The 56,700-nt window shown below is 67.2% G+C and carries 49 protein-coding genes and 1 CRISPR repeat array (1 of these 50 only partly in view); of the genes, 25 read left to right on the top strand and 24 right to left on the bottom strand.

Annotated features, from left to right (window positions below; all coding sequences use genetic code 11):
* Positions 1–625, top strand: the 3' portion of a protein-coding gene (locus tag HUJ28_03550) for a heavy metal translocating P-type ATPase (protein ID MBD3618523.1). It extends 1,844 nt beyond the left edge of the window; only the last 625 of its 2,469 coding nucleotides appear in the window; the start codon falls outside the window, past its left edge; it ends in the stop codon at positions 623–625.
* Positions 626–668: 43 nt separating this feature from the next.
* Complete coding sequence (gene ccoS / locus HUJ28_03545; GenBank protein ID MBD3618522.1) at positions 669–869, top strand: cbb3-type cytochrome oxidase assembly protein CcoS; 201 nt, start codon at positions 669–671, stop codon at positions 867–869.
* Between the two features lie 245 nt (positions 870–1,114).
* Here the strand turns inward: ccoS and rpoH are convergent, their stop codons facing one another.
* The 5 genes from rpoH to ftsY form a co-directional block, all read right to left on the bottom strand.
* A complete protein-coding gene (gene rpoH, locus HUJ28_03540; protein MBD3618521.1) occupies positions 1,115–1,984 on the bottom strand; it encodes an RNA polymerase sigma factor RpoH in 870 nt (289 codons plus the stop codon).
* Positions 1,985–2,076: 92 nt separating this feature from the next.
* Positions 2,077–2,853 carry a response regulator gene (locus tag HUJ28_03535; GenBank protein MBD3618520.1) on the bottom strand — a complete coding sequence of 259 codons (777 nt, stop codon included), beginning with the start codon at positions 2,851–2,853 and terminating at the stop codon, positions 2,077–2,079.
* 164 nt (positions 2,854–3,017) lie between these two features.
* Positions 3,018–3,977, bottom strand: a complete 960-nt coding sequence (gene ftsX / locus HUJ28_03530) for a cell division protein FtsX (GenBank protein ID MBD3618519.1) — start codon at positions 3,975–3,977, stop codon at positions 3,018–3,020.
* On the bottom strand, positions 3,974–4,654 hold the full coding sequence (ftsE, locus tag HUJ28_03525) for a cell division ATP-binding protein FtsE (GenBank protein ID MBD3618518.1): 681 nt from the start codon (positions 4,652–4,654) through the stop codon (positions 3,974–3,976). Before ftsE ends, ftsX begins: the two co-directional genes overlap by 4 nt.
* A 7-nt stretch (positions 4,655–4,661) precedes the next feature.
* Positions 4,662–5,642, bottom strand: coding sequence for a signal recognition particle-docking protein FtsY (gene ftsY, locus HUJ28_03520; protein ID MBD3618517.1), 981 nt, complete (start codon positions 5,640–5,642; stop codon positions 4,662–4,664).
* 141 nt (positions 5,643–5,783) lie between these two features.
* On the opposite strand from ftsY, the gene HUJ28_03515 reads away from it, so the two are divergent.
* The 11 genes from HUJ28_03515 to HUJ28_03465 all read left to right on the top strand — a co-directional run bounded on the left by HUJ28_03515 (position 5,784) and on the right by HUJ28_03465 (position 21,596).
* Positions 5,784–7,178: an insulinase family protein gene (locus tag HUJ28_03515; GenBank protein MBD3618516.1), complete on the top strand. Its 1,395-nt coding sequence runs from the start codon at positions 5,784–5,786 to the stop codon at positions 7,176–7,178.
* Positions 7,179–7,198: 20 nt separating this feature from the next.
* Complete coding sequence (locus HUJ28_03510; GenBank protein ID MBD3618515.1) at positions 7,199–8,500, top strand: insulinase family protein; 1,302 nt, start codon at positions 7,199–7,201, stop codon at positions 8,498–8,500.
* Positions 8,501–8,543: 43 nt separating this feature from the next.
* Positions 8,544–9,113 carry a 16S rRNA (guanine(966)-N(2))-methyltransferase RsmD gene (gene rsmD, locus HUJ28_03505; GenBank protein ID MBD3618514.1) on the top strand — a complete coding sequence of 190 codons (570 nt, stop codon included), beginning with the start codon at positions 8,544–8,546 and terminating at the stop codon, positions 9,111–9,113.
* Positions 9,114–9,188: 75 nt separating this feature from the next.
* Positions 9,189–9,812, top strand: coding sequence for a DUF2799 domain-containing protein (locus HUJ28_03500; GenBank protein ID MBD3618513.1), 624 nt, complete (start codon positions 9,189–9,191; stop codon positions 9,810–9,812).
* Positions 9,813–9,907: 95 nt separating this feature from the next.
* A complete protein-coding gene (gene coaD, locus HUJ28_03495) occupies positions 9,908–10,387 on the top strand; it encodes a pantetheine-phosphate adenylyltransferase (GenBank protein ID MBD3618512.1) in 480 nt (159 codons plus the stop codon).
* A gap of 39 nt (positions 10,388–10,426) precedes the next feature.
* Positions 10,427–10,675: a YfhL family 4Fe-4S dicluster ferredoxin gene (locus HUJ28_03490; GenBank protein ID MBD3618511.1), complete on the top strand. Its 249-nt coding sequence runs from the start codon at positions 10,427–10,429 to the stop codon at positions 10,673–10,675.
* A gap of 11 nt (positions 10,676–10,686) precedes the next feature.
* Complete coding sequence (gene ggt / locus HUJ28_03485) at positions 10,687–12,414, top strand: gamma-glutamyltransferase (GenBank protein MBD3618510.1); 1,728 nt, start codon at positions 10,687–10,689, stop codon at positions 12,412–12,414.
* A gap of 339 nt (positions 12,415–12,753) precedes the next feature.
* Positions 12,754–15,831, top strand: coding sequence for a type II CRISPR RNA-guided endonuclease Cas9 (cas9, locus tag HUJ28_03480; GenBank protein ID MBD3618509.1), 3,078 nt, complete (start codon positions 12,754–12,756; stop codon positions 15,829–15,831).
* Positions 15,828–16,724, top strand: coding sequence for a type II CRISPR-associated endonuclease Cas1 (gene cas1 / locus HUJ28_03475; GenBank protein MBD3618508.1), 897 nt, complete (start codon positions 15,828–15,830; stop codon positions 16,722–16,724). Before cas9 ends, cas1 begins: the two co-directional genes overlap by 4 nt.
* Positions 16,721–17,053, top strand: a complete 333-nt coding sequence (cas2, locus tag HUJ28_03470) for a CRISPR-associated endonuclease Cas2 (GenBank protein ID MBD3618507.1) — start codon at positions 16,721–16,723, stop codon at positions 17,051–17,053. The genes cas1 and cas2 overlap by 4 nt, the downstream gene beginning before the upstream one ends.
* Before the next feature lie 32 nt (positions 17,054–17,085).
* Positions 17,086–20,155: a CRISPR direct-repeat array (repeat unit 36 nt; unit sequence AGTGTAACCGACTGAAGCCTGAGGCCTAATCACAAC).
* Between the two features lie 574 nt (positions 20,156–20,729).
* Positions 20,730–21,596 (top strand): MOSC domain-containing protein, encoded by an 867-nt coding sequence (locus HUJ28_03465; protein ID MBD3618506.1) that lies wholly within the window; start codon positions 20,730–20,732, stop codon positions 21,594–21,596.
* A 101-nt stretch (positions 21,597–21,697) separates the two neighbouring features.
* Here the strand turns inward: HUJ28_03465 and HUJ28_03460 are convergent, their stop codons facing one another.
* The 4 genes from HUJ28_03460 to katG all read right to left on the bottom strand — a co-directional run bounded on the left by HUJ28_03460 (position 21,698) and on the right by katG (position 25,443).
* Positions 21,698–22,033 carry a type II toxin-antitoxin system HicB family antitoxin gene (locus HUJ28_03460; protein MBD3618505.1) on the bottom strand — a complete coding sequence of 112 codons (336 nt, stop codon included), beginning with the start codon at positions 22,031–22,033 and terminating at the stop codon, positions 21,698–21,700.
* Between the two features lie 28 nt (positions 22,034–22,061).
* Entirely contained in the window at positions 22,062–22,322 is a 261-nt protein-coding gene (locus tag HUJ28_03455; protein MBD3618504.1) for a type II toxin-antitoxin system HicA family toxin, read from the bottom strand.
* A gap of 252 nt (positions 22,323–22,574) precedes the next feature.
* A complete protein-coding gene (locus HUJ28_03450) occupies positions 22,575–23,018 on the bottom strand; it encodes a helix-turn-helix domain-containing protein (GenBank protein ID MBD3618503.1) in 444 nt (147 codons plus the stop codon).
* Between the two features lie 235 nt (positions 23,019–23,253).
* The gene (gene katG, locus HUJ28_03445) at positions 23,254–25,443 is read right to left on the bottom strand and encodes a catalase/peroxidase HPI (protein MBD3618502.1); all 2,190 of its coding nucleotides are present in this window, start codon (positions 25,441–25,443) and stop codon (positions 23,254–23,256) included.
* A gap of 222 nt (positions 25,444–25,665) precedes the next feature.
* Between katG and HUJ28_03440 the strand changes: the two genes are divergently transcribed.
* Complete coding sequence (locus tag HUJ28_03440) at positions 25,666–25,953, top strand: BrnT family toxin (GenBank protein MBD3618501.1); 288 nt, start codon at positions 25,666–25,668, stop codon at positions 25,951–25,953.
* The gene (locus HUJ28_03435; GenBank protein MBD3618500.1) at positions 25,928–26,191 is read left to right on the top strand and encodes a CopG family transcriptional regulator; all 264 of its coding nucleotides are present in this window, start codon (positions 25,928–25,930) and stop codon (positions 26,189–26,191) included. Before HUJ28_03440 ends, HUJ28_03435 begins: the two co-directional genes overlap by 26 nt.
* Before the next feature lie 16 nt (positions 26,192–26,207).
* Here HUJ28_03435 and mutM read toward each other — a convergent pair whose 3' ends face one another.
* From mutM to HUJ28_03400, 7 genes are all read right to left on the bottom strand, one after another.
* The gene (mutM, locus tag HUJ28_03430) at positions 26,208–27,023 is read right to left on the bottom strand and encodes a bifunctional DNA-formamidopyrimidine glycosylase/DNA-(apurinic or apyrimidinic site) lyase (protein ID MBD3618499.1); all 816 of its coding nucleotides are present in this window, start codon (positions 27,021–27,023) and stop codon (positions 26,208–26,210) included.
* Between the two features lies 1 nt (position 27,024).
* Entirely contained in the window at positions 27,025–28,038 is a 1,014-nt protein-coding gene (locus HUJ28_03425; GenBank protein MBD3618498.1) for a hypothetical protein, read from the bottom strand.
* A 109-nt stretch (positions 28,039–28,147) separates the two neighbouring features.
* A complete protein-coding gene (locus HUJ28_03420) occupies positions 28,148–28,780 on the bottom strand; it encodes a hypothetical protein (protein ID MBD3618497.1) in 633 nt (210 codons plus the stop codon).
* A gap of 64 nt (positions 28,781–28,844) precedes the next feature.
* Positions 28,845–29,687 carry a DUF4340 domain-containing protein gene (locus tag HUJ28_03415; GenBank protein ID MBD3618496.1) on the bottom strand — a complete coding sequence of 281 codons (843 nt, stop codon included), beginning with the start codon at positions 29,685–29,687 and terminating at the stop codon, positions 28,845–28,847.
* An 11-nt stretch (positions 29,688–29,698) separates the two neighbouring features.
* On the bottom strand, positions 29,699–31,054 hold the full coding sequence (locus HUJ28_03410) for a GldG family protein (GenBank protein MBD3618495.1): 1,356 nt from the start codon (positions 31,052–31,054) through the stop codon (positions 29,699–29,701).
* Between the two features lie 4 nt (positions 31,055–31,058).
* Entirely contained in the window at positions 31,059–31,814 is a 756-nt protein-coding gene (locus HUJ28_03405; GenBank protein ID MBD3618494.1) for an ABC transporter permease subunit, read from the bottom strand.
* Complete coding sequence (locus HUJ28_03400) at positions 31,811–32,758, bottom strand: ATP-binding cassette domain-containing protein (protein MBD3618493.1); 948 nt, start codon at positions 32,756–32,758, stop codon at positions 31,811–31,813. The genes HUJ28_03405 and HUJ28_03400 overlap by 4 nt, the downstream gene beginning before the upstream one ends.
* Positions 32,759–32,875: 117 nt before the next feature.
* On the opposite strand from HUJ28_03400, the gene HUJ28_03395 reads away from it, so the two are divergent.
* Positions 32,876–34,861, top strand: a complete 1,986-nt coding sequence (locus HUJ28_03395) for a hydantoinase/oxoprolinase family protein (GenBank protein MBD3618492.1) — start codon at positions 32,876–32,878, stop codon at positions 34,859–34,861.
* 120 nt (positions 34,862–34,981) lie between these two features.
* Entirely contained in the window at positions 34,982–36,169 is a 1,188-nt protein-coding gene (locus HUJ28_03390; protein ID MBD3618491.1) for a transposase, read from the top strand.
* Between the two features lie 502 nt (positions 36,170–36,671).
* On the opposite strand, the gene rpmG is transcribed toward HUJ28_03390, so the two are convergent.
* Together rpmG and rpmB are read right to left on the bottom strand one after the other, a co-directional pair.
* A complete protein-coding gene (gene rpmG / locus HUJ28_03385; GenBank protein MBD3618490.1) occupies positions 36,672–36,839 on the bottom strand; it encodes a 50S ribosomal protein L33 in 168 nt (55 codons plus the stop codon).
* Between the two features lie 11 nt (positions 36,840–36,850).
* Positions 36,851–37,087: a 50S ribosomal protein L28 gene (gene rpmB, locus HUJ28_03380; GenBank protein ID MBD3618489.1), complete on the bottom strand. Its 237-nt coding sequence runs from the start codon at positions 37,085–37,087 to the stop codon at positions 36,851–36,853.
* Between the two features lie 155 nt (positions 37,088–37,242).
* On the opposite strand from rpmB, the gene folB reads away from it, so the two are divergent.
* The 3 genes from folB to folK are packed head-to-tail and all read left to right on the top strand — an operon-like array spanning position 37,243 to position 38,860.
* On the top strand, positions 37,243–37,608 hold the full coding sequence (gene folB, locus HUJ28_03375; GenBank protein ID MBD3618488.1) for a dihydroneopterin aldolase: 366 nt from the start codon (positions 37,243–37,245) through the stop codon (positions 37,606–37,608).
* Entirely contained in the window at positions 37,601–38,332 is a 732-nt protein-coding gene (locus HUJ28_03370) for a ribonuclease Z (protein MBD3618487.1), read from the top strand. The genes folB and HUJ28_03370 overlap by 8 nt, the downstream gene beginning before the upstream one ends.
* A gap of 6 nt (positions 38,333–38,338) precedes the next feature.
* Positions 38,339–38,860, top strand: a complete 522-nt coding sequence (gene folK / locus HUJ28_03365; protein ID MBD3618486.1) for a 2-amino-4-hydroxy-6-hydroxymethyldihydropteridine diphosphokinase — start codon at positions 38,339–38,341, stop codon at positions 38,858–38,860.
* Here the strand turns inward: folK and HUJ28_03360 are convergent.
* Both HUJ28_03360 and HUJ28_03355 read right to left on the bottom strand, forming a co-directional pair.
* Positions 38,786–39,514, bottom strand: coding sequence for an SDR family oxidoreductase (locus HUJ28_03360; GenBank protein MBD3618485.1), 729 nt, complete (start codon positions 39,512–39,514; stop codon positions 38,786–38,788). The two genes, folK and HUJ28_03360, sit on opposite strands and share 75 nt — an antisense overlap.
* Positions 39,515–39,524: 10 nt before the next feature.
* The gene (locus HUJ28_03355; GenBank protein MBD3618484.1) at positions 39,525–40,280 is read right to left on the bottom strand and encodes a pteridine reductase; all 756 of its coding nucleotides are present in this window, start codon (positions 40,278–40,280) and stop codon (positions 39,525–39,527) included.
* Positions 40,281–40,355: 75 nt separating this feature from the next.
* On the opposite strand from HUJ28_03355, the gene HUJ28_03350 reads away from it, so the two are divergent.
* Together HUJ28_03350 and HUJ28_03345 are read left to right on the top strand one after the other, a co-directional pair.
* Positions 40,356–41,543 (top strand): SAM-dependent methyltransferase, encoded by a 1,188-nt coding sequence (locus HUJ28_03350; GenBank protein MBD3618483.1) that lies wholly within the window; start codon positions 40,356–40,358, stop codon positions 41,541–41,543.
* A gap of 26 nt (positions 41,544–41,569) precedes the next feature.
* Positions 41,570–42,370, top strand: a complete 801-nt coding sequence (locus HUJ28_03345; protein ID MBD3618482.1) for an undecaprenyl-diphosphate phosphatase — start codon at positions 41,570–41,572, stop codon at positions 42,368–42,370.
* A 404-nt stretch (positions 42,371–42,774) separates the two neighbouring features.
* Here the strand turns inward: HUJ28_03345 and HUJ28_03340 are convergent, their stop codons facing one another.
* Positions 42,775–43,356 carry a thioredoxin family protein gene (locus HUJ28_03340; protein MBD3618481.1) on the bottom strand — a complete coding sequence of 194 codons (582 nt, stop codon included), beginning with the start codon at positions 43,354–43,356 and terminating at the stop codon, positions 42,775–42,777.
* Positions 43,357–43,490: 134 nt separating this feature from the next.
* Between HUJ28_03340 and HUJ28_03335 the strand changes: the two genes are divergently transcribed.
* A complete protein-coding gene (locus HUJ28_03335) occupies positions 43,491–43,874 on the top strand; it encodes a cupin domain-containing protein (GenBank protein MBD3618480.1) in 384 nt (127 codons plus the stop codon).
* A gap of 234 nt (positions 43,875–44,108) precedes the next feature.
* Positions 44,109–45,005, top strand: a complete 897-nt coding sequence (locus HUJ28_03330) for a DMT family transporter (protein MBD3618479.1) — start codon at positions 44,109–44,111, stop codon at positions 45,003–45,005.
* Positions 45,006–45,059: 54 nt separating this feature from the next.
* Here HUJ28_03330 and HUJ28_03325 read toward each other — a convergent pair whose 3' ends face one another.
* The 3 genes from HUJ28_03325 to hrpA all read right to left on the bottom strand — a co-directional run bounded on the left by HUJ28_03325 (position 45,060) and on the right by hrpA (position 50,728).
* Positions 45,060–45,674 (bottom strand): glutathione S-transferase N-terminal domain-containing protein, encoded by a 615-nt coding sequence (locus HUJ28_03325; protein ID MBD3618478.1) that lies wholly within the window; start codon positions 45,672–45,674, stop codon positions 45,060–45,062.
* A gap of 266 nt (positions 45,675–45,940) precedes the next feature.
* Positions 45,941–46,771 carry a PhnD/SsuA/transferrin family substrate-binding protein gene (locus tag HUJ28_03320; GenBank protein MBD3618477.1) on the bottom strand — a complete coding sequence of 277 codons (831 nt, stop codon included), beginning with the start codon at positions 46,769–46,771 and terminating at the stop codon, positions 45,941–45,943.
* A gap of 141 nt (positions 46,772–46,912) precedes the next feature.
* Positions 46,913–50,728 carry an ATP-dependent RNA helicase HrpA gene (hrpA, locus tag HUJ28_03315; GenBank protein ID MBD3618476.1) on the bottom strand — a complete coding sequence of 1,272 codons (3,816 nt, stop codon included), beginning with the start codon at positions 50,726–50,728 and terminating at the stop codon, positions 46,913–46,915.
* Positions 50,729–50,936: 208 nt separating this feature from the next.
* Between hrpA and HUJ28_03310 the strand changes: the two genes are divergently transcribed.
* Positions 50,937–56,669 (top strand): large extracellular alpha-helical protein, encoded by a 5,733-nt coding sequence (locus HUJ28_03310; GenBank protein MBD3618475.1) that lies wholly within the window; start codon positions 50,937–50,939, stop codon positions 56,667–56,669.
* The last annotated feature ends 31 nt before the right edge of the window (positions 56,670–56,700 follow it).

Genomic DNA, 56,700 nt, shown 5'->3' with positions numbered 1-56,700 from the left:
GGCCCATCCCGAGGCGACCCTGGTGCTGCTGGGCGGCGCGCAGGGCCTGCTGGCCGCCTTCCTGCTGGCCGACCGTCTGCGCGAGGATGCCGTGGAGACCGTGGCCCGCCTGCAGGACCTGGGCCTGCGGGTGCACCTCTACTCGGGTGACGCCCCGGCGACGGTGACCGCCATCGCCCAGCGGCTCGGTATCGCGGACCACGTCGGCCAGCTCACCCCGGCGGACAAGCTCGAGCGGGTACGCGCCCTGCAGGGCGAGGGGGCCGTCGTCGCCATGGTCGGCGACGGGGTGAACGATGCACCGGTGCTCTCCCAGGCACAGGTCTCGGTGGCCATGGCCGAGGGCACACAGCTCGCCCATGCCAGCGCCGACATGGTGCTGTATTCGCGCCGGCTGGCCCCGCTCGCCGGGGCCGTGCAGAAGGCGCGGGCGACGGTGCGCATCATTCGCCAGAACTATGCCTGGGCCCTCGGGTATAATGGCGTGGCACTGCCGGTGGCGGCCATCGGGCTGCTCACGCCCTGGCTGGCCGCGCTGGGCATGTCGCTGAGTTCGCTGCTGGTGGTGGTCAACGCCCTGCGTCTCGCCCCCGCCGGTGCGCGCAGGCTGCGCCGCGACCGCTGACGCGGGCCGGCAACAACCCGGGCACAACAAGCCAGGAGGCGTCGTGGAGATACTCTACCTGCTGATCCCGCTGGGCGTGGTGGTGATCGTCGTTGCCGTGGTGGCCTTCGCCTGGTCGGTGAAGAGCGGCCAGTTCGAGGACCTCGAGGGGCCCGCACACCGCATCCTCATGGATGACGACGACCCCATGATTCCCCGCCGCCAGCGCCCCGGGGAACCCCGCGACTTGAAGCGGAAGGACTGATGGCGTAGGATGCGCCCCAGTCATAACTGCACGAAACAGAGGTGAATGCCGTGTTCAGTTTCTACAATGGTCTGCCCCTGACCCTGGTCATCGCCCTGATCGCCTGGTCCTGGATCAGCTTCTTCTCCGTGATCATCGCCGGCTAAGCCGCGTCGCCATCACGCAGCAAAACGCCCCGCATTGCGGGGCGTTTTGCGTTTGGGGCCCGTGGGGCCCCGGCTGGGGGAGAGAACCCGGTGAGGATGTCAGGCCGCGAAGGCGCTGCGCAGTTTGCGGATGGCGTTGTTCTCGATCTGGCGGATGCGCTCGGCGGAGACGTCATAGCGGTCGGCCAGCTCGTGCAGGGTGGCCTTGTCCTCGGTGAGCCAGCGGCTGGCGAGGATGTCGCGGCTGCGCTGGTCCAGCTCGTCCAGGGCGCGGGTCAGGCGCTGGCGGCTGTACTGGTCCCAGTCGTCGGCCTCGACCTGGCGCGCCGGGTCCGTGTCCTCGTCCGCCGCCAGGAAGGCGGCCGGGGCGAAGCTGGATTCTTCGTCCTCGTCGCTGCGCGCCTCGAAGGCGGTGTCGTGGTGGCTCAGGCGCGCCTCCATCTCCATCACCTCCTCGGGCTTCACGCCGAGGTCGCGGGCCACGGTCTCCACCTCTTCGCGGTTCATCCAGCCCAGGCGCTTCTTCGCCCCGCGCAGGTTGAAGAACAGCTTGCGCTGGGCCTTGGTGGTGGCCACCTTCACGATACGCCAGTTGCGCAGGATGAACTCGTGCATCTCGGCGCGGATCCAGTGCACGGCAAAGGACACCAGGCGCACCTTCATGTCGGGGTCGAAGCGCTTGACGGCCTTCATCAAGCCGATGTTGCCTTCCTGGATCAGGTCGCCCAGCGGCAGGCCATAGCCGCTGTAGCCACGGGCCACCTTCACCACGAAGCGCAGGTTGTGGATGACGAGCTGGCGGGCGGCATCGAGGTCGTTGAAATCGCGCAGGCGCACGGCCAGCGAGCGCTCTTCCTCGGCGCTCAGTACCGGCAGGCGGCTGACGGCCTGGATGTAGCTGTCGAGGTTGCCGACCGGGGCCGGCAGCTGACCGGACTTGATCATCAAGGCGTGGCTGTTCAACGTCATGTGTCTCCCTGGGAACTCGGTATCGGCAGATGCGTATTTTAGCACTCCGCGAGTTAGAGTGCTAAACCGGGCCGGGGTTCCGTGCAGCAGGCTCAGGCCCGGGTGGCGAGCAGGGCCAGCAGCTTGTCCTGCAGCAGGCCCTCGGCGAGCGGCTTGGTGATGTAGTCGCAGGCGCCGCCTTCCAGCAGGCGCTGGTAGTCGGCCTCGCTGCTGCCCGCGAGCGTGATCACGAGCACCGGCAGGAGGTCGGGGCCGAGGTGCAGGCCGTGGCGGATCCGGCGCACCAGGTCGGTGCCCGACAGGCGCCCGGGGAGAAACTGGTCGGTGATGAGCAGGTCGTAGGCCTCGCCCGCATCCAGCCGTTCCAGGGCCTCCTCGGCGGTCATCACGTGATCGGCGGTGATGCCCTGCGCATCGAGCAGGCGCTTGACGGTCTTGGCCGCCGCCACGCTGTCCTCCACGTAGAGCACGCGGGGGTTCTCCGGGAGCGGCGGGGCGGGTGCCTGCCCGCCATCGGCGGCGGGCAGGTGGTCGGCGATGAAGTCGACCAGGGCCTTGATGCCCCGTGACTTGTCGAAGAAGGCGGTGATGTCGGACTGCTGCTCGTCCTGGCGACCGGCGGCGTCGCCGGAGATGACGATGACCGGGGTGGTCTCGTGACCGTTGACGCCGCGCAGGGCCTCGGTGAAGACCATGCCGTCCATGTCCGGCAGGACCAGGGCGGTGCTGATGAGGTCGAAGTGTTCCAGCGTGAGCGTGGCCAGCGCCTCCCGCGCACTGTGGAAGCACTGGATGTCGACGCCCTCGAGCTGTTTACGCAGGAGCTGGCCGACCATCTTGCGCGTGGCATCCGAGCCGTCCACGAGCATGATTTTTCGTGGCGCTGCCATAGGCGGTGGTATTCCCGTTGGTGTGTCTTGCGTGACTGTTCTTGTCGTTATGGCGCCATTGTACGGGCAGCGGGCCGCCGGACCCAAGGGGTGGGCCGGGATTCTGTGAACCCGGCCCCTGGCGGGCCGTGGAAGACGGCCGACTAGCGCGGCTCGATGTCGCTCAGGTGGCGGCTGACGGCCAGCCAGGAACCGCCCAGGCCGAGCGCCATGGCGATCAGCAGTACGCTGCCGGCATTGGCCGCACCGAGGTCCATCAGCTGGAACTGCCCGCCGTAGAGGCCGGCCAGCCGGTGTACCGGTTCGGCCAGAAAGCCCAGCGCGGCCTGCACCATGATCAGGCCGAGCAGCCCCCCGATCAGGCCGTACCAGATGCCGCCGTAGAGGAAGGGGCGGCGGATGAAGGCGTCGGTGGCGCCGATGAGCTTGGCCACCTCGATCTCGTCGCGGCGGTTCTGGATGTCCAGGCGGATGGTGTTGCCCACCACCAGCAGCACCGCCAGCCCCAGCATGATGCCGATCACCAGCACGCCGCGCTGGGCGGTCTGCATGATGGCATAGAGCCGCTGCACCCACTGCATGTCGAGCTGGGCGCGCTCCACGCCCTGCTCCTGCTCCAGCGCGTGCACCAGCTGCTGGATGCGCAGCGGGTCCTTCACGGCCAGGCCCGGCTGCACCACCACCACGGCCGGCAGCGGGTTGTCGTTGAGGGCGTCGAGCGCGGCGCCGAAGCCCGACAGCTCGCGGAATTCCGCCAGGGCCTCGGCCTTGCCGATGGCGCGGGCGTTGCCCACGTCGTCGCGGCGCTGGATCGTGTTCGCCAGCGCGATGGCCTGCTCGTCGCTCACCGACTGTTCGAGGAACAGCGAGATCTGCGCGCTCTCGTCCCAGCCGCCGCTGATGGCCTCGAGGTTGGCGAGCATGAGGTAGAGCCCGGTCGGCAGGGCCAGGGCGATACCGATCACGGCCGTGGTCATGAGGCTGGAGAGCGGCGTGCGGTAGAGCTTGCCCAGGCTGAAGATCAGCGAACGGGCATGACTGATGAGCCAGGCGGTGGTGCGGGCGTGGACGTCGGGCCGCTTCTGGCTGGTGCGTGCGTTCATGCCACGGCCCCCCGCGCCGGCTCGTCGGCCAGCAGCCGGCCGCCCTTGAGCGAGATCATGCGCTTGCCCATGGGCGCGATCAGGTCGAGATCGTGGCTCGCCACCAGCACGGTGGTGCCCACCTGGTTGAACTCCTCGAACAGCCCCATGATCTCGCGCGAGAGCTCGGGGTCGAGGTTGCCGGTGGGTTCGTCCGCCAGCAGGATGGCCGGGCGGTTGACCACGGCGCGGGCGATGCCCACGCGCTGCTGCTCCCCGGTGGACAGCGTCACCGGGAAGGCCTTTTCCTTGTGCAGCAGGCTCACCTTGTCGAGCGCGGCGCGCACGCGCCGGCCGATCTCCTGCTGGCGGTAGCCGGCGATGATCAGCGGCAGGGCCACGTTGTCGAACACGCTGCGGTCGTGCAGCAGGTGGTGGTCCTGGAAGATGATGCCGATGTCGCGCCGAAACTGCGGGATGCGACGGCGGGGCAGGGTGTGCAGGTTCTTGCCGTTCACCACGATGTGCCCGCGGGTGGGGCGCTCGATCATGGCGATGAGCTTGAGCAGGGTGCTCTTGCCGGCGCCCGAGTGACCGGTGAGGAACGCCATCTCGCCGTCCCCGACCTCCAGGGTCATCTGTCCGAGGGCCTCCTGGCCGGTGGGGTAGCGCTTGGTGACGTTCTGGAAGAGGATCATGTCGGTATCAGTCGCGGGCCAGCAGGGCGTCGACGAAGGCGGCGGCCTCGAAGACCTGCAGGTCCTCGATGGACTCGCCCACGCCGATGAAGCGGATCGGGATGCCGAGCTGCTGCGCCAGGGCGAAGAGGATGCCGCCCTTGGCGGTGCCGTCGAGCTTGGTGACGGTTAGGCCGCTGAGCTTCACCGCCTCGTTGAACTGGCGGGCCTGGTTGAGCGCGTTCTGGCCGGTGCCGCCATCCACCACCAGCAGGGTCTCGTGCGGGGCCTCCGGGTCGAGCTTGGTCATCACGCGGGTGACCTTCTTCAGCTCCTCCATGAGGTTCGACTGGGTGTGCAGGCGGCCGGCGGTGTCGGCGATGAGCACGTCGATGCCGCGGGCCTTCGCCGCCTGCAGGGCGTCGAAGATCACCGAGGCCGAGTCGGCCCCCGTGCCCTGGGCGATGACCGGGATGTTGTTGCGCTCGCCCCAGACCTCGAGCTGCTCGACGGCGGCGGCGCGGAAGGTGTCGCCGGCCGCCAGCATCACCGACCTGCCCTCGCCCTGCAGGCGCTTGGCGAGCTTGCCGATGGTGGTGGTCTTGCCGGCGCCGTTCACGCCCACCACCAGGATCACGAAGGGCGTGCGCGTCGCGTCGATCGCGAGCGGCTGGCTCACCGGTTCGAGGATGGCGGTCATGTCGTCCTTCAGCGCGGAGAACAGGGCGTCGGCATCGGCCAGCTGCTTGCGCGCCACGCGGGCGGTGAGGTCCTTGATGATGCGCTGCGTGGCCTCCATGCCGACGTCGGCCATCAGCAGCCGGTCTTCCAGTTCTTCCAGGAGCTCGTCGTCGATCTCCTTACGGCCGAGCACCAGCGAGGCCATGCCCTCGGTCAGACCGCGCCCCGTCTTGGACAAACCCTGCTTCAGGCGTGAGAATAGGCCCGGCTTTTTCGGGGCCTCCCCGGCGGTTTCCGGGGTCTTGTCGCGTTTTCCGAAACCAAACATGCGTCAGTCAGTCTACCAGTGACGTGGCGCGCCAGCGGTGGCGCGGCCAGGCCGTACAATGATGAGGTGGTGCCGGCGCGGGTTGCGCGCGGTCCGGGGCCACCCAATGCTATCACCCCAGCCTGTAAGGTGAAATCGAACATGCCAACAAAAGCCCTGCGCCGTGCGCTGCTGCTCTTTTGCCTGCTGGTCCCGCTCCTGGCCGTTGCCGGGGCCGACCGGCCGGCGGGCGGCGAGACCCACGAATTCATGCTGAAAAACGGCATGAAGGTGGTGGTGAAGGAGGATCACCGCGCCCCCGTGGTGGTGCAGCAGGTCTGGTACAAGGTCGGCTCGTCCTACGAGTACGGCGGCATCACCGGCGTCTCCCACGTGCTCGAGCACATGATGTTCAAGGGCACCAGCCGCTACCCCAACGGCACCTTCTCCGAGGTCATCGCCGAGCTGGGCGGGCGCGAGAACGCCTTCACCAGCCGCGACTACACGGCCTACTACCAGGTGCTGGCCGCCGACCGGCTGGAGACCGCCATGCGCCTGGAGGCCGACCGCATGCGCAACCTGCTCCTGCAGGAGGACGACTTCCAGCGCGAGCGCGCCGTGGTGCAGGAGGAGCGTCGGCTGCGCACCGAGGACAACCCCAGCGCGCTCACCTACGAGCAGTTCCTCGCCACCGCCTGGCTCAACAGCCCCTACGGCAATCCCGTGATCGGCTGGATGCAGGACCTGGAGAGCCTCACCCTGGACGACCTCGAGCACTGGTACGACCGCTGGTACGCCCCCAACAACGCCACCCTGGTGGTGGTGGGCGACGTCGACCCCGACGAGGTGCATCGCCTGGCGCGGCGCTACTACGGCGGCATCCGCAGCCGCGACGTCGCGCCGCCCAAGCCGCGTCACGAGGTGGCGCAGATCGGCGAGCGTCGCATCACGGTGAAGGCCCCGGCCGAGCTGCCCTACGTGATCCTGGGCTACAAGGTGCCGACGGTGCCCACCGCCGAAAGCGACTGGGAGCCCTATGCTCTGGAGGTGCTGGCCGGCATCCTGGATGGCGGCGCGAGCGCGCGCCTGAGTCGCGAGCTGGTGCGCGGGCGCGAGATCGCGGCCAGTGCGGGGGCCGGCTACAACGGCCCGACCAGCCGCCTGGACGGCCTGTTCCTGCTCGACGGCACGCCGGCTCCCGGGCAGACGGCCGCCGCCATCGAGGCGGCCCTGCGCGAGCAGGTCCGGGCCCTGCGCGAGGCGCCGGTCACCGCCGAGGAGCTGGAGCGGGTGAAGGCCCAGGTCGTGGCCCAGGAGGTCTACCAGCGCGACTCCATTCAGCACCAGGCCATGGTCATCGGCACGCTGGAGACGGTGGGCCTGGACTGGCGCATGGCCGAGGGCTATGCCGAACGCATCCGCGCCGTCACCGCCGAGCAGGTGCAGGCCGTGGCCCGCAAGTATCTCCTCGACGAGTGCCTCACCGTGGCCCATCTCGATCCCCAGCCCATCGACCCGGCCAACCCGCCGCGCCAGGGCGGCGGCGACCTGCACTGATACCCGAGGATTCCCCGTCTATGCCGCGATTCATCGTATTGCTGCTGGCCCTGGTCGCCCTGCCCCTGCAGGCGGCGCCCGAGATCCAGCACTGGACCACCGACAACGGGCTGCGCGTGTACTACGTGCAGGCCCCCGAACTGCCCATGACGGACCTGCGCCTGGTGTTCGATGCCGGCAGCGCACGCGACGGCGCGCAGCCGGGGCTCGCCCAGCTGACCAACGGCCTGCTCGACAGCGGCGCGGGCGAGTGGGACGCCGACGCCATCGCCGAGCGCTTCGAGGCCGTGGGCGCCCAGTACGGCGCCGGCGCGGCCCGCGACATGGCCTGGGTGTCGCTGCGCAGCCTGAGCGAGCCCGACTGGTTCGAGCCGGCCTTTACGACTTTCCTCGCCGTGGTGGGCCAGCCCCGCTTCGCCGCGGCCGACTTCGAGCGCACCCGCCGCCAGGCCTTCGTCGCCCTGCAGGCCCAGGCCCAGGACCCGGGCGAGATCGCGAGCAAGGCCCTGTACGCGGCCCTGTACGGCGACCATCCCTACGCCCATCCGCCGCTCGGCACCCGCGAGTCGCTGGAGGCCCTGCGCCGCACGGACCTGGCCGCCTTCCACGCGCGCCACTACGTGGCCCGCAACGGCGTGCTCGCCATCGTCGGCGACCTCGACCGCGCGGCGGCCGAGGCCCTGGCCGCACGGGTGAGCGCGGCCCTGCCGGCCGGCGAGCCGGCCCCGGCCCTGCCGCCGGTGCCGGCGCTGGAGGAGCCCCGCACCCTGCGCATCCCCTTCCCCTCGGAGCAGGCCCACGTCTACCTGGGCGCGCCCGGCATGCGCCGCGGCGACCCCGACTACTTCGCCCTCTACCTCGGCAACCACGTACTCGGCGGCTCCGGCTTCACCTCGCGGCTGATGAAGGAGGTGCGCGTGGCGCGCGGCCTGTCCTACAGCGTGTACAGCTACTTCCTGCCCATGGCCATGGAAGGGCCCTTCCTCACCGGCCTGCAGACCCGCGTGGACCAGGCCGGGGAGGCCGTGACCGTGGCCCGCGACACGCTGGCGACCTTCGTCGCCGAGGGGCCGAGCGCGGAGGAATACCGTGCCGCGCTGGCCAACATCACCGGCGGCTTCCCGCTGCGCGTGGCGAGCAACCGCGACATCGTGCAGTACCTCGCCATGATCGGCTTCTACGGCCTGCCGCTGGACTACCTCGACCGCTTCACCGACCGCGTCGAGGCCGTGGGCATTGCGGACATCCGCGACGCCTTCGCCCGCCGGCTCGACCCCGAGCGCATGATCACGGTCATCGTCGGTGGCCCGGAAGCCGAGTAGGCCCGCCGCCCGGCGTGCCCCGCGCGCCGGCGCCCCCGGCCGCCTGCGCATCATCGGCGGCGAGTGGCGCGGCCGGCGCCTGCCGGTGCCCCACGCCCCGGGCCTGCGGCCCACGCCCGACCGGGTGCGCGAGACCCTGTTCAACTGGCTGCAGGGCGTGACCGAGGGCGCACGATGCCTGGACCTCTTCGCCGGCAGCGGCGCGCTCGGCTTCGAGGCCGCCTCGCGCGGGGCGCGCGAGGTCGTGCTCGTCGAGCAGGACGCACGCATCGCGGCCCAGCTGCGCGAGCAGGCCGCCGCCCTCGATCCCGCCCGCCTGCGCGTCGAGGCCCGCAGCGTGCGGGCCTTTCTTTCCGGCGCACCGCAACCGGTCGACCTCGTCTTCCTCGACCCCCCCTACGGCAAGGGCCTGGTGGCCGAGACCCTGGCCCTGCTCGAACAGGGCTGGCTGGCCCCGGGCGCCCACGTCTACATCGAGGCCGAGGCCGGGCTCGGCGCCCCGCCGCTGCCCGCGGGCTGGAGCCTCCTCAAGACCCGTGAGGCGGGGCAGGTGGGTTATCACCTGGCCCGCGCCCCCGTTGCAGAGGCGCTCAGCCCCGGTTCAGACGCCTGAGCTAGCCTGTCCCCGACGTGTGTCGAACGGCGCCCCGGGGTGGGCGCCCACAGGGGAGACGGGGACATGATTTCCATGCATCGAATCGGACTGCTGCTGGGCGGGCTGCTGGCCCTCGCGCAGCTTGCCGGCTGCGCCACGCTCAACGAGGCCGAGTGCCGTAGCGCCGACTGGCAGGCCATCGGCTACGAGGACGGCGTCGCCGGCCGCCCGGCGACGCGCCTTGCCGCGCACCGCAAGGCCTGCGCGAAGCACGACGTGCAGCCCGACCTGGCCGCCTACACGGCCGGGCGCGACGCCGGCTTGCAGCGCTACTGCCAGCCGCACAGCGGCTACTGGGCCGGTCTCGAGGGCGCCGCCTACCACGGCGTCTGCCCGGCCCCGCTGCGCGACGCCTTCCTGCCGGCCTACGCCTACGGGCGCGAGATCCATGTGCTGGAGGCGGACGCCCGCGGCGAGCAGGGCGCGCTCGACCGGCTGTACCGGGAGGCGCAGGACCTCGACGAGCGCATCGCCCATCACGAGGCCCTGCTCATCGCCCCGGGCCTGCGCCCGCACGAGCGCGCGGACATCCTCATCGAGATCAAGTCGCTGGTGCGCAACCAGCGGGCCATCGAGGCGGACATGGCCTACCACGCCGAGCGGGTCGAGGCGCTGCACTACCAGGCGGCGGAGCTACGGGCCCGCAGCCCCTACTGAGACCCTGCCCGGGGCCGCGCCGGGCGCCCCGGTGCATCGCCCGGGCCGACAACCCGTGCTTGCAGCCCGCCCCCCGGGCCGGAATACTAGGCGCCATGAATATCACCGCCGTCTATCCCGGGACCTTCGACCCCATCACCCGCGGCCACACCGACCTGGTGCGGCGCGCCGCGGGCCTGTTCGACCGCGTGATCGTGGGCGTGGCCGCCAGCGCCAAGAAGACCCCCTTCTTCCCGCTGGCCGAGCGCATCGGCCTGGCGGAACAGTCGCTGGGCGGGCTGTCCAACGTGGAGGTCATCGGCTTCGACGGCCTGCTGGTGAACTTCGTGCGGTCCCAGGGGGCGAAGGTGGTGCTGCGCGGCCTGCGCGCGGTCTCCGACTTCGAGTACGAGTTCCAGCTCGCCGGCATGAACCGCCACCTCGCGCCCGACCTCGAGACCCTGTTCCTCACCCCGGCCGAGGAGTACGCCTATGTGTCCTCAAGCCTGGTGCGGGAAATTGCATCCCTGGGCGGCGATGTATCACACTTCGTCGACGCCCACGTCGAGGCTGCACTCCGGGCGCGGATCATTTAGAATTTCAGGCATTGCTAATTTACGAACCAAGGTGACGCTATGGCCCTGCTGATCACTGACGAATGCATCAACTGCGACGTGTGCGAGCCGGAGTGCCCGAACGGCGCGATCACCCCGGGTGACGAGATCTACGAGATCGACCCCAACCTCTGCACCGAGTGCGTCGGCCACTACGACGAGCCCCAGTGCATCGAGGTCTGCCCCGTCGACTGCATCCTGGTCGACCCGGAACACGAAGAGACCCGCGACCAGCTGCAGGCCAAGTACGAAAAGCTCACCAGCGCCTGATGCCGGTAGATATGTACGCGCAGCAACAGAACACGAAAAGGCCCCGTCACGGGGCCTTTTCGCTTTCACGCCGCCTGCTTCGCGGGCTCGCCCTCTGCCTGGTCCTGTTCAGCCTCGCCGCACAGGCGGCGGACGGCCCGGGCCGCGCGGCCATTGCCAGCGCACACCCGGCGGCCACCGCGGCCGGGCACGAGATCCTGGAGGCCGGCGGCAACGCCTTCGATGCCGCCGTGGCCGTGAGCGCCGCGCTCGCCGTGGTCGAGCCCTACAGCTCCGGCATCGGCGGAGGCGGGTTCTGGCTCATCCACCGCGCCGAGGACGATTTCACCACCATGATCGACGGTCGCGAGCGCGCCCCGCTCGCCGCCCACCGCGACATGTACCTGGACGCCAGGGGCGAGGTGATCCCGCAGGCCTCGGTGGACGGCCCGCTGGCCGCCGGCATCCCGGGCGAGCGCGGCGGGCTCGCCCACCTGGCCGGGACCTACGGCAAGCTCCCGTTGAGCCAAAGTCTCGCCCCGGCGATCCGCCTGGCCGAGGAGGGCTTCGCGGTCGACGCCCACTACCGGCGCATGGCCGGCTTCCGCCTCGAGGCCCTGCGCGCCTCGGCGGACGCCACCCGGCTCTTCCTGCGCGGTGCCAACGTGCCCGAGGAAGGCACCGTCATCCGCCAGCTCGAGCTCGCCGCCACCCTGCGCGTCTTGGCCGAGAAGGGCCGCGACGGCTTCTACAAGGGCGAGGTCGCGGAAAGACTCGTCAACGGCGTGCGCGCCGGCGGCGGCATCTGGTCGCTCGAGGACCTGGCCGAATACGAGATCGTCGAGCGCACACCCATCCACGGCGAGTACCGCGGCATCACCGTCACCGCCGCCGCCCCGCCGTCCTCCGGCGGTGTGGTGCTGGTCGAGGCGCTGAACATCCTCGAAGGCTTTGATCTGGCCGCCATGGACGAGGCCACCCGCACCCACGTCATCGTCGAGGCCATGCGCCGCGCCTACCGCGACCGCGCCGAATACCTGGGCGACCCCGACTACGTGGACATGCCCCTGAGCCGCCTCACCCACCCGCAGTACGCCGCCGGCCTGCGCGCCGGCATCCGGCTGGATCGCACCACCCCCAGCGCCCTGCTGCCCGGCGTGGTGGACACCACGCCCAAGGGCAACGACACCACCCACTTCTCTATCATCGACCAGGACGGCAACCGCGTCTCCGCCACGCTCTCCATCAACTACCCGTTTGGTAGTGCGTGGGTGGTGCCCGGCACCGGCGTGCTGCTGAATGATGAGATGGACGACTTCTCCGCCAAGCCCGGCGTGCCCAACGTCTACGGCCTGGTCGGCGCGGAGGCCAACGCCATCGAACCCGGCAAGCGCATGCTCTCCAGCATGACCCCAACTTTCCTCGATGACGGCGAACGCATCGCCGTGGTCGGCACCCCCGGCGGCAGCCGCATCATCTCCATGGTGCTGCTCGCCGCGCTGGAGTTCAGCGAGGGCAGGGATGCCAGGGCCATGGTCGAGCGCCGCCGCTTCCACCACCAGTTCCTGCCAGACGCCATCCAGTTCGAACCGCTGGCCTTCGACGATGCACTGCAGCTGGAGCTGCAGTCGCGCGGGCATGAGTTGCAGCCGCTGGATGCCTCCTACGGCAACATGCACGTGGTGATCTGGGACCGGGAGCAGCAGCGGGTGGAGGCTGCGTCGGATGGGCGAGGGGTTGGGAAGGCCGAAGTGCGCTGAGTGTCAAACTTGATGATGCCCCGGATTCCGGGGCATCATCGTTTCGGGCGTCACGAAAGGGATGGCCTTCTTGTTTTTCGGTGTGAAAATAAAAAACGGCCCCGCTGGGAGGCCGTTGGTCACCGTTACCGGTGGTGCCTGCGAGAAATTCATCTCTTGGTATGAAAAGAACTCTCAGGCTTCAGTCGGTTACGCTCAATGAAAACCTAGCATATGAATAATCGCCGGACAAGATTAACGCGCAAATAGGGTGGCAGAATATTTCCCGTCCGCCGCCTGGACGCGACTAGCGAATAGTCGACCATAAGGAGAGCCACTTTGCAGACTGCAAACTACATTATGGGCCTGGATCTTGGCACCAACTCCATAGGCTGGGCGCTGTTATCGCTGGACGGCGACGGCAAACCTGCTGGATACCTAGACGGCGGGGTTCGCATTTTCCCTCGTGCCGTGGAGGATAAAACCCCGACACCCAAGAACGCAAAGCGGCGCGGCAAGCGACTGGCGCGGCGCTTGATCGAGCGTCGTGCGCGCCGTCGTCAGCGGCTGGAGAACTTCCTCATCAAGAAGGACTTGTTGCCGGAAGCCGTTCGCGATTCCGCCCAAAGGGAGAAGGTGCTCAACACATTGGGGGATCCCTACCAACTACGGGCCAAGGCGCTTGATGACGACTTGGCCAAGCATGAACTAGGCCGGATTTTGTTGCATCTAGCGCAGAGGCGTGGGTTTCAGAGCAACCGAAAGACGCTACTCAAGGAATTGATCGACGATCCGGACGCCGCCGATCTGATCGAAGAGTTGGACCAGGACGAAAAGGGCGACCTCGATGCTGAAGAAAGCGCCTTCAAGCATTCGATTGCCCAGCTGGCCCAGGCCATCCACCGGGCCAACAAGCGGACTCTCGGTGAGTATCTGGCTTCCCTGGATGGTGATACCTGCCGACGCAACCGCAAACACGTCCCCGAGGACCTGCGCACCTCACGGCAGATGTACCGGGAAGAGTTCGCCCTTATCCGGGAACGCCAAGCGGCGCCATTCGCCGAGGTATTGAGCGACGCGGATTGGGACCAGATCGAACACATCATTTTCTACCAACGCCCGCTGCGCTTCCGGGCCGACCGGCTCGGCAAGTGCGAGTTCGAGCCGAAATACAACCGGGCGCACCGCGCCCGGCTCGAGTTCCAGCGTTTTCGCTATCTGCAAGACATCAACAACCTGCAATATTTTGAGGGCCATGTCGGCGGCTATCTGCGGCTGTCCGATGAACAGCGCAGCAAGCTGATCAACGCATTAGAACATGCGCCGGAACTGAGTTGGGCCAAGGCAAGAAAGGCGGTAGGGCTGGACCGCACCCAGAAGTTCAATCTGGAGAACAGCGAGGTCAAGAAGCTGTCTGGTAATCGCACCGCCTGCGCCATCCGCAGGGTGATCGGCGAGGCCTGGGATCACATGCCCCCGGGGCAGCAGTCCCTGCTCGTCGACGATCTGATCACCATAAAGAACAAAAAGACCCTCAAGAACAGGCTCGTCAACCATTGGCAGTTCCCCACCACCGACGCGGTGCGCCTCGCTGTACTGGAACTGGAAGCCGACCACGGCAGTTTGTCCCTCAAGGCGATGCGGCGCATCCTGCCGCATCTAGAGGCGGGGAAAATCTATACCGATGCGCTCCAGGCGGCGGGCTATCGCATGCGGGCACAAAAGGTGGCGCAAGACGATATCGTCGACTATCTCGCCACGCCACCGGAAACCCGCAACCCAGTGGTCAACAAGGCGCTGCATGAATTGCGCAAGCTGGTCAACGCTATCATACGCCGGCACGGCAAACCGGCGGCCATTCGTCTGGAAATGGCTCGTGAGCTGAAGATGAACCGCAGGCAGCTCGCCGCCTACAACAAACAACAAGCCGCCAATACCAAGGCCAACGACGAGGCTCGGGAGCACTTCCAGGCCATCCATGCCGGCCAACGCGCCAAGCGGGACGATCAGATCAAGTACCGCCTGTGGAAAGATCAGGACGGCTGTTGCGCCTACTCGGGCAGGCCTATTAGCAAGACCGAGCTCTTCAGCGATGCGGTGGAGATGGATCACATCCTGCCGTACAGCCAGTCACTGGACGACTCCTACATCAACAAAGTGATCTGTCTGGCCGGTGAGAACCGCAGCAAGGGCAATCGCACCCCCTGGCAGGCCTTCTCCGGCGACGCACAACGCTGGGAGCAGATCGTGCAGCGCAGCAAGTCCTGGGCGGATAAGGGGCGCGCCCTCAAGGCCAAGGCCGACCGCATGCTGCGACAAGGGGATCTGGAGGGCCTGGACGATTTCATCAACAGCCAGCTCACCGATACCCGCTACATCAGCCGGGTGGCGCTGGGCTATCTGAAACCACTGGGCACCGACGTGTCCGTGGTGAAGGGTCAGATCACCGCCTGGCTGCGGCATATCTGGGGCCTGCATCAAATCCTGGGCAGCGCCGACGAGAAGAACCGCACCGATCACCGCCACCATCTGATCGACGCGGCGGTGGTGGCCCTGACGGACCGGCGCCTCTACCACGGCATGGCGAAACTGGCGCAGCGGGCCGATGTGCATGGCCCCGACGATATCCATATCGACCCGCCGTGGGCCAGCTTTGCACAGGATACCGATGCATTGGTGAAAAAGACCATCGTGTCCCACGTGCCAGCCTGGCGCCTACGGGGCGCGCTGCACGAGGACACCGCCTCCGGGGTGCTGGTGGAGAAGGACGGCAAGGTCCATACCGTGTACCGCAAGTTGCTCGACGGCAGCATCAAGAAAAAGGACATCGACGCTATCATCGACCCGACCGTGCAACAGGCAGTACGCGCCCATCTGGACAAACATCAGGGTGACAGCAAGGCAGCGTTCACTCCGGACAATCCGGTGTTACACCCCAATGGCTCTCGCATACGGCGCGTCAGGGTAAAGCGGGCCAGCTTCCGCAACCTGGATGCCCTGGCGGAGGAGCAGTTGCCGGTGCGCGACAAAAACGAACGGCCCTTCCGCTACATGGTTTACGGCAACACCCATCACGTGGAGGTTTTCCGTGACATACAAAGCCCGCGCATCAAAACCCGCTTCGTCACCATGCTGGAGGCGGCGCAGCGGGCGCGGCAGGTCAATGGCGTGAAACAGCCGATTCTGGACACCCACCTGGACGATAAACATGCCTACGTCACCGCCTTGGCTATAAATGATATGGTGAAACTCAAGGATGGCAGGGTTTATCGCATCCAGAAACTGGAGAAGGACTCTGGGCGCGCCACACTACGATTACATTCTGACGCCACGACGGAAAGCGGTGATAGGGTTGTGCGCAAGTCAATTAGCGCACTACTCAATGAAATGGGCCTAGAGAAACTCGCAATCAATCGCATGGGGCATATCATGCCGTGATCAAGCGCACCATCGAAATCAGCAATCCAGCCTGGCTGAAGGTAAAGCACGGCCAGCTTTTGGTGGAACGGGACAACGAGGTGATTGCCTCCGTGCCGTTCGAGGACATCGGCATGCTGATCGCGGACCACCCCGCCGTGACCATGACCCAGGCGGTATTGCAACACTGCGCCCAACACAACACCGCGCTGGTGAGCTGCGACGAGCGCCATACCCCGGCCCTGCTGGCCTTGCCCATCAGCGGCCACACCTTGCACGGCAAGGTGCTGCGCGCCCAGGTCGCTGTCAAGCCCACTTTCAAGAAACGGCTCTGGCAGCAGGTTGTGCGGGGCAAGCTAACCAATCAGGGGTGGCTGCTAGAAGAACTGAAGAGCAGTGCCACACAGCGGCTGAAACAGTTGACCTCCAAGGTCAAACCGGGTGACCCGGACAACGTGGAGGCCCAGGCCTGCAAATACTACTGGCCCGCATTGTTCGGCAAACAATTCCGGCGTGACCGGGATCAAACCGGCATCAACCAACTGCTCAATTACGGCTATGCCATCGCTCGCGCAATGACCGCCCGCGCCGTGGTCGCCAGTGGCCTGCACCCCGCCCTGGGCCTGCACCATCACAACCAGTACAACGCCTATGCCCTGGCGGATGACCTCATGGAACCGATTCGGCCACTGGTGGATGCCCAGGTGGTGGAACTGGCCCGGCGGGACATCATAGAAATCAATCAGGACAGCAAACAGGCCTTGCTGGGCCTGATGGCCCAGCCGGTGCGACTGGGGGATGACAAGATGCCGCTCATGAACGCCACGCAACGCTGCGTGCAGCAGTTCTGCGAGGCGCTGCAGCGAGGCACGCTGAAGGCCGGCTGGTGCTTTCCTTGCGCCCTGGAGCCATGATTGTCTTTGGAGGGCTGCGGACCGTGTGGGTATTGGTAATGTTCGACCTGCCAACGGACAATGCCGAGGCACGCCGACACTACACCAAGTTCCGGCAGGCCCTGCTGGAAGATGGCTTCCTGATGATGCAGTATTCAGTCTATGCGCGTCATTGTGCCAGCGACGAGAATGCCGACGTCCATGTCAAACGCGTCAAACAGGCCCTGCCCCCGGACGGTGAAATTCGGGTCGCAAGGATCACCGACAAACAGTTCGCCCGCATGGAGCTGTTCTATGGCAAGTGCCGCCGGCCGATGGACGCCCCGCCAGATCAGCTCATCCTGCTCTAATTCCTTTCTATTCAGTGACTTGCCTCAGAAGGAGTGTAACCGACTGAAGCCTGAGGCCTAATCACAACAACACGACGATTTGTTCCCCGCGTTCTGTGAGTGTAACCGACTGAAGCCTGAGGCCTAATCACAACCTGCTGGCTAGGCGGGGCGGGGGTTTCGGTAGTGTAACCGACTGAAGCCTGAGGCCTAATCACAACGCTCATGCCACACTCCTTTCGCGATCCGCAAGTGTAACCGACTGAAGCCTGAGGCCTAATCACAACCCCAGACCTACAGCGAAGCCGTGCGCCAGGAGTGTAACCGACTGAAGCCTGAGGCCTAATCACAACCGCGCCTTCGAGAGCGTGGCCAACGACTACAGTGTAACCGACTGAAGCCTGAGGCCTAATCACAACTCGCCGCTGCTGCTGGTCGCATCCTTGCCAAGTGTAACCGACTGAAGCCTGAGGCCTAATCACAACACGCCGCACCCAGCGCCTCCTCGTGCTCGTAGTGTAACCGACTGAAGCCTGAGGCCTAATCACAACGGGCCGACATCAGAGAACATCGCCTTATGCAGTGTAACCGACTGAAGCCTGAGGCCTAATCACAACGGCAGTGGCCGACATCGACATGGACAACTTAGTGTAACCGACTGAAGCCTGAGGCCTAATCACAACTGGCGCGGTCGGTAAAACCGGCGTTCTCGGAGTGTAACCGACTGAAGCCTGAGGCCTAATCACAACTGACACGGTGCCGAGGATGTTGCTCTGCTGAGTGTAACCGACTGAAGCCTGAGGCCTAATCACAACCCTCAGCGCCCGCTCGCCCGTGCAGCGCCTAGTGTAACCGACTGAAGCCTGAGGCCTAATCACAACGCGCTGGGGTCCGTGGCCCTGACCGCCAATAGTGTAACCGACTGAAGCCTGAGGCCTAATCACAACTCCCTGCGCCTGGTAGGCGTCGGTGCCGGTAGTGTAACCGACTGAAGCCTGAGGCCTAATCACAACAGCCATTCGAGGGCGGCGAGGAAGGGGTCAAGTGTAACCGACTGAAGCCTGAGGCCTAATCACAACGCTGGCGTGCATCGTCTCGTTGTTCGCGGGAGTGTAACCGACTGAAGCCTGAGGCCTAATCACAACTAACGTCGCTTGGTGGTGCGGATGACCGACAGTGTAACCGACTGAAGCCTGAGGCCTAATCACAACGCACAAGGCCGAATCAAAGAGCCAGGAAAAAGTGTAACCGACTGAAGCCTGAGGCCTAATCACAACCTTCGCCAGGTCCAACCGCCTGCGCTCGATAGTGTAACCGACTGAAGCCTGAGGCCTAATCACAACTTGCTTGGTGACGGTTGTCTGCGCGGGACGAGTGTAACCGACTGAAGCCTGAGGCCTAATCACAACCGCGGCGGCGCCCGGGCACTGGCCAACACAGTGTAACCGACTGAAGCCTGAGGCCTAATCACAACGTGTTCTTCGAGGCGAGGAAGCGATAGCGGAGTGTAACCGACTGAAGCCTGAGGCCTAATCACAACTGAAGAGGCCCCGCGGCAGCGGGGTCTTGTAGTGTAACCGACTGAAGCCTGAGGCCTAATCACAACACGCCAAACGATGACGCGCTCACCCAGGTGAGTGTAACCGACTGAAGCCTGAGGCCTAATCACAACGCGGCAAGCAGCTCAACATCCAGCGCCAGGAGTGTAACCGACTGAAGCCTGAGGCCTAATCACAACTGAGCTGTGGGGCGAGAGCAAGGGCCTGGAAGTGTAACCGACTGAAGCCTGAGGCCTAATCACAACGTACGAGGAGGGCGCGAGCGATAGCGGAATAGTGTAACCGACTGAAGCCTGAGGCCTAATCACAACTGATCCGCGTGCATGCCGGCGGTCCGGTGTAGTGTAACCGACTGAAGCCTGAGGCCTAATCACAACTTTCGACCTGGATCCGTGCGCGCCAGTGTCAGTGTAACCGACTGAAGCCTGAGGCCTAATCACAACGCTGCTCTAGTCGGGGTGGTTGTAACACCCAGTGTAACCGACTGAAGCCTGAGGCCTAATCACAACTGGCACAGGCCCATGTGCAGGCCGACGAAGAGTGTAACCGACTGAAGCCTGAGGCCTAATCACAACTTCCTCGTCCTTGAGCGCTTCGAGAGTATCAGTGTAACCGACTGAAGCCTGAGGCCTAATCACAACCTGTGGTGGTGGCCAACGTCAACGACCCTCAGTGTAACCGACTGAAGCCTGAGGCCTAATCACAACTGCAGTACGTCAATCCGTCCTTGCTGCACTAGTGTAACCGACTGAAGCCTGAGGCCTAATCACAACTTGTACGCGCCGCGGTAGTCGATGGCGCCGAGTGTAACCGACTGAAGCCTGAGGCCTAATCACAACTGGTTTACCGCCACGTCCACCGGGCGGCCGAGTGTAACCGACTGAAGCCTGAGGCCTAATCACAACAATGGCAGCAGTAATCGCCGCCGGGGGGTAGTGTAACCGACTGAAGCCTGAGGCCTAATCACAACCCTTCCGAGTGGCATATTTACCTCGTTCTCAGTGTAACCGACTGAAGCCTGAGGCCTAATCACAACAGCAAGGCCACTCGCCCGATCTACTGCGACAGTGTAACCGACTGAAGCCTGAGGCCTAATCACAACGCGCGGCGGTCAACTTCGCTGCCAGCTTCTAGTGTAACCGACTGAAGCCTGAGGCCTAATCACAACCCATTGGTGGAGCAGGTGGTCGGGGTTGGCAGTGTAACCGACTGAAGCCTGAGGCCTAATCACAACCGAACATACGCAGACTGCACCACCAGGTTTAGTGTAACCGACTGAAGCCTGAGGCCTAATCACAACGCGCTTCTCGTGACCGAGCAGGCGCTGGATAGTGTAACCGACTGAAGCCTGAGGCCTAATCACAACATGAAAGAGACTTCCCACATATAAGCTCTCAGTGTAACCGACTGAAGCCTGAGGCCTAATCACAACAATTGACCGCGTCGACTCGATCGAGTCTGAAGTGTAACCGACTGAAGCCTGAGGCCTAATCACAACATGTCAGCGATGGCCTTCAACGTGAGTAATAGTGTAACCGACTGAAGCCTGAGGCCTAATCACAACGGATGGAACGGTCCACGAAGAAGAATCGGAAGTGACCGCCGCCTGGCCGGGGTCGGACCAAGCTAAGGCTCTGAGTAATCGATAAAAAGGCCTTGTATTGGCCTTGAAATCAGTCTTAGAGGCTCATTTTTGTCCTTGAAACGCGCGCTCTAAGCTTCGAGCCGAACCGGGGTCGCCTCAATCTGCCCCCTTTTCCATTTCTCTCATCCATGTTCCTTTCCTGGTTCCTGCGCAAGTCGCTCTCCTGCCATACGCGGCTTGGGCTGTTGGCGTGCTCTCCCTTGATGGGGGATGTACCCAGCAGTTCACCCGCTGGTCTGTTATTTGCAAGTCTGCCGGTAAGTTCCGCTGTGGCCAGTTGTGCCGCGGGGCAGAAGGAAGCCGGCACGGGCGGTTCCGTGGGTTGTGGCTGGCAGTCGGAGGCTTCGTGCGAGATCCATAGCTGCCCATGCAGGAGTGTTCTGAATGTTTTTGGTGCACGAGACGCCTCAGTCTGGGCGGCCGTGCATCATGCCCGGCGTCGAGCCGTCCACTTTACTAACGAGGCGTCGATCTGGACACTGCGAGCGATGACATGACCAGGCTTGGACGTATCAAGGCGATCTGGCGCTACCCGGTGAAGGGGATGGCGGGTGAGTCGTTGGGCACGGCGCATCTGGACGCACGCGGTGTGCAGGGCGATCGCCTGTGGGCCGTGCAGGACCTGAAGCGCCAGGAGATACAGAGTTGCAAGTTCCGGCCGTCGCTGCTGCAGTGCCGGGCTCGCTGTATAGGCGATGGGTCGGGTCTGGGACTTGGTGCGGTCGAGGTGCAGTTCCCCGGTGGCGAGGTGCTGGCGGGCGACGATCCGGGCATTCATCAGCGGATCTCGGCACTGTTGGGACACGACAGTGCCTTGCGGTCGTTGAGGCCGATCGAGCACGAGGCGTTCTATCGCCGTTACAAGGCCGACGCCCACACCTGGCTGAAAGAGTTGAAGGCCACGTTCGAGCGCGAGGCCGGGGAACCGCCGCTGCCGGACCTCGATAACCTGCCGCAAGCCATGCAGGACTACGTCACCCTCCCGGGTACCTTCTTCCTGGTCTCGCCGTTTCATATCCTCACCACCGCGAGCCTGGCGCACATGCAGGCGCTACACCCGCAGTCGGACTGGGACATCGAGCGCTTTCGCCCCAACCTTGTGATCGAGACCCTGCCGGGGATGGAGGGGCTGGTGGAGCAGGCCTGGCTGGGCCGGCGTCTGAGGGTCGGGTCCGCGCAGGTTGATTGCAGTGATACGGCCCCGCGTTGCGGCGCGGTGACGCGCCAACAGTCCGCGATCGGTGAGGACAAGGGCATCCTGCGACGCATCGTGAAAGACGCCGACCAGAACCTGGGGATTTACGCGGATATCGTCACGGCGGGCGAGATCGGCGTGGGTGATGAGGTGTTCATGGCGTAACCGTCGCCTGGACCAGTCGGGGAGCTCAGGCCCCGGACTCCCCGTTCACTTAGGGTGAGTCCGGCTGGTGTTATGGTGTTCTAGCCGGGGGCAGCCACGGTTCACGTGTGATTCGAATGCACCACCTTGTCCAGCGTGTCGGTGACGAAGGCATTCAGGCTCTTGCCGGATCTCGCGGCGGCCGCGACCAGGTCGCGATGCAACTCCGGATTGCTGCGCACCATGAATTTCCCCGAGAAGGGCTTGTCCGGTGCCTCGCCGCGTTCGGCGCAGAAGGCCAGGTAGTCATCGATCGAATCTGCGAATGCCTGCTGCAGGTCGTGGATGGAATCCGCCTGGAACGTAATGACGTCGCGGGTATTGATCACCTCGCCATGAATCAACTCGGCTTCGGCGTCGATCTCGAGTTTGGCGATGTAGCCTTTGTATTCGAGGATCATGTTTCCCCCGGTCCTCCGTCTCTATCTATCTCTTGATGTCTATGCCGGCGTTTTCGAGAAACCGCCGCATGGATTTCACCGCGCCTTTGTCGGTTTCCTTCTCCGGGTGTGGGCGATGGAAGACCGCCCGCACGCCGTTGAGCGCAATCCGGACGCGGGAGCCCCGCCCCTCGCTGATTTCGGCACCAAGGGCCTTGAGCATGGACTCGATGTCTGTCCAGACGATGTTCGACTGGACCGGGTCCGTGAATATCGCTTCCAGGGTGCTCTGGTGCCTGCGGTTCATGTCAGAATGGTATCAGTATTTGATACTATTTCAAGCAAAGGTTCCCCGCTCTGGGCCGGCTGGGGTCGGACCAGGCCAAGTCTCTGATTAATCGGCCAAAAGGCTTTATGTCGGCTTTGTACTCCGCATCCATTCCTCGTGGATACGCTCGCTCCATTTCGCGGCAAACAACCCCGTCGTGGCCAGGCACCAGGAAATCCCGCAGCGGCGCGGGATAGAGCACACAGGCGTCATAGACCACGACGAATCGCATCAGTACCCCATGTCCAGTTCCTGCGCCTGCCTGGCCAGTTCCTCCATGGCCTCCTTGCTCTGGCGGTCGCGCTCGGCCTTGTAGGCGATCAGGTCTTCGTAGCGGATGCGGCGATGGGTGCCGGTGCGGGTGAAGGGTATTTGGCCTTCCTCCAGCAGCTTGATCAGGTGCGGCCGCGAGACGTTGAGGAGGTTGGCGGCCTCCTGGGTGGTGAGCTCGGCGTGCCTAGGCACGAGGGTGACGGCATTGCCCTGGGCCATTTCCGTGAGGATATCGCGCAGCAGGGCGAGGGCGTCCCGGGGCAGGATGAGTTCGATGCCATCGAGCTGCACCCGGGCACGATCGGCCTCCGGCATGTTGGCCAGTAGCTTGCTCAGCTCGGTGGCGCTGTCGCGGGCAAGATCCGTGGTCTCGCTATCAGGGAGACGTTCTGCGGTGTTCATGGCCATACTCCCGTCGGAATTGTCGCGTGGCTAGTAGTTGTCTACTTGAAGCGATATTAATCGCAATAATCGAACTCGCAATAATCGAAAACCCGGATGACTGCAGCACTAATCATCGTTCAGGGACGAACATGGTTTTCCCCAACCCATAAGAAAGGGCGGCGTTTCGCGCGAAACGCCGCCCTTGTCATTGACGCCTTGGGTTCGGGAGCCGGGTGACCCGGCTCCCTGGCGACTACCCTCTGGCCAGGTCGAACCGGTCCAGGTTCATCACCTTGTCCCAGGCCTTGACGAAGTCCTTCACGAACTTCGCTTCGCCGTCGCCGCTGCCGTAGACCTCGGCAAGGGCCCGCAGCTCGGAGTTGGCGCCGAAGACCAGGTCGACGCGGGTGCCGGTCCACTTCTTCTTGCCGGTCTTGCGGTCGACGCCTTCGAACTGTTCCTCGTCCTTGCCGGTGGCCTTCCACTCGGTGCCGAGATCCAGCACGTTGACGAAGAAGTCGTTCGTCAGCGCGCCCGGGCGATCGGTGAAGACGCCGTGGGCGGAGCCGTCCACGTTGGTGTCGAGCACGCGCATGCCACCGACCAGCACCGTCATCTCCGGCGGGGTGAGGGTGAGCTGCTGGGCGCGGTCGACCAGCAGTTTCTCGGCCGGCACGGTGTAGCGGGCCTTCTGGTAGTTGCGGAAGCCGTCGGCGATCGGCTCGAGCACCTCGAAGGACTCCACGTCCGTCTGCTCCTGCGAGGCGTCCATGCGGCCGGGGGCGAAGGGTACGGTCAGGTCGTAACCGGCGTTCTTCGCGGCCTGCCCGATGCCGGCGCAGCCGCCGAGCACGATGAGGTCGGCCAGGGAGACCTTCTTGCCGCCGGACTGCGCGGCGTTGAAGTCGGCCTGGATGCCTTCGAGCACCTGGAGCACGTTGGCCAGCTGTTCCGGGCGGTTGACCTCCCAGTCCTTCTGCGGGGCCAGGCGGATGCGGGCGCCGTTGGCGCCGCCGCGCATGTCGGAGCCGCGGAAGGTGGAGGCCGAGGCCCAGGCGGTGGACACCAGCTCGGAGACGGTCAGGCCGGAGTCGACGATCTTCGCCTTGAGCTCCGCGATGTCCTTGTCATCCACCAGCTTGTGGTCGACCGCGGGGATCGGGTCCTGCCAGATCAGGTCTTCCTTCGGCACTTCCGGGCCGAGGTAGCGCGACTTGGGGCCCATGTCGCGATGGGTCAGCTTGAACCAGGCGCGGGCGAAGGCGTCGGCGAACTCTTCCGGGTTTTCCAGGAAGTGGCGCGCGATCTTCTCGTAGTCCGGGTCCATGCGCATCGCCATGTCGGCGGTGGTCATGATGATCGGGCGCTTCTGCGACAGGTCCTCGGCGGCCGGCGCCTGGTTGCTGTCGGTGGTCTCCTTCGGCGTCCACTGCCAGGCGCCTGCCGGGCTCTTCACCAGCTCCCACTCGTTGTTGAACAGCATCTCCAGGTAGGTCATGTCCCACTTGGTGGGCGTCGGGGTCCAGGAGCCTTCCAGGCCGCTGCCGATCTGGTCGCCGCCCTTGCCGCTCTTGTAGCCGCTCTTCCAGCCCAGGCCCATCTGGGCCATCGGGGCCGCCTCGGGCTCGGGGCCGACGTTGGACGGGTCACCCGCGCCGTGGCACTTGCCGAAGGTGTGGCCGCCCGCGGTGAGCGCGACGGTCTCGTAGTCGTTCATCGCCATGCGGGCGAAGGTGTCGCGCACGTCTTTCGCGGCGAGCAGCGGGTCCGGGTTGCCGTTGGGGCCCTCCGGGTTCACGTAGATCAGGCCCATCTGCACGGCGGCCAGCGGGTTCTCGAGGTTCTCGTGGTTCTCCTCGTAGCGCTGGTCGGCCAGCCAGTCCTTCTCGGCGCCCCAGTAGATGTCCTTCTCGGGTTCCCAGATGTCGGCGCGGCCGCCGGCGAAGCCGAAGGTCTTGAAGCCCATGGATTCCAGGGCGACGTTGCCGGTGAGGATGAAGAGGTCCGCCCAGGAGATCTTGCGGCCGTACTTCTGCTTGATCGGCCACAGCAGTCGGCGGGCCTTGTCGAGGTTCACGTTGTCCGGCCAGCTGTTCACCGGCGCGAAGCGCTGGTTGCCCGTGCCGCCGCCCCCACGGCCGTCTGCCGTGCGGTAGGTGCCGGCACTGTGCCAGGCCATGCGGATGAACATGGGGCCGTAGTGGCCGTAGTCGGCCGGCCACCAGTCCTGGGAATCGGTCATCAGGGCATGGAGGTCCTTCTTCACGGCCGCGAGGTCCAGGCTCTGGAATTCCTTCGCGTAGTCGAAGTCCTCGCCCATCGGGTCGGACTTGGCCGACTGCTGGCGCAGGATGTCCAGGTTCAGGCGATTCGGCCACCAGTCCTCGTTTTTCGTGCCGCCACCCGAGACGTGGTGGATGGGGCATTTGCTCATGTCAGACATGGGTCACTCCTTTGGTGGTGGGGGTTTATTGATTGCACAGTGAGGTTTATAGGCCCTGCATGCTAATAGTGCCAATCAATAATAACAAAAGTATTGATAGTATCTTTCTATCTTATGGTTTCTCCTCATGGGGCAATGTGATCAAGGCATGCGGGGAAAATCCCACAATAAAATACATATCATTATATGGCTGTTGGGCCGGGCTTCTGCTAGTGTTCATGCATGAGCAAGGAAAGCTTTGAATGGGATCCAGAGAAGGATCTCTCCAATCAGATGAAGCATGGTGTTTCCTTTCTGGAAGCGCAGACTGCGTTCGCTGACCCACATCGCGTTATTGCGGAAGACCTGGCACATGGTCAGGGTGAAAAACGGTATTACTGTTTTGGTAGATCGGGTGTGGGTGTCCTGACTGTGCGATTCACCTACCGCAATGGCCGAATCCGGATATATGGCGCCGGTTACTGGCGTAAAGGCAAACAGATTTATGAGCGGGAAAATCAAATACACTGATGAGCCCATGGGCCCTTTGAAGGTGGTGCAGGACTTCCTGCCTCCGCCGGAGGCGCTGGTGTTCAAGGAGGACACGGTGAAGGTCACGATTTCCCTGAGCAGGGAAAGCGTCGAGTTCTTCAAGCAGGAGGCAAGAAAGCATCACACCCAGTACCAGAAGATGATCCGCCGGTTACTGGATGCGTACACGCAGGCCCATAAGCACCCCCCAGCGAAGCGTTCCAGTCGACAGAAGTGACAGTCGTGGTGGTTCGCTAGCGCTGGCACACCGGACAGTAATACGTCGAACGCTGCCCCTGGGTGATCTGGCGGATCGCGGTGCCGCAGACCGGGCAGGGCTTGTCGGCGCGGTCGTACACCTTGAGCCGGATGCGGAAGTAGCCGGGTTGTCCGTCTTCGCGCACGAAGTCGCGCAGGGTCGTCCCGCCCTGTTTGATCGCCTCGGCCAGTACGTCCTTGATCGCCTTGACGAGTGCTGCGTAGCGCTCGCGCGAGACACGCCCGGCCGCGCGCCTGGGGTTGATGCCGGCGCGGAACAGCGACTCGCTGGCGTAGATGTTGCCCACGCCGACCACGACGTGGCTGTTCATGATGAATTCCTTGATGCTGCCCTTGCGGCCGCGGGAGCGGGCGTAGAGGTAGTCCGTGTCGAAGGCATCGGAGAGCGGTTCGGGGCCGAGCGCTGCGAGCAGCTTGTGGGCCAGCGGGTCGGTCTCGGTCCACAGGGCGGCGCCGAAGCGGCGGGGATCGCGCAGGCGCAGGGCGCGGCCGTTCTCCAGCACGAGGTCGAGGTGGTCGTGGGTCTCGGGCGCAACCCTGGCATCGACGATGCGCAGGCTGCCGGACATGCCCAGGTGCAAAATGGCGGTGCCGGCCGTGGTGCGCAACAGCAGGTACTTGCCGCGGCGCTCGACCGCGTCGATCGTCTGGCCGGCGAGCTTCCTGGCGAGTGCCCTGGGCACCGGCCAGCGCAGGCGCGGCTGGCGCACGATCACCTCGCGCACGCGGTGCCCGGTGACATGCGGCGCGATGCCGCGGCGGGTGGTCTCGACCTCCGGCAGTTCGGGCATGTCAGCCTTCGCAGCGGCCCGCGTAGAGGGCCTCGACCTCCACCAGCAGGTCGGCGCGGCAGATGTCGCCGTGCAGGTAGATCACGGGCACGGCGGTGCCCAGGTGCGCCTCGACGCGGGCGCGCACGGTGTCGAGGTGCGTGGGGTCGCGCACGTAGACCTTGAGCAGCGAGAGCTCGGCGGCGGAGGCCAGGTGCAGCCCGGTGGCGCGGTCGGCCTCGGCGAGCAGGGCGTCGATGTTGGCCATGATCTCGTCGATCTGCTGGCCGGCGTCCTCGGTATGGCGGGACTCATGGCCGACGATGCTGGCGGTGCCGGAGATGTAGAAGTGGTCCTGCCCCGGCCAGCGCTTGACGGTGGCGCGCGAGAACGACGGGCTGCGCGGGCCGTACTGCTCCGGGTATTTGAAGGCGCTCACCTGGCGCGGGTTCTCGATCTGCAGGCCGGGCGCGCGCGCGGCCAGGGCGTAGAGCTGCAGGCCCGGGGCATGGGTGCCGATGGCGGTGGCCGCCGGCAGGGTGCGTTCGAAGTCCGGGATGGCCGCCAGCACGCGGTGACGGCCGAGGCAGAAGCTGCGGTAGCGCTCCAGTTGCGGCCGCTCGCGGTTGATGTCGTGGAAGTAGTTCCACACGCGCAGCTGGTGCGGGTAGCCCTGGTGCTCGAGCACGGCGAAGAACTCGCGGTAGAGGTGCTCGACGGCATCCTCCAGGCTGGCGTAGTCGGCCTCGTTTACCAGGGCGTGTACCAGCAGGGCGTCCGGGGTGCGCGCGTAGGAGAAGAGGCCGTCGGTGCCGGTCTCCACCGGCTGGGGGCTGCGCCAGATCTCGATGCCGTCGGTGCCGCCCAGCGGGGCGAGGCCGGTCTGCACCAGGCGCGGCTCGGCCGGGTCCCGCGCCGGGGTCTCGGCAAAGCGGATCACCGCCAGCGTGCGGGGGTCGGCGAGCGCCGACGCCAGGGCGTCGGGTGCGGCCACGGTCACGCAGAACGGGATGCTCATCTGGGACGGGTCGGTCATCGGTGATCGGTTACGGGTGTCGTCCGGACGCTGTCACGAAAGCGGCCGGCCTGATGGCCGGCCAGAGGCGGGTATTGTAACGGATCGGGGCGGCGCGCGCGCCCGGCGATCACCCGGCGGGTTCGAGCACGTAGGCGCCGAGGCAGCGGGTGAAGAGCCCGGCGTTGTAGTCCTCGCGCGTGCGCTCGCTGGCGAAGATGGCATCGATCATCGGCGCGTAGGACTCGAGGTTCTGGTTGGCGGCGGAGAAGGCCTCGGCGACCTGGTCGCGGCTCTGGCCGGCGTCGCGCATCTCGTGCACCACCTCGGAGAGCAGCACGAGGTTGAAACACATGGTGGACTTCTGCCCGAGTTCGGGGTCGCTGGTGGTCTTGCCGCACTCGGCGTACTTGGTACGCAGGTAGCGGCTGGCCGGGTAGCGGCCCTGCGGGGTCTCGGCGTAGACCGTGGCGGCGATGGCGCGCTGGTGCTCGGCGAGTTCCGGCACGTTGTTGAAGAAGGCGCGCCGGCGCGTCTCCTGCGCCTCTTCCAGCGACAGGCCCCGGCTGTAGTCGGCCAGCGACCACAGGTACATCTGCCCGATCAGGTAGCACTCCTTGAGTTCGCGTTCGATGTCGGCCGCCCCGTCGGCCGATCCGGCCTCGGCGGTCTCGCCGTTCTGCGGGGTGGTGGCGCAGGCGCCGAGCAGCAGGGCGGCGAGGGCGGTGAGGAGCGCGAGGCGCAGTCCCTTGATGCGGTACATGGGTGTCTCCTGAAGGGGTGGTTCCGTTTGAGACGGTGGCACAGGCGGGCGGGGGTGTAAACCGTCAGTCGCCAGGTGTGGACTCGCCCAGCAGGTTCGCGGCCGCCTCCGCCGGCAGGGTGTAGACGATGCCGAGGTCCGGGCGGGCGAGTTCAAGGTCCGGCTCGGTCCCGGCCACGGCGAAGGTGAGGGTCTGGCCGTCCGCCAGGGTGACGGTGATGGTCGGCAGGCCCTCGCGCGGGGTGTAGGGCTTGGCCCAGAGGGCCTCGGCGTCCTGCCAGGCCGTGATGCGGGCCTGCAGGGTGTCGGCCGGGACGTCGGCGTCGGCCTGCCAGCCGGCACCGGGGGCACGCGTGATGTGCAGGTCCGGCAGCGCCAGTGCCTCGATCTGCGCGTCGCGCGGCAGCAGCCGCGGCCCCAGGTAGCTCTCGGGCGTGGCGTTGAGCAGGTAGGGGCGGGTGTCGTCGGTGAGGTGGACGCGCTCGCCGACGCGGACGTAGCGGCTGCGGCTGACGGGGTTGGTGTCGCCGAAGGCGATCACGGTGTCGTCCAGCTCGAGCCGCATGCGGGGCGGGGCGAGGCCGTAGCGATCGAGTACCAGGTCGTCGGCCGGGTAGCTGGCATGGACCGGTGCGCGGGCGAAGCCCAGCAGGTCCTCGATGCGCCGGGGGCTGGCCTCGAGTTCCCAGGGGCGGGTCATCCACCAGTGCGCGCCGCGGCGTTCGAGCTCGACCGGCGCCTGGTCCTCGCCCTGCACCACGATGCGGTCGATGGCCTCGGCCTCCAGGGCGGTGAGCCGGGCCGGGACCTCCTCGGCGCCGGGGCGCAGGAGGGCGATGGCGGCCAGCACGCCGACCGCGGCGAGCAGGCCGAGATTGATCAGGAGGCGGGTGCGCTGGCTGGCCATGGCGTCTCGCCTCAGGCCCGCCGACGGCGCAGCCAGATGACCAGGCCGGCGGTGAGCAGCGCGAGCGGCAGCACGAAGAGGAAGCCGATGGCGACCGCGTAGCCATAGCTCGGCGAGAGGTCCAGCGAGGTGTCGGGCGCCCCGCGGCTGGTGATGGCGATCAGGCTGTCGTCGGCGGCGAGCCAGTTGACCAGGCGGGTGGCGAGGTCCAGGTTGCCGCCGTGGCCGAGAAAGCCGTTGGCCAGGAAGTCGGCATCGCCGATCACGGCGATGCGCTGCTCGCTGTCCTCGACCTGGCGGGTCAGGGCCAGGCCGAGGGTGAGCGGCCCCGGCCGGTCGCCGGCCGCCTCGTCGAAGGTCACGTCGCCCTCGAGCGGGCCGGTCTCGAGCCAGGTCTCGCTGAGGGTGGTGAGCAGGGCCTGCTGTTCGAAGGTCTCGCTGCCCTGTGCCTCCACCGGGCGGGCGACGGGGAACAGGGTGAAGACCTCGAGATCCGCCGTGGCCGGGTGGCGGCCGTAGGCGGCCACCGGGATGATGGCCGGGTGGTCCATGCCCAGCAGCGAGCGCAGCTGCTGGTTGGCATCCACCAGCAGGCCGTCGGGCAGGCCCACGCCCAGCTGCCCGGCCAGCGGCGCCAGGCCCTGCAGCTCGCCGGGCTCGACCAGCCACAGCAGGGCGCCGCCGTTGTCCACGTACTGCCGGATCAGCTCGACCTCGCCCGCCAGCAGCGGCTGCTGCGGGGCGGCGATCACGAGCAGGGCGATGTTGTCCGGGATGGCGGGGGTGCGCACCAGGTTGAGTTCGCGCAGGGCGAGTCCCGAGCGCTCCAGCACCTGTGCGAGCTGGGCCAGGCCCTTGCTGTCCGTGCCGGCCAGGGCCCGCTCGCCGTGGCCCTCGAGGAAAATCGCGTAACGCTCCTCGCCACGCACCAGGCGTTGCAGGGCATTGGCCAGGGTCTGTTCGGCGAGGTCGCCCACCACTTCCTTGCGCCCGCCCAGGCGCAGCACCAGCTGGCCGGCACGCTGGATGTCGTCGGCCTTGGCACGCTGGGGTTCGAGGTCCGGGTTCACGAACTCGAGGACGACGTCGGCCTTGTGCCGGCGGTAGCGGTCGATGCGCTCCCCGATGCGGCGGTGCAGTTCCACGTCGTCGGCCACGTAGGCGGTGATGACCAGCTCGCCCTCGATGCGCGACAGCAGTTGCCGCGTCTCGGCGCTCAGTGTGTTGCGGTTGCCGCTGGTCCAGTCGGCCTCGTAGCGGTACTGGGTGCTCAGCCAGGCCAGCAGGCCGACGGCGGCCAGCAGCAGCACGACGAAGACGAGGTTCTGGAGCCGGGTGAGGCGGCGGGAGTTGGCGTCGATCTTCATGGCGTCAGCGTTGCAGGCGTTCGTTGTCCAGGCGCCGGATGGTCAGCACCAGGAAGGTGGCGATGAAGAGCAGGTAATAGGCCAGGTCGCTGGTGTCGAACATGCCCTGCAGGAAGGACAGGAAGTGCCCGTAGTGCGAGAGGTAGACGAACAGCTCGCTGGCCGAGGACTGGGTGCTGCCCGAGATGTAGAGCACGACGAGGAACAGCAGTAGGCCGAAGCTGCTCACGGCCGCCACCAGCGGCTGCTGGGCGAGGCTGGAGAGATACAGCCCCGCCGCGCCGAAGGAGCCGAGCAGCAGCAGCAGCCCGAGGGCGCTGGCGGCGAGCTTGCCCCAGTCGAGGCTGGTGCCGGCGGCGAGCGAGACCGGCATGAGCATGACCATGGCGATCATCACCCCGATGAAGCCCAGCAGCCCCAGGTACTTGCCGAGCACGATCTGGGCGCTGGAGACGGGCGCGGAGATCAGCATGGTGAGGGTGCCGTTCTGGCGTTCGTCGGCGATCAGCCGCATGGTCAGCAGCGGCATGATGGCGAGCATGATGAAGGCCGCCCAGAAGAACAGCGGCGAGCCCACCGCGTCGGTCACGCCCGGGGCGCCGGGCTGGCCGGCATAGGCCGGCTGGATCTCGGTGAGAAAGCTCTCCACGAAGACGAGAAACAGCAGGGCCAGCACGAACTGGCTCACCGCCAGGATGGACCAGGCCAGCGGCGAGAGGAACAGGCGGCGGAATTCGGCTCGGGCGATGACGGCGATCATGCGGCGGCCTCCGTGTCGTGTTCGCGGTGCACCAGGTCGACGAAGATCTGTTCCAGCGTGGCGCGCTCGGGGGTGAGCTCGGCGAGCCCCCAGTCCCCCTCGACGGCGGCCTTCGCGATCGCGCCGGCCGTGCGTGCATCGGCGCGGTGGCGGAGGCGGAAGCGCCCGTCGGCGAGCCGCTCCACGCCCTCCACCCCCGGGATCACGCGCAGGGCCGCCTCCCCGGGCGGGCGCTCGAAGCCGGCCACCAGCACGGGTTCGGCGTGGCGACCCTCCAGCCCGTCCAGGGTGTCGTCGAACACGGTGCGCCCCCGGTGGATCATCTGCACGCGGTCGCAGACCGCCTGTACCTCGGGGAGGATGTGGGTGGAGAGGATCACCGAGTATTCGCGGCCGAGCTCGCGGATGAGGTCGCGGATCTCGCGGATCTGGATCGGGTCCAGGCCGACGGTGGGCTCGTCGAGGATGACCACGGCCGGGCGGTGCAGGATGGCCTGGGCGATGCCCACGCGCTGCTGGTAGCCCTTGGACAGGTTGCCGATGAGCCGGCGCCGCACGTCGGTGAGCGCGCAGCGCTCCAGGGCGTCGGCCACCGCGGTGCGGGCCTTGCCGCCCTTCAGCCCGTGCAGGCTCGCGCAGTAGGCCAGGTATTCGTCCACCCGCAGGTCGCGGTACACGGGCGGCTGTTCGGGCAGGTAGCCCAGGTGGCGCTTGGCCTCGCGGGGGCGGTCCAGCAGGTCGATGCCGTTGATGAGGATCTCTCCCGCGCTCGGGGCCAGGTTGCCGGTGAGCATGCGCATGGTGGTGCTCTTGCCGGCGCCGTTGGGGCCGAGCAGGCCGAGCACCTCGCCCTGGCGCAGGGTCAGGCTCACGTCGCTCACGGCCTGGGCGGGTCCGTAGCGGCGGTACAGGTGGCGGGCCTCGACGAGGAATTTGGCGCTCATATCCCTTACACTGCGTTCTTCTTGTTGGGCGCGTCGCCGCGCATCGTTCCGTCCGATGTGGCGGGATTGTAACAGTGCGACGACAGGCCGTGTAATGACACTTCGATGACAGTCTGAATGACCGATTTCCCCTCCGCCGGTTCCCCGCGGCTGCTGGGCGTGGACACCGGCGGCACCTTCACCGACTTCGTCTACTTCGACGGCGCGGGCTTTCGCGTGCACAAGGTGCTGTCCACGCCCGAGGCCCCCGAGCGGGCCATCCTGCAGGGCCTGCGCGAGCTCGGCCTGGCGCTGTCGGGCCTGCGCGTGATCCACGGCTCCACCGTGGCCACCAACGCGGTGCTCGAGGGCAAGGGCGTGCGCACGGCCTATGTCACCAACCGGGGCCTGGCCGACGTGCTCACCATCGGCCGCCAGGCCCGGCGCGACCTCTACGACCTGCAGCCGCCGCCGGTGTCCCCGCCCGTGCCGGCCGAGCTCTGCCTGGAGACCGGCGGGCGGCTCGCCGCCGACGGCAGCGTGGTCGAGCCGCTCACCGAAGACGACCTGGCTGCCCTGCGCGCCGAACTGACGCGTCTCGCCCCCGAGGCCGTGGCCATCAACCTCCTGTTCGCCTTCGTCGACGACCGCTTCGAACGGGCCGTCGAGGCCGCGGTACCCGAGGGCGTGTTCGTCTCCCGCTCCTCGCAGGTGCTGCCCGAATACCGCGAGTACGAGCGCGGCATGGCCACCTGGCTCAACGCCTACGTGGGCCCGCTGATGCAGGGCTATCTCGGCCGGCTGGAGGCGGGCGTGGCCCCCGCCGGCCTCGAGGTGATGCAGAGCCACGGCGGCACCATCGATGCCGCCCGGGCCGGTGGGCAGGCCGTGCAACTGCTGCTGTCGGGACCGGCCGGCGGGCTCATGGGGGCGCGCCACGTGGCCCGAGCCTCGGCCCGCGACCGCCTGCTGAGCTTCGACATGGGCGGCACCTCCACCGACGTCGCCATGATCGACGGCGGGATCGGGCTCACCAGCGAGAGCGAGATCGCCGGCTATCCGGTGGCCGTGCCCATGGTCGACATGCACACCATCGGCGCCGGTGGCGGCTCCATCGCCTGGATCGACGCCGGCGGCCTGCTGCAGGTGGGGCCGCAGTCGGCTGGGGCCGCGCCCGGGCCCGCCTGCTACGGGCAGGGCGGTCGCGAGCCCACCGTCACCGACGCGAACCTCGTCCTCGGCCACCTGCCGGCCAGCACCCGCCTGGGCGGCGGCCTGCCGGTGGACGTGGCCGCCGCCCGCGCCGCCGTCGGCGGGCTGGCCGCGCGCCTGGGGCTCACCGTCGAGGCGGCGGCCGAGGGGATACTGCGCATCGCCAACGAGCACATGGCCCAGGCCCTGCGCGTGATCTCGGTACAGCGCGGCATCGACCCGCGCGGCTTCACCCTCATGCCCTTCGGCGGCGCCGGCGGCCTGCATGTCTGCGCCCTGGCCGACGCGCTGGGCATGGACCAGGCCCTGGTGCCCGTGCACGGCGGCGTGCTCTCGGCCCTGGGCATGCTGGTGGCCCCGCCGGGCCGCCAGCTCTCGCACAGCCGCCCCGGGCGGCTGGAGGACCTGGACGAGGCGGACCTGGAGCAGGGCTTTGCCGGGCTGGAGGCCGAGGGCCGCGCCTCGCTGTCTGTCGAGGGCGTCACCGATCCCGTCGCCCAGCGCTCGCTCGACCTGCGCTACGAGGGGCAGGCCAGCACCCTGTCCGTGCCCTGGCGCGGGCTGCCCGCGGCGGCCGCGGACTTCCACGCCGCCCACCGCGAGGCCTACGGCCATGCGCTGGACATGCCCGTGGAGCTAGTGAACCTGCGGCTGGGGCTCGCCGGCAGCCCGCCGTCGGTGCCCTTGCCGGCCCCGGCGGCGCACACCCCGGCCGGGCCTGTGGAACGATTGGCCGTGCACGGGGTCGGATCAGGGGTGCCCGTCTACCGGCGCAGTGAGCTGGCCGCCGGCCAGCGGCTGGCGGGCCCGGTCATCGTCACCGAGGCCGTGGCCACCACCTGGATCGAACCGGGCTGGTCGGTGGAGGTGGACGGCTCGTCGGGCAACCTGCTGCTTTCCCGTACAAAATGAGGGTATGATGAAACCCTCGCCAGGGACCCGGCAGACGGCCAGCCGGTAGACCGCAAGCCTCCAGTACGCCGCCCGCGCAACGATGCGCCACCTTATGTTTTCAACAGTCGAGTGCACTACATGTTCAATGGTCTGATCGATCTGCCCTGGTGGGGATACATCCTCGCCCTGCTGGGCCTCACCCATATCACCATCGCCTCCGTCACCATCTTCCTGCATCGCGCCCAGGCACACCGCGCGCTGGACCTGCACCCCGTCGTCAGCCACTTCTTCCGCTTCTGGCTGTGGCTCACCACGGGCATGGTGACCAAGGAATGGGTGGCCATCCACCGCAAGCACCACGCCAAGGTGGAGACCCCGGACGATCCGCACAGCCCGCAGGTGCTCGGTATCGGCAAGGTGATGCGCGAGGGCGCCGAGCTCTACCGCGCGGCCGCCGCCGATCAGTCCATCATGGAGAAATACGGCAAGGGCACGCCGGACGACTGGCTCGAGCGCCACGTCTACAGCCAGCACAACGTGCTGGGCGTGAGCCTGCTGCTCATCACCTACGTCGCCCTGTTCGGCGCCATCGGCCTCTCCATGTGGGCCATCCACATGATCTGGATCCCGTTCTGGGCCGCCGGCGTGATCAACGGCCTGGGCCACTACCTCGGCTACCGCAACTTCGAGCCGCGCGACGGCTCCACCAACCTCACCCCGGTGGGCATCCTCATCGGCGGCGAGGAGCTGCACAACAACCACCACGCCTTCCCGAGTTCCGCCAAGTTCTCGATGAAGCGCTGGGAGTTCGACATCGGCTGGATGTACATCCGCCTGATGCAGGCCGTGGGCCTGGCAAAGGTGAAGAAGGTCGCCCCGCAGCCGGTGCACGATGCCGAGAAGGCGCACATCGACCTGGAGACCGTGCGTGCCATCGTCGTCGCCCGTCTGCACGTGCTCTCGCACTACGCCCGCCACGTCATCGTGCCGGTGCTGCGCGAGGAACTGGCCCGGGCCGACGCCTCCTATCACCGCGCGCTGAAGAAGACCCGCCGCCTGCTGGTGCGCGACGAGTCCCGCATCACGCCCAAGGCCCAGCAGCACATCGAGCAGACGCTGGAGAAGACCAGCACCCTGCGCGTGGTCTACGAGTACCGCCAGCGTCTGCAGGACGTCTGGAACCGCAGCTACTCCAGCCAGGAGAAGCTCACCCAGGCCCTCCAGGAGTGGTGCCAGCAGGCCGAGGCCACCGGTGTGCGGGCGTTGCAGGATTTCGTGCGGCACCTGCGGGGGTTCAGTCTGGCGCCGGCGCCGGTTGCGGCCTGACGGTTAGCTGACGTTCGCCTGAAAGCAAAAAGCCCCGGCCATCTGGTCGGGGCTTTTTTGTGGGCGTCAGTTGTCCGTTTTGGAATTGAGGGGGGAGGGTAAGGGACGCTTGGGCTGCTTTCGCCCTTGTCCTACACCGGCGTTCTTAACCAGCGCTACTGCCCAAGGGCGAGCCCCTTTTCTTTGCTCGCCCAAAGAAAAGGGGCGAAAAGAAAGGGCGCCCCACTATCTCGCCCTTCGGGTCCCCTGCGCTTCTCGCTCCGGTCGGGTCCCGCTGACGGGCCGTCCCTGGCCCGACAGCGGGATTGCGCGCGTCCATGCGCGCAACCCTTCGGGCCGATCCTCCCTCCACTGCGATGCTCGGCGAGATAACGGGGGGGAGGTAAGTCAAAACCGCTTCGATCAGCTTCAGTGTGGATCTACGATTTTTGACAACTGACCGCCTTCCCACAAAAAAGCCCGGCACAAAGGCCGGGCTTTTTTGTGGGAAGGCAAAGACCAGTTACTTGATCTTGGCTTCCTTGTACATCACGTGCTGGCGGATGACGGGATCGAACTTCTTGATCTCCATCTTTTCCGGCATGTTGCGCTTGTTCTTGGTCGTGGTGTAGAAGTGACCGGTGCCGGCGCTGGACACGAGGCGGATCTTTTCGCGGATCGCTTTAGCCATGACTTAACTCCTTACACCTTTTCGCCGCGGGCGCGCAGGTCGGCCAGAACGGTATCGATACCCTTCTTGTCGATGATGCGCATGCCCTTCGAGGAGACGCGCAGCGTCACGAAGCGGTTCTCGCTTTCCACCCAGAAACGATGGGTGTGCAGATTCGGCAGGAAGCGACGGCGCGTCTTGTTGTTCGCGTGGGACACGTTGTTCCCGGTGACCGGTCGCTTGCCGGTGACCTGGCATACTCGAGCCATGGTATTACTCCAGAAATCGGTATTGCTGGTGTGAAAGGCTGCGAAGAATACCAGAAGCCCCGGGGGGTGACAAGCGCCGATCGGCGCCAGAAACCCCGGGCGCTGGCCAGCCGGGAAAGGCATCCATTATAGTGCCACCCTGCACTGGAGGGACCATGGACCGCGTCTTTATTCGCGATTTACGAATCGATACCGTCATCGGCGTCTACGCCTGGGAGCGCCGGATCACCCAGACCCTGAGCCTGGATCTCGACCTGGCCGCTGACAACCGGGTGGCCGCCCGCGAGGACGACATCGGCGATGCCGTGGACTACGCGGCCGTCTCCCGCGCCCTCATCGAGTTCGGCAAGGCCAGCGACTTCAACCTGGTCGAGACCTTCGCCGAGCGGGCCGCCGAGCTGGTGATGCAGGAGTTCGGTATCCCCTGGCTGCGGCTCGCCGTGACCAAGACCGTGGCCATCGAGGGCCCGGTGAAGGTGGGCGTGGTGATCGAGCGGGGCGAGGCACCGGCGCATGGCTGACCGCCTGTGCTTCCTCGGCACCGGCGATTCGGAGGCCATGGACTACTGGAACACCAACCTGCTGCTGGAGACGGCGGGCCGGCGGCTGCTCATCGACTGCGGCTACACCATTAAATATGCGTTGCGGGACATGGGCCTGGGCGTGCCGGACATCGACGGCATCCTGATCACGCACATCCATGCCGATCACTGCTTCGGCCTGGAGCGCTTCGCCTACGAGACGCGCTACACCCACGGCACCCGCATCCCCCTGTATCTGCCGGCCGATGTCTATCCCGGCCTCTGGGAGCAGACCCTGAAGGGCAGCATGGGCCACAGCTCCGACGGCGAGAACCGGCTGGACGACTTCTTCGACCTGCAGCTGATCGAGGACCGACGCCTGCGTTTCGGCGACGCGACGCTGGAGCTCTTTCCCACCGACCACACCGGCGGCATGGCCACCTACGGCGTCATCATCAACAACCGGCTGATCTTCACCTCGGACACCAACCCGCTGCCCTGGATCGCCGCCGACCGCAGCGACCGGCGCATCGTGCACGACTGCAGCCTGCAGGCCCACAACCCGGTGCACGCCACCCTGGACGAGATCGCCGACTTCTACCCGCCCGAGGTGCGTGCGCGCATGCTGGCCATCCACTACGGCGATGCCATGCCGACGCGGCGTGCGCAGATCGAGGCCGTGCTCGCCGGTGTGGCCGAGCAGGGCGGCTGCATCGACGTGTAGGCGGTGATGATGACGCGCTATGTGATCGGCATCGGCAGCAACATCGAGCCCGCGCGCCACGTGCCGGCGGTGCTCGAGGCCCTGGCCGCGCGCTTCGGCACGGTGCGGGTGAGCCGCATCGTGCACACGCGGCCGGTGCACATGGCCACCGAGCGGGACTTCTACAACCTGGCCGTGCTGATCGAGACGGCGCTGGACGAGGCGGCATTGAAGGCGGTGTGCAACGCCATCGAGATCGCCTGCGGGCGCAACCGCGCCGATCCGGACAGCGCCACCAAGGACCGCCCGGCCGATCTCGACATCCTGTTCACGGTGGACGGGGCCGCCGGCGAGCGCGCCCGCGCCATGGACGAGCCCTATTACCGCGAGACCGTGCTCGACCTGCTGGCCAGCACCGGCGACATCGGGGAGGGCGCGGACCTGAGCTACCCCGTGGTCCGCCTGCGCGTGGGTTCAGACACGCTGGGCGAGGCGCCGGCCACCATCCACCGGCAGACTCGCACCGGTGATGTAGGGGTTGTCGAGTAAGGCCTTCACCGCGCGGTAGATCGCCTCCGCGCCACCCTCCCTGCCAAGCAGCGTCTCCTGCAGCACCTGTTCGCGCGCCGCCGCCGTGTGCGAGTCCTTGAACAGCACCGGCCCCGGCTGGATGGCATTCACCTTCACCCCTGGCGCCAGGCGCTTGGCGAAGGAGAGGGTGAGGTTCTGCAGCCCGGCCTTGGTCGAGCAGTAGAGGTCGAAGGCCGGGTTCGGGTTGTCGGCGAAGATGTCGGTGAGGTGGATGATGTCGGCGGGGTCGTCGTCCTCGCCGGCGAGCAGCGGGGCGAGGGTGGTGTTGATGAGCCAGGGCGCGCGCATGTGGATGGCGACGAAGCGCTCATACTGCGCCAGCGCCTCGTCGGGGTCATCGCGGGTGGTCTCGAACAGCGAGGCGTTGTGGATGATGCCGCGCAGGCGCGCATGGTGTGCCGTCACCGCCGCGAGCAGTCGGCGCACCTCGTCTGTCTGCGTGAGATCGGCCTGGATCGTCGTCGCGCCCGCGGCGGCCAGTGCCGCCACGCCGTCGCTCTCGCTGTGGAAATGCGCGATCACGCCGAAGCCGTCGCGCAGCAGCGAGTGCGCCAGGTGCAGGCCCACGCGCCGGCCGGCGCCGGTGACGAATATCGTGCCGCGTTCGTTCATGCTGGCCTCCTCAGTGCGAGAGCATGCGCCCGCCGTCCACGGGCAGCAGGTGGCCGGTGATGTAGCCCGCGTCGCGCACCAGGAACAGTACGGCGCGCGCCACGTCGTCGGGCGAGCCCTCGCGCTTGAGCGCGGTGCGCTCGATCAGTGCCTCGTGCATGGCCGCGTTCTCGCTCTGCTCCGGCCAGAGGATGGCGCCGGGCGCCACGCCGTTCACACGGATCGCCGGGCCGAGTTCACGGGCGAGCGACTGCGTGAGCATGTACAGCCCGGCCTTCGCTGCCGAGTACACCGGGTAGCCCTTGAGCGGACGCACGGCGTGGATGTCGACGAGATTGACGATGCAGCCCTGGTGTGCGGCAAGAAACGGCGCGGCGGCCTGGGAGAGGAACAGCGGTGCCTTCAGGTTGGTGCCCACCAGGTCGTCCCATACCTTCTCGGTGATCTCTCCCACCGGCGTGGGGTAGAAGGTGGAGGCGTTGTTCACCAGCACGTCCAGTCGCCCCCAGGCCGCGTGGGCGGATTCGGCCAGCGCCGGCAGGCGCGCGGTGTCCAGCAGGTCGGCCTGGATCAGCGTCACCGAGTGCGGGCGCTCGGCCTCCAGCTCGGCCTTCAGTGCCTCGGCCGCCTCGGCCGAGCGGTGGTAATGCAGCACGAGGTTCATGCCCTCCGCGTGCAGCAGGCGCGCGATGCGCGCACCGATGCGCCGTGCGCCGCCTGTGACCAGCGCCGTTTTTCCATCCAGAAGGGCTGTAGTATCCTGCATGCTCATTGCCGCGGTTGATTCGGATTGCCTGAATCCAATCGCCTAAATCTAACACACCGAGCGCCCCGACCCGCCATGATCCGCGACCGTTCCCCCGAGCTGCCCACGCCCGAACCCGAGGCGCTGGCCCAGAGCGAACGCCTGGTCGCCCACATCGACGAGCGCATCCGTTACGCCGGCGGTTCCATCGGTTTCGACGAGTACATGGAATACGCGCTGTATACGCCGGGGCTGGGCTACTACAGCGGCGGGGCGCAGAAATTCGGCGCCGCCGGCGACTTCGTCACCGCCCCCGAGCTCTCGCCCATCTTCTCCCGCTGCCTGGCACGCCAGGTGATGGATGTCTGGCGGCAGCTCGATACCCGCCGCGTGATCGAGTTCGGTGCGGGGTCCGGCATCATGGCCGCCGACATGCTGCTGGAATTCGCGGCGCAGGATGCGCTGCCCGAACGCTACGACATCGTCGAACTCAGCGGCGAGCTGCGCGCGCGTCAGCGCGAGACGCTCACGGAGCGCGCCCCGGCGCTGGTCGGGCGCGTGCGCTGGCTGGATGCGCTGCCCGAGGCGCCGGTATCGGCCGTGGTGGTCGGCAACGAACTGCTCGATGCCATGCCGGTGAAGCGCTTTGTCATTCGCGGCGGCGAGGTGATGGAGCGACGGGTCACGCTGGACGGCATGACCTTCGGCCGGGCCGAGATGCCGGCCGACGAGGCGCTGGTGGCCGCCGTGCGGCATATCGAGGCGACGCGCGGCGCGCCGCTGCCCGAGGGCTACGTCTCGGAGGTGAATCTCGCCCTGCCCGGCTGGTTCGGTGCGCTGGAGAAGGTCGTCGACCAGGGTGCCGTGCTGCTCGTAGATTACGGCTACCCGCGCCGCGAGTACTACCTCGACGAACGGCGCGACGGCACGCTCATCTGTCATTACCGTCACCGCGCCCACGACGACGTCTTCCTCTATCCCGGCCTGCAGGACATCACGGCCAACGTCGACTTCACCGCCGTGGCCGAGGCGGCCGACGCGGCCGGCTTCGACGTGCTCGGCTATACCAGTCAGGCCTACTTCCTCATGGGCAACGGCCTGGACGCGGTGTTCGCCGGGTTGCAGGGCGACAGCGTCGAGCAGCAGCTCGCCGCCGCCCAGCAGGTGAAGCAGCTCACCCTGCCGGCCGAGATGGGCGAGCGCTTCCAGGTGATCGCGCTCGGCAAGGGCATCGAGCCGCCGCTGGCCGGCTTTGCCATCAACGACTACCGCGCCCGCCTCTAGCGCCGGGCCTGCATCGGGAAACGCGCATGGACTTCACGCAGATCGTGCTGCTCGCACTGGTACAGGGGATTACCGAGTTCCTGCCCGTCTCGAGCTCCGCACACCTCATCCTCGTGCCCGTGCTCACCGGCTGGGAAGACCAGGGCCTGGCCTTCGACGTCGCCGTGCACGTCGGCACGCTCTCGGCCGTGGTGATCTATTTCCGTCGCGAGCTGCTGCGCATGGCGCGCGAGTGGCTGCTCTCGCTCACGGGCCTGCACATGAGCACGGATGCAAAGCTCGCCTGGGCGGTGATCTTCGCCACCATCCCCGCCGGACTGGCCGGGTTGCTGCTCGAGGGCATGGTCGAACAGGTGCTGCGCTCGCCCGTGATCATCGCGCTGGCCACCATCGGTTTCGGCCTGCTGCTCTGGTGGGCGGACGCCACCGGCAGGCGCGTGCGCGGCGAACACCAGATCGGCTGGCGCGACGTCGTCGTCATCGGTCTTGCCCAGGCGCTCGCGCTCATCCCCGGCACCTCGCGTTCCGGTATCACCATGACCGCCGCGCTGGCCATGGGCCTCACCCGTCAGGCCGCCGCGCGCTTCTCCTTCCTGCTCTCCATCCCCATCATCCTCTCCGCCGGCGGCCTGGAGACCGTGAAGCTCGTCCAGCAGTCCACACCCGTCGCCTGGGACGTGCTCGTCGCCGGCGCCGTGCTCTCGGCCGTGAGCGCCTTCTTCTGCATCCACTTCTTCCTCAAACTGCTCGAACGCATGGGCATGCTGCCCTTCGTCATCTACCGGCTGCTGCTGGGCGGCGTGTTGCTGGCGCTGTTCGCGTTCTGATCGCGCCTTGCGGCGCCCCTACGGGAGTCCGTATTCCAGGTAGGAGCGGCGCAAGCCGCGATGCCGGTGCCTGGGCAACGTGCCGCGGCTGATCGCGCCTTGCGGACGCTCCTACGGGAGTTCGCGTGTCAGGTAGGAGCGGTGCAAGCCGCGAAGCCGGTGTCGGACGAAGCTGCCGTGCCTGATCGCGCCTTGTGGACGCTCCTACGGGAGTTCGTGTTCCAGGTAGGAGCGGCGCAAGCCGCGAAGCCGATGCCTGGGCAACGTGCCGTGGCTGATCGCGCCTTGCGGGCGCCCCTACGGGAGTCCGTATTCCAGGTAGGAGCGGTGCAAGCCGCGATGCCGATGTCGGGCGAAGCCGCCGTGCCTGATCGCGCCTTGCGGACGCTCCTGCGCCTATCGCCTCAGCCGTAATATTCCGGCTCGTTGCCCGGCTTCCACTTGATGTTGCAGCCCAGGCTCGGCACCTGGTCTTCGGGGATGGGCTGGCCGGCGAGCAGGGCGTCGACGGCGTTGCGCATGTCCAGGCCGGTGACGGGTTCGTCGTTCTTCGGGCGGGAGGCGTCGAACTGGCCGCGGTAGACGAGCCTGCGGTCGGCGTCGAAGAGGAAGAAGTCCGGCGTGCAGGCGGCCTGGTAGGCCTTGGCGGCGGACTGGCTCTCGTCGTAGAGATAGGGGAAGGGCATCTTCGCCTGGCGGGCGAGCTCGGCCATCTTCTCCGGGCTGTCGTCCGGGTAGTTGGCCACGTCGTTGCTGCTGATGGCGACGACCTGCAGGCCGCGGTCGGCGTATTCGCGCGCGAAGTCGATGAACTGGTCGCGGATGTGGATCACGTAGGGGCAGTGGTTGCAGATGAAGGCGACCAGCAGCGCGGGCTTGTCGTCGAAGTCGTGCAGCGAGACGGTCTTGCCGGTGAGCGGTTCGGGCAGGGCGAAGCTGGGTGCCGGGGTGCCGAGTTCGAGCATGGTGGAGGGGGTGCGGGCCATGGGGTTCTCCTTGGAATGCGTGCGGTTATGAGACGTCTCGCGGTGCCCGATTATAGAGGCAGGGGGCGACGACATGAACCGTCGCGGCGTGAAGGTTATAGTGCGGGTTCGATCCTGTCGCGAGTCCAGCGCCCATGAAGCCCGAGATCATCCACCCCAGCGAGGCCGACGAGTACTGGTTTCGCGAGGGCTGTCATATCCTCGAGGTCAGCAACAGCGAGGACGACCCCGCGCTCTCCATCGCCCGCGCGCGCCTGGCACCGGGGCGGCGCACACGCCGGCACGTGCTCGACGGCGTGACCGAGCGTTACCTCATCATGGCGGGCGAGGGCCGGGTGACGGTCGGCGACCTGCCGCCGGCGACCGCGACCGCCGGCGATGTGGTGCTGATCCCGCCCGGGGTCGCGCAGTGCATCGAGAATACCGGCACCGGCGATCTCGTCTTTCATGCCCTGTGCACGCCGCGCTTCACGCCGGCCTGTTACCGGGATGTGGAGGACGACACAAAAGACGGTTGACGCCTTCTTCGTGCGCGGGCAACAATGCAGCCATGATTCATTCCCACGCCATGGTCGTCCGCCGTTGCCGCTGGCTGCATCTGATGCAGCTGGCCGGGGCTCGTGCGCAGGCGAAAACGGAATGATGTAACAGGGCTACAACTAAGACGTTTTCAAAGGCCGCGAGTCGAGAGATTCGCGGCCTTTTTCGTCTGGTCGCGTTTCCCGCCTCGCCTCATCAGGGAGTGTATGACCATGTCCGTGCCCGCCGCGTATGTCGGGGTCGTCATCATCTGGTCCACCACGCCGCTGGCCATCCAGTGGAGCGGGGATGGCGCCGGGTTTCTCTTCGGCGTCGCCGCCCGCATGGTGCTGGGGGCGATGATCGCCGCGGTGCTGCTGCGCATTGCGCGCGTGCCCCTGCCCTGGCATCGCGAGGCGATGCTCACCTACCTGGCCGCCATCATCGGCATCTTCGGCGCGATGATGTGCGTGTACTTCGGTGCACAGTTCATTCCCTCGGGCTGGATCTCGGTGCTGTTCGGTCTGTCGCCGATCGTCACCGGCCTGCTGGCCTCGTTGTGGCTGGGCGAGTCGGTGTTCACGCCCATGCGCATCGTCGGCATGCTGCTCGGCCTGGGCGGACTGGTGGTCATCTTCGGCAGTGGCCTGACCGTGGATGCCGGCACCGTCATCGGCCTGGTCGCCGTGCTGTGCTCGGTGTTCCTGCAGTCGCTGAGCGCGGTGTGGGTGAAGCGTATCGGTGCGGGACTGGATGGCCTGAGCGTGGTGGTCGGCGGTCTGCTGCTGGCCGCGCCGCTGTACCTGTCCGCCTGGCTGCTGTTCGGCGAGGGACTGCCGGCGTCGCTGCCCCTGCGCACGACGGGCTCGATACTCTACCTCGCGCTGTTCGGCTCGGTGGTGGGCTTCACCATGTACTTCTTCCTGCTGCGCAGCATCGAGGCGAGCCGGGTCGCGCTGATCACGCTGATGACGCCGGTGCTCGCGCTGTGGCTCGGGGTGCTGCTCAACGGCGAGGTGCTGCGCGCCGGCGTGGTGGCGGGTACGGCGCTCATCATCACGGGGCTGGCCTGTTACGAATGGCGGACTCTGCGCCGGTTGCTGCTGCCGCGCGCGAGGGTGAAGGCCTGAACGACGCCGGGGCCCATGCGGGCCCCGGTGCCTGTTCGACAGGAGCCGTGGATGTCAGCGCAGTTCCAGCGCCACGTTCTCGAAGGCGGCGAGCTTGAGGCAGTTTTCGTACACGCGTTTCACGGCCGGGTAGTCGTCGAGCTCCAGCGCGGTCTTCTGTGCATGCCATACCTGCGGCGCGAGGCAGGCGTCGGCCATGGTCGGCGTGTTGCCCAGGCAGAACTGGCCGGTGGCCGGGTTGTCGGCCAGCAGTTCCTCGATGGCGCTGAAGCCGAGCTTCACCCAGTGGTTGGACCAGGCCGCGCAGTCGAAGCCCTGCTGTTCGTTCTTCAGGTGGTTGTGCACGCGCGGGCTCAGCAGCGGGTGGATGTCGCTGATGATGAGCTGGGCGATGGAGCGCACGCGCACGCGGTCGCGGGCCGTGCCCGGCAGCAGCATCACGTCGGGATAGGTCTCGTCCAGGTATTCGATGATGGCCAGGGATTCCACCTGCATGCGCAGGTCGTCGTAGAGCACGGGCGAGACACGCAGGTCCTTGATCAGCGGCAGGGAGGAGATGTCCTCGTCGGTGTCGTCGATGTCCACCAGGTCGTAGCGGATGCCCTTGAGATTGAGGGCGATGCGTACGGCATCCGAAGCGGTGCAGTTGCGCTGGTAATAGAGTCTCATCGTGTCTCGGCCTCGCCGTGTCGGCTCTTGTTCTGGTTATGTCCTGTTGCCCGCAGCGGCGATGGGTCGGGCCATCGCCGCTGCGGGCTCTCCCTAACCATATACCAAAACCCCTCGGGCATGGCAGGACGGCCGGGCAAAAAAATGCCGCGGCGCCAGGGTCGCGGCTTGCCCCCGTCCGGGCGGGCAATGGCCAGGCGCACCGACGAGATGTCCTGGCGGAGGAGAACCGTCCGGGCCCTGCCCGGTGTGTCGTCATCAGGGGGTCAGTACCCCCACACGCCCTCCAGCAGTTCGGCATAGCCGGAGTACACCGTCGCCTCGGGGCGCTCCAGCGCGGTGAAGCCGATGGCCGCCAGCATGGCCTGGCCCTCGGCCGTGTTGCCGGCCTCCAGCAGGGCGCGTTGCAGGCTGCTGCGCGCCTCCGCCGGCAGGCGCGGCGAGGCCGAGAAGGTCACGTGCGGGGCCGGCTCGGTGGTCAGCACCACGTTGAACTGGGTGTAGGTGTTGAGCAGGGGCGTGGGGATGATGCCTGCCACGGCCTTGCCCGACTCGATCATCTCGATGATGGCCTCGGTGGTGGCTGCCTCGAGGATGCGCGGCTGGCGCAGCGGGTTGGGGAAGAGGTCCAGCATGCGCACCATGCCGAGGCTGGGCGAGGCCAGCGAGGCGACCGGCTTGCCGGTGAGCTCGGCGGGTTCGAAGATGAAGGTGTCCGGGTGGGTGACGAGGCTGTAGCTCACCTCGCCCGGCATCTTGGCCAGCGGCACGTAGCCCAGCTCGCGGATGCGATAGTCGGTGAAGTGCGCGGCATCCAGCACCAGGTCGTAGTCGCCGCGCTTCATCTGCGTCCAGTAGGTGAGGAAGTTGCTGGTGGTGGCCAGCTCGATCGGCAGGCCGGTCTGCGTGCGCAGGTACTCGATCAGCGGCCGGTAGAACTCTGCCGTGGTCTCTGCCGTCTGGATGGGCTGGATGGCCAGGCGGACGGGCTCCCCGGCAGCGGGGAGCGGGCCGCTCGCGATGGCGAGCAGCAGGATCAGCGGCAGCAACGCAGGGGCGCGCAACGCGGCCCGGTGGCGACGCAGTGACGAAGGCATGTAGTCATCCTTATGGCAGCCGGCCTGTCCCGGCCGGTTATCCTGGTTTTATTGTTGTATCCGGCGGGCTCTTTGAAATGCGTGGCCCGCTTGTCCTGCCGATATTCCCGAAAACCGGGGGCGATGTCCAGCAGCGCGCCCCTACAGCGCCTTGCGCTGTTTCTCCAGCCGCTGCACCGACACCGGCCGCTCGGTGCCGAGCTCCTGGGCGAACAGCGACACCCGCAGTTCCTCGATCTGCCAGCGGTAGTCCAGCAGCGCCGCATCCGGTTCGCGGGTGGCGGCCAGGCGACGCTTGCAGTCCTCCCACAGCGGCTCGATGTCGATGCGCAGGTGCCGGTCCTTGTCGGGCTGGGCCTCCAGCCGGTCCAGGCGGCGGCTGATGGCCTTGAGGTAGCGCGGCAGCTGGCGCAGGCGCTGGACGGGGGTGGCGGTCACGAAGCCCGGGTAGACCAGGTGGTCGAGCTGGTCGCGGATGTCGGCCACGGCCTCGATCCAGGTGAAGGGCAGGTTCTTCTTGATGCGCTGACGGATCGGGTTGAACTCGGCCAGCACGGTGGCCAGCAGGCCGCAGAGCGTCTCGGCGGTGGCGAACAGCTCGCCGCGCCCGGCCTCCAGCGCGGCGGCAAAGCCCGCCTCGTCGCCGGGCCAGCCCCCGGCGAACAGGGCCTGGGTGAAGGCGGCGCGGAGGATGTCCTCCTTCAGGTCCTGGCAGTGGCCCACGGTGGCGAACTGCAGGCAGAGCCGGTCGATGCCCGGCAGGTTCCGGGCCAGGTGCCTCTCCTGCTCGGCCAGGGCGAGGCGGGCCAGGCGCAGGATGCCGGCCCGGGTGGCCTCGCGGGCCTCGTCCGGGTTGTCGAGCACGCGCAGGGCCACGGCCTCCTTCTGGTCGATCAGCGCCGGGTAGCCCGTCATGCGGATGCCCTGGCCCTCGATCTCCACCGTCTCGGGCAGCGTGCCGAAGTCCCAGCCCGTGAGGCCCTCGCGCTCCAGCCCCTCGGCGGTGCCGGCCTGCGTCTGCAGGGTCTCGAACTGTTCCGCGATGCGGCCCGCCAGCCGGGCCTGCAGGGCGTCGAGGTCGCGGCCGGTGGCCAGCGTCTGGCCGCCGGCGTCCACCACCCGGTAGCGCAGGCGCAGGTGGGGTTCGAGCTGGTCCTCGGCCCAGGCCTCGGGCGGCACGTCCACGCCGGTCATCTGTTTCAGGCGGGCGGTCAGCGCCTCGGTGAGGCGTTGCTCGCCGGGCGTCAGGGCCTCCAGGCAGGCGCGGGCGAAGTCCGGGGCGGGCACGAAGTGGCGGCGCAGGGCCTTGGGCAGGCCGCGGATCAGCGCGGTGAGCTTCTCCTCGATGAGCCCCGGCACCAGCCAGTCGGCGCGCGCCGGCTGCACCTGGTTGAGCCCGCCCACCGGCAGGGTCACGGTCACGCCGTCCTCGTCGCTGCCCGGCTCGAAGTGGTAGCTCACCGGCGCGCGCCGGCCGCCCAGGTCGATCACGTCCGGGAACTGCGCGACCGTCACGTCGGCGGCGGCGTGCTGCATCACTTCATCACGGGTGAAGAACAGCGCCTTCGGGTCGTCGCCTTCGACCTGCTTGCGCCAGGCCTCGAAGCTGGGGCCGTTGCACACGTCGGCCGGCAGGCGCCGGTCGTAGAAGCCGTAGAGCGTCTCCTCGTCCACCATGATGTCGCGGCGGCGCGAGCGGGCCTCCAGGTCTTCCACGTCCTCGATGAGCTGGCGGTTGTGTATAAAGAAGGGCGCCTTCGTCTCGTACTCGCCGTATACCAGGGCGTGGCGGATGAAGATCTCGCGCGCCTCCTTCGGGTTGATCTGGCTGTAGTTCACGCGCCGGTTCGGGTTGATCACCAGCCCGTAGAGCGTGAGCCGGTCGTAGGCGCCCACCTGCGCGCGGCGCCGTTGCCAGTGCGGTTCGTGATAATGGTGATGCAGGAGGTGGGCGGCGAGTTCTTCCACCCACTGCGGCTCGATCTTCGCCACGGTGCGGGCGAAGAGCCGCGAGGTCTCCACCAGTTCCGCCGCCATGAGCCACTTCGGCGGTTTCTTCGCCAGCCCCGAGCCCGGGAAGACCAGGAACTTGCGGTTGCGTGCCCCCATGAACTCGCGATCCTCGTCGCGATAGCCGATGTTGCCCAGCAGTCCCGTGAGCAGGGCGCGGTGCAGCGGGGCGTACCCGGCCGGCTGTTCGTTCTCGCGCACGCCCATGTCCTTGAGCTGGGCACGCAGCTGGCGATGCACGTCGTGCCACTCGCGCAGGCGGATGTAGGAGATGAACTCGTCGCGGCAGAGCTTGCGCAGCTTGTTCTGCGTCAGGTGGCGCATCTGCTCGTGCAGGTAGTCCCACAGGTTCACGTAGGCGAGGAAGTCCGAGTGCTCGTCGGCGAAGCGCTTGTGCTTCTCGTCCGCGGCCTGCTGGAAGTCGTGCGGGCGTTCGCGCGGGTCCTGGATGGAGAGGGCGCTGACGATGATCAGCGCCTCGCGCAGGCAGCCTTCCTGCTGTGCGGCGAGCAGCATGCGCGCCAGGCGCGGGTCGATGGGCAGCTGCGCGAGTTTCCTGCCCAGCGGCGTGATGCGGTTGGCCGCGTCGACGGCGTTCAGTTCGTGCAGCAGGTTGTAGCCGTCCTTGATGAGCCGGCTGTCCGGCGGCTCGACGAAGGGGAAGTCCTCGGGCTCGCCCAGGCCGAGCTGCGCCATCTTCAGGATGACCGAGGCGAGATTGGTGCGCAGGATCTCCGGGTCGGTGAATTCGGGGCGGTTGTTGAAGTCGTCCTCGGCATAGAGGCGGATGCAGATGCCCTCGGCCACGCGCCCGCAACGTCCCTTGCGCTGGTTGGCCGAGGCCTGCGAGACCGGCTCGATGGGCAGGCGCTGCACCTTGGCGCGCCAGGAATAGCGCGAGAGGCGCGCGAGGCCCGTGTCGATCACGTAGCGGATGCCGGGCACGGTGAGCGAGGTCTCTGCCACGTTGGTGGCGAGCACGATGCGCCGGCCCGTGTGCGCGGCGAACACCCGGTTCTGTTCGCTGGCCGAGAGCCGCGCGTACAGCGGCAGGATCTCGGTGTGCTTCGGGTGGTGCCGGCGCAGCGACTCGGCCGTCTCGCGGATCTCGCGCTCGCCCGGCAGGAAGACGAGGATGTCGCCCAGGCCCTCCTCGGCGAGCTCGTCCACCGCCTCGCGGATGGCCTGCTGCAGGTCGCGGTCGCGTTCGTCCGCGTCTTCGCCGTGCAGCGGGCGGTAGCGCACCTCCACCGGGTAGGTGCGGCCCGACACCTCGATGACGGGCGCATCGCCGAAGTGTTTCGCGAAGCGCTCCGGGTCGATGGTGGCCGAGGTGATGATCACCTTGAGGTCGGGCCGGCGCGGCAGCAGCTGCTTCAGGTAGCCGAGCAGGAAGTCGATGTTGAGGCTGCGCTCGTGGGCCTCGTCGATGATGAGCGTGTCGTAGGCATCGAGGAAGCGGTCGTGCTGGATCTCGGCCAGCAGGATGCCGTCGGTCATCAGCTTCACGTAACCCTGCTCGCTCACGTGCTCGGAGAAGCGCACCTTGAAGCCCACCTGCGCGCCCAGCGGCGTGTTCATCTCCTCGGCGATGCGCGTGGCCACGGCGCGTGCGGCGATGCGCCGCGGCTGGGTATGGCCGATGTAGCCGTTCACGCCGCGCCCGGCCTCGAGGCAGATCTTGGGCAGCTGGGTGGTCTTGCCCGAGCCGGTCTCGCCGCAGACGATGATGACCTGGTGCTGCTCCAGCGCCTCGCGGATCGCCTCGCGCCGGCCGCTCACCGGCAGCTCCTCCGGGTAGGTCACCTGCGGCAGGTTGTCGATGCGCGCCTGGCGGGTGGCGGCCGAGGCCTCGATGGCCTGGGCGAGCTTCTCTTGCTCGGCCGCATCGGGCTTGCGCGCGAGCCGCTTGAGGCGCTGGCGCAGGCGATGGCGGTCGCGCTGCATGCAGCTGTCGAGGCGCTGTTCGAGTTCGCGGAGCGGGCTGGACACGTGAAGGTGGCTGTCGGGCGTCGGTGATAGACTGGTCGGCGTCGTGCCGGGAAGCGGGCTGCTATTCTACCGTAATTGGGCGTAATCGGGCCCAGTCGGGCGCAGCCGGGTCCGCCCGGCCTTCCGGCACCTTCATCACAATAACAACGTCAGGGATCATGACATGCGCGGGATCTTCGCGGCCGCACTGGCCCTTCTCGGTCTGCTCGCCACCGGCAGTTTCGCCGCCTTCGACTCGGCGCAGTTCAACGCCGGCACGGGGCCGCTGCAGATCACACGCATCACCCCCGCCGGCGAGGACGTGCCCGCCAGCCGCCAGATCGTCTTCAGCTTCAACCGGCCCGTGGTGCCGGTGGGGCGCATGGAGCGCGACGCCGCCGAGATCCCCGTGACCATCGAGCCCGCGCTGGACTGCGAGTGGCGCTGGCTCAACACCAGCGCCCTGGCCTGCCAGCTCACGGAGCGCGCCGCCATGCAGCCGGCCACGCGCTACCGCCTCGTCATGCAGCCGGGCATCCAGGCCGAGGACGGCGCCACCCTCGCCGCGCCCGTGGTGCACGAATTCATCACCCAGCGCCCGAAGCTCGACTGGTACCAGTTCCACACCTGGCGTGCGCCGGGCACGCCGCAGGTGCGCGTGGTCTTCAACCAGGAGGTCACGCGCGCCTCGGTGGCCGAGGCCCTGCAGTTCCGGCAGGGCGGCACGGGCTATCCCGTGCAGGTGGAGAACCTGCCCTACCGGGAGGCGACCGAGACCGACCGCGGCTGGCTGGTGAGCCCCGTCACCGAGCTGCCGATGGATGCCGACGCCTCACTGCACATCGCGCCCGGCGTCGTCCCGGCGCAGGGCAGCGAGCGCGGCATCGAGCAGCGCCTGGTGGTCGCCTTCAATACCTTCCCGGCCTTCCGCTTCCTCGGCCTGCGCTGCCAGGACAACAGCGACCGGCCGCTCACCATCGCCGCCAGCGACGACACGCGGCGCTGCAACCCGATGGCCAACGTCGGCCTCATCTTCAGCACGCCGGTGATCAAGGAGGAACTCAAGGCCCACGCGCGCCTGGACCCGGACCTGGCCGGCGGGCGCGAGGACTACGACCCCTGGGCCAACACCTACGGCTATTCGCGCCTCAACCAGCCGCATCGCCGCGGCGCCGAATACATCGTCTGGCTGCCGGAGAACCTCAAGGCCTTCGAGACCTACCGGCTCAGCATCGATGCCGCCCTGCGCGACGAGTTCGGCCGCGCGCTGCCGCAGGCGGTGGATGCCCCCTTCCTCACCGACCACCGCAAGCCCGACTTCACGCTCACCCACCCCGTCTCGGTGCTGGAATCGGCCATCGACTCCGAGACGCCCATCGTGCTCAACAACATCGATGCGCTCACCCTGCACTACGACGCCCTCACCCCGCAGGGCGCGCGCCAGAACCAGACGCGGCAGGTCGGGCTGCCGGCCATCGTCGACATCGCCTACCGCCACCCGCTGGGCGTGCGCGAGCTGCTGGACGGGCAGTCCGGCTTCGTCATGGGCCGGGTGGACACCCGGCCGCCGGTGAGCAAGGGCGACCAGGCGCGCCGCTTCCACGCCCAGGTCACGCCGTTTGGCGTGCATGCCAAGGCCGGGCACTACAACACGCTGGTGTGGGTCACGCGCCTGGACGACGGCCAGCCGGTGAAGGACGCGAAGGTCACGCTGCTGCGCACCACCTTCCCCGGGCTCGCCACCGGCGGAGAGCTCCTGGGCGAGGCGCGCACGGATGCCGAGGGCGTGGCGATGCTCGCCGGCCTCAACGAGATCGATCCCCGGCTCGAGGCCATGCACAACTGGGACGACAGCCGCCCGCATCTCTTCGCCCGCATCGAGCAGGGCGGTGAGATGGCCCTGCTGCCGCTGTCCCACGACTACCAGACCGAGCCCTACTGGTACGGCGGCGACCTGCGTCAGCGCTACGGTCACCTCGTGTCCTGGGGCAGCACCGCCCAGGGCGTGTACAAGGCCGGCGACACCATCCAGTACAAGCTCTACGTGCGCGACCAGGACAACCGCACGCTGGTGCCCGCCCCGCGCGGGGCCTACACCCTCAAGGTCGTCGACCCCACCGGCAAGACGGTGCACGAGGAGCCGGGCCTCACGCTCAACGACTTCGGCGCGCACCACGGCGAGTTCACCGTCTCGAAGAACGGCGCGGTCGGCTGGTACCGCTTCACCCTGGACGCCGACTTCGACAACGCCGGCGAGCTCCACCCCCTGCGCGTGCTGGTGAGTGATTTCACGCCCTCGCCGTTTCGCGTGAGCACCACGCTCAACGGCGAGGACTTCCGCCAGGGCGACACGCTCAAGGTCGACACGCTGGCGAGCCTGCACGCCGGCGGGCCCTACGCCAATGCCGAGGCGCGCATCACCGTGCAGGTGAACGCGCGCTCGCTCAACCCGCGCGATCCGCTGGCGGCCCGCTTCCACTTCGATACCTACGTGATGGGCCAGCCCGAGCGCGAGACCCTGCACGAGGAGATCGCGAGCGTGAACGCGCAGGGCGAGCACGGGCTGGCCATCGCCCTCCCCGAGGCGCGCGTGCTGTACGGCAACCTGCTGGTGGAGAGCGCCGTGCGCGACGACCGCGGCAAGTACGTGGCGGGCTTCGCCAATGCGGCCTATGCCGGGCGCGACCGCTACGTGGGCCTGAAGAGCGAGCACTGGGTGCAGCAGGAAGACGAGCCCGCCAGCGTGCAGACGCTGGTGGTCGACCATCGCGGCGAGCCGGTGGCCGACACGCCGGTGGAGATCGTCATCCGCCAGCGGGTGACGAAGGCCACCCGCGTCAAGGGCGCGGGCAACGCCTACCTCACGCGTTACGTGCACGAGTGGGAAGAGCTCTCGCGCTGCACGCTCACGCCCGGCACGGCGGGCGGCGACTGCGCCTACACGCCGCAGAACGCCGGCCTGCACCAGGTCGTCGCCAGTATCGTGGACACCCGCGGACTCGCGCACAGCACCACGCTCAACCAGTGGGTGGTGGGCAAGGGCCAGGTGGTGTGGGAGGACGAGAACGACAACCGCATCGACATCGTCCCCGAGAAGGACAGCTACCGCGTGGGCGACACCGCGCGCTACCTGGTGAAGAACCCCTTCCCCGGCGCGCAGGCGCTGGTGAGCGTGGAGCGCTACGGCGTCATCGAGCGCTGGGTGCAGCCGCTGGCGGGCAGCACCCCGGTGATCGAATTCACGGTCACCGACGACATGCTGCCCGGCTTCTACCTCTCCGTCACGGCCATGTCGCCGCGCGTGGAGCAGCCCATGGGCGAGGACGGCGCGCTGGACCTCGGCAAGCCCGCCATGCGCACCGGCTGGGTGCAGACCACGGTGATGGACGACAGCAAGCGGCTCAAGGTCCGCGTCACACCGGCGGCCGAGGAATACCGCCCGCGCGACACCGTGCGCGTCACCCTCGCGGCCGCGCCCGTCACCGGCGCGAACGACCAGCCGGTGGAGCTCGCCGTCATCGCGCTGGACGAATCCGTCTTCGACCTCATCCAGGGCGGCGCCGGCTACTTCGATCCCTATCCCGGCTTCTACCGGCTCGAGGGCCGCGACCTGCGCGACTTCAACCTGCTCATGCGCCTGGTCGGCCGGCAGCTGTTCGAGAAGAAGGGCGCCAACGCCGGCGGCGACGGCGGCGACAGCCTGCAGATGCGCAGCGTCTTCAAGTACGTCGGCTACTGGAATCCCTCGCTCGTGCTGCAGCCCGGCGAGCAGAAGGCCGTCGAGTTCCAGGTGCCGGACAACCTCACCGGCTGGCGCGTGCTCGCGCTGGCCGCAACAGCGGGCGACCGCCTCGGGCTCGGCCAGGGCACGTTCCGCGTCAACCGCCCCACCGAGCTGCGCCCGGTCATGCCCAACCAGGTGCTCGCGGGCGACCGCTTTCAGGCCGGTTTCAGCGTGATGAACCGCACCGATCGCAGCCGCGAGCTCAACGTCACCATCCACGCCGAGGGGCCGCTCGCCGGCGGGGTGCCGCTGGTCACGCGGCGTATCACCGCCGAGCCCTACGCGCGCCACACCGTCTACCTGCCGGTGGCGACCACGCGCGACGGCGAGCTGCGGTTCACCGCCAGCGCGGGCGACGCATCTGATCGCGACGTGCTGCAGCACCGCCTGCCCGTGCAGCGCCGCGGCCGCCTGGAGACGGCGGCCACCTACGGCACGACGGAGGCGGGCGAGGTGGTCGAGGCCATCCTGTTCCCCGAAGGCATGCGCGGCGACACCGGGCGCGTCGGCGTCACGCTCGCCCCCAGCGTCATCGGCAACGTGGAGGGCGCCTTCGAATACATGCGCGACTACCCCTACAGCTGCTGGGAGCAGAAGCTCTCCAAGGGCACCATGGCCTCGCACTACAACGGCCTCAAGGCCTGGCTGCCCGATGCGCTCGCCTGGGAGGACGCCCCGCAGCTGCCGGCCCGCATCCTGGGTCAGGCCGCCGACTTCCAGGCGCCCAACGGTGGCATGACCTACTTCGTCCCGCAGGACCAGTACGTCAGCCCCTACCTCTCCGCCTACACCGCGCTCGCCTTCAACTGGCTGCGCCACGCGGGCGAGTCCGTGCCCGCCGAGGTCGAGCGCCGCCTGCACGGCTACCTCGACACCCTGCTGCGCAAGGACGTCACGCCCAGCTTCTACAGCACCGGCATGCAGTCCACCGTGCGCGCGGTGGCCCTGGCCGCCCTCGCCCCGCACGGGCGCATCGACCGCCGCGACATCGAGCGCTACCGCCGCCACGTGCCCGACATGAGCCTGTTCGGCAAGGCCATGTACCTGCAGGCCGCACTGGGCGTGGAAGGCACCGAGGTCATCCGCGCCGAGGTCACCGACATGATCCTCGCCCACGCCAACCAGACCGGCGGAAAGTTCATCTTCAGCGAGCAACTGGACGACGGCTACACCCGCATCCTCGCCACGCCGCTGCGCGACAACTGCGCCATCCTCTCCACCCTCACCGCCTACGGCGAGACCGAGGCCGGCGCGGCAAGGGTGGCCGACGTGCCCTACAAGCTGGTGCGCACCATCACGCAGACGCGCGGCGCGCGCACCCACTGGGAGAACACGCAGGAAAACCTCTTCTGCATGAACGCCCTCATCGACTACAGCCGCGTGTACGAACCCGCAGCGCCGAAGATGCAGGTGCAGGTCTGGCTGAACGAGGCAAGCCTGGGAGAGACCGTTTTCGACGACCGCCGCGATCCGCCCGTCGCCCTCCTGCGCAGCGTCACGCCGGAAGACCCCGGCACCCGCGCCGAGGTGAAGATCAAACGCCAGGGCGAGGGCCGCCTCTACTACAGCGCACGCCTGGACTACGCGCTCGAGGACGAGCGGGCCGAGCCCGTCAACAGCGGCATCGAGATCCGCCGCGAATACAGCGTCGAGCGCGAAGGGCAATGGGTGCTGCTGGGCAACGATGTCGAACTGAAGCGCGGCGAACTCGTGCGCGTGGACCTCTACGTCTCGCTGCCCGCCGCCCGCAACTTCGTGGTGGTGGACGACCCCGTCCCCGGCGGCCTCGAACCCGTCAACCGCGATCTTGCCACCGCCTCGATCATCGACGCCCAGAAAGGCGAATTCCAGGCCGCCGGCGGCTCCTGGTGGTACCAGTACGACGACTGGATGAGCTACGGCTACTCACGCTGGAGCTTCTACCACCAGGAACTGCGGCACGACGCCGTGCGGTTCTACTCCGACTACCTCTCGGCCGGCAACTACCACCTGAGCTACGTCGCCCAGGCCATCGCACCGGGTGCGTTCAGCATCCAGCCGGTGAAGGCGGAGGAGATGTATGACACGGATGTGTATGGGTTGGGGGCTGGCTCTTCTACACATCTGACGATGGCGACGACCTACGAGGTGTAGTACTTGGGGGTCGGCGGGATCATAAAAAAAA

The sequence above is a fragment of the Chromatiales bacterium genome (assembly GCA_014762505.1).
Lineage (GTDB): Bacteria > Pseudomonadota > Gammaproteobacteria > SpSt-1174 > SpSt-1174 > SpSt-1174.
This window is presented reverse-complemented; position numbering and strand designations above follow the sequence as displayed.

Bases quoted from the DNA above. Each gene is read 5' to 3' on its own strand.
- rpoH (MBD3618521.1), bottom strand. From the start codon at position 1,984: ATGACGTTGAACAGCCACGCCTTGATGATCAAGTCCGGTCAGCTGCCG.
- HUJ28_03535 (MBD3618520.1), bottom strand. From the start codon at position 2,853: ATGCTCGTGGACGGCTCGGATGCCACGCGCAAGATGGTCGGCCAGCTC.
- ftsX (MBD3618519.1), bottom strand. From the start codon at position 3,977: ATGAACGCACGCACCAGCCAGAAGCGGCCCGACGTCCACGCCCGCACC.
- ftsE (MBD3618518.1), bottom strand. From the start codon at position 4,654: ATGATCCTCTTCCAGAACGTCACCAAGCGCTACCCCACCGGCCAGGAG.
- ftsY (MBD3618517.1), bottom strand. From the start codon at position 5,642: ATGTTTGGTTTCGGAAAACGCGACAAGACCCCGGAAACCGCCGGGGAG.
- HUJ28_03515 (MBD3618516.1), top strand. From the start codon at position 5,784: ATGCCAACAAAAGCCCTGCGCCGTGCGCTGCTGCTCTTTTGCCTGCTG.
- HUJ28_03510 (MBD3618515.1), top strand. From the start codon at position 7,199: ATGCCGCGATTCATCGTATTGCTGCTGGCCCTGGTCGCCCTGCCCCTG.
- HUJ28_03500 (MBD3618513.1), top strand. From the start codon at position 9,189: ATGCATCGAATCGGACTGCTGCTGGGCGGGCTGCTGGCCCTCGCGCAG.
- coaD (MBD3618512.1), top strand. From the start codon at position 9,908: ATGAATATCACCGCCGTCTATCCCGGGACCTTCGACCCCATCACCCGC.
- HUJ28_03490 (MBD3618511.1), top strand. From the start codon at position 10,427: ATGGCCCTGCTGATCACTGACGAATGCATCAACTGCGACGTGTGCGAG.
- ggt (MBD3618510.1), top strand. From the start codon at position 10,687: ATGTACGCGCAGCAACAGAACACGAAAAGGCCCCGTCACGGGGCCTTT.
- cas9 (MBD3618509.1), top strand. From the start codon at position 12,754: ATGGGCCTGGATCTTGGCACCAACTCCATAGGCTGGGCGCTGTTATCG.
- cas2 (MBD3618507.1), top strand. From the start codon at position 16,721: ATGATTGTCTTTGGAGGGCTGCGGACCGTGTGGGTATTGGTAATGTTC.
- HUJ28_03465 (MBD3618506.1), top strand. From the start codon at position 20,730: ATGACCAGGCTTGGACGTATCAAGGCGATCTGGCGCTACCCGGTGAAG.
- HUJ28_03455 (MBD3618504.1), bottom strand. From the start codon at position 22,322: ATGAACCGCAGGCACCAGAGCACCCTGGAAGCGATATTCACGGACCCG.
- HUJ28_03450 (MBD3618503.1), bottom strand. From the start codon at position 23,018: ATGAACACCGCAGAACGTCTCCCTGATAGCGAGACCACGGATCTTGCC.
- katG (MBD3618502.1), bottom strand. From the start codon at position 25,443: ATGTCTGACATGAGCAAATGCCCCATCCACCACGTCTCGGGTGGCGGC.
- HUJ28_03440 (MBD3618501.1), top strand. From the start codon at position 25,666: ATGAGCAAGGAAAGCTTTGAATGGGATCCAGAGAAGGATCTCTCCAAT.
- HUJ28_03435 (MBD3618500.1), top strand. From the start codon at position 25,928: ATGAGCGGGAAAATCAAATACACTGATGAGCCCATGGGCCCTTTGAAG.
- mutM (MBD3618499.1), bottom strand. From the start codon at position 27,023: ATGCCCGAACTGCCGGAGGTCGAGACCACCCGCCGCGGCATCGCGCCG.
- HUJ28_03425 (MBD3618498.1), bottom strand. From the start codon at position 28,038: ATGACCGACCCGTCCCAGATGAGCATCCCGTTCTGCGTGACCGTGGCC.
- HUJ28_03420 (MBD3618497.1), bottom strand. From the start codon at position 28,780: ATGTACCGCATCAAGGGACTGCGCCTCGCGCTCCTCACCGCCCTCGCC.
- HUJ28_03415 (MBD3618496.1), bottom strand. From the start codon at position 29,687: ATGGCCAGCCAGCGCACCCGCCTCCTGATCAATCTCGGCCTGCTCGCC.
- HUJ28_03410 (MBD3618495.1), bottom strand. From the start codon at position 31,054: ATGAAGATCGACGCCAACTCCCGCCGCCTCACCCGGCTCCAGAACCTC.
- HUJ28_03405 (MBD3618494.1), bottom strand. From the start codon at position 31,814: ATGATCGCCGTCATCGCCCGAGCCGAATTCCGCCGCCTGTTCCTCTCG.
- HUJ28_03400 (MBD3618493.1), bottom strand. From the start codon at position 32,758: ATGAGCGCCAAATTCCTCGTCGAGGCCCGCCACCTGTACCGCCGCTAC.
- HUJ28_03395 (MBD3618492.1), top strand. From the start codon at position 32,876: ATGACCGATTTCCCCTCCGCCGGTTCCCCGCGGCTGCTGGGCGTGGAC.
- HUJ28_03390 (MBD3618491.1), top strand. From the start codon at position 34,982: ATGTTCAATGGTCTGATCGATCTGCCCTGGTGGGGATACATCCTCGCC.
- rpmG (MBD3618490.1), bottom strand. From the start codon at position 36,839: ATGGCTAAAGCGATCCGCGAAAAGATCCGCCTCGTGTCCAGCGCCGGC.
- rpmB (MBD3618489.1), bottom strand. From the start codon at position 37,087: ATGGCTCGAGTATGCCAGGTCACCGGCAAGCGACCGGTCACCGGGAAC.
- folB (MBD3618488.1), top strand. From the start codon at position 37,243: ATGGACCGCGTCTTTATTCGCGATTTACGAATCGATACCGTCATCGGC.
- HUJ28_03370 (MBD3618487.1), top strand. From the start codon at position 37,601: ATGGCTGACCGCCTGTGCTTCCTCGGCACCGGCGATTCGGAGGCCATG.
- folK (MBD3618486.1), top strand. From the start codon at position 38,339: ATGATGACGCGCTATGTGATCGGCATCGGCAGCAACATCGAGCCCGCG.
- HUJ28_03360 (MBD3618485.1), bottom strand. From the start codon at position 39,514: ATGAACGAACGCGGCACGATATTCGTCACCGGCGCCGGCCGGCGCGTG.
- HUJ28_03355 (MBD3618484.1), bottom strand. From the start codon at position 40,280: ATGCAGGATACTACAGCCCTTCTGGATGGAAAAACGGCGCTGGTCACA.
- HUJ28_03350 (MBD3618483.1), top strand. From the start codon at position 40,356: ATGATCCGCGACCGTTCCCCCGAGCTGCCCACGCCCGAACCCGAGGCG.
- HUJ28_03345 (MBD3618482.1), top strand. From the start codon at position 41,570: ATGGACTTCACGCAGATCGTGCTGCTCGCACTGGTACAGGGGATTACC.
- HUJ28_03340 (MBD3618481.1), bottom strand. From the start codon at position 43,356: ATGGCCCGCACCCCCTCCACCATGCTCGAACTCGGCACCCCGGCACCC.
- HUJ28_03335 (MBD3618480.1), top strand. From the start codon at position 43,491: ATGAAGCCCGAGATCATCCACCCCAGCGAGGCCGACGAGTACTGGTTT.
- HUJ28_03330 (MBD3618479.1), top strand. From the start codon at position 44,109: ATGTCCGTGCCCGCCGCGTATGTCGGGGTCGTCATCATCTGGTCCACC.
- HUJ28_03325 (MBD3618478.1), bottom strand. From the start codon at position 45,674: ATGAGACTCTATTACCAGCGCAACTGCACCGCTTCGGATGCCGTACGC.
- HUJ28_03320 (MBD3618477.1), bottom strand. From the start codon at position 46,771: ATGCCTTCGTCACTGCGTCGCCACCGGGCCGCGTTGCGCGCCCCTGCG.
- hrpA (MBD3618476.1), bottom strand. From the start codon at position 50,728: ATGCAGCGCGACCGCCATCGCCTGCGCCAGCGCCTCAAGCGGCTCGCG.
- HUJ28_03310 (MBD3618475.1), top strand. From the start codon at position 50,937: ATGCGCGGGATCTTCGCGGCCGCACTGGCCCTTCTCGGTCTGCTCGCC.